Here is a 55,579-nt window from a genome sequence, read left to right as displayed (position 1 = left end):
GGCGTCGACGGCGACGGGTTCGCCCGCGGCGGCCAGGGTGTTGTCGGTGATGTCGCCCTGATCGGCCAGCCAGCGCTCGGCGTCGATCGCGGCGGAACAGCCGGTTCCGGCCGCGGTGATGGCCTGACGGTAGGTGTGGTCCACCAGGTCGCCGGCCGCGAAGACACCCGCGGCGGAGGTGGCGGTGGTGGGCGACTGCACCTTGACGTAGCCGGCGTCGTCGACGTCGACCTGGCCCTTGACGAGCTCGCTGCGCGGGTCGTGGCCGATCGCGACGAACATGCCGGTGACGTCGAGCGTGGACTGCTCGCCGGTCACGGTGTCGCGGATGACGAGGCCGGTGACGCTGTTCTCGCCCAGCACCTCGACCGGTTCGGCGTTGGTGACGAAGCGGATCTTCTCGTTCGCCTTGGCGCGCTCGAGCATGATCCGGGACGCGCGGAACTCCTCGCGACGGTGCACGAGGGTGACGCTGCGGGCGAACTTGGTCAGGAACGTGGCCTCCTCCATCGCGGAGTCGCCGCCGCCGACCACGACGATGTCCTGGTCGCGGAAGAAGAAGCCGTCACAGGTGGCGCAGGCACTCACACCGCGACCGAGCAGGCGCTCCTCGCCCGGGATGCCCAGGTAGCGCGCGGCGGCACCCATCGCGAGGATGACGGCGCGTGCGTAGTAGGTCTCGCCGTTCGCGACGACCTTCTTGACCGGCCCGTCCAGCACGATCTCCTCGACGTCCTCGGTGCGGATGTCCGCGCCGAAACGCTTGGCCTGCTCGCGCATCTCGTCCATGAGATCCGGGCCAATGATGCCCTCCCGGAACCCGGGGAAGTTCTCCACCTCGGTGGTGGTCATCAGCGAGCCACCGAACTGGGTGCCCTCGAAGAGCAGGGGCTCGAGCTCCGCACGGGCGGCATAGACGCCGGCCGTGTACCCGGCGGGTCCGGAGCCGACGATGATGAGGTCACGGACCGTGGTCGGAGTAGTCATGCGGGCCTTTCCTGTCTGTCCTGCGCTGCGTTCGTGTCGATAGCTCACGCGGACGCGCCCGGGAAGGCGTGGCTCGCGGAGTCGGTCAGGTCAACAACAGATTAGTGGCTGTTGTTCCCTGCGGGGGTGTGCCGCGACGGGACCCCGCTATCGAACGTTTCACGTGGAACCAGACGTGTGCAGCGCGTCATAGGGCGCGGGTGCGCTCAGCCGGCCCGCCGGGCGAGGTCGGCGACGTACGGCCGGACGAGGTCGGCGGCGGTACGGCGCACCTGTTCGACGTCCTCGCCGCGCTCCACTTGGCGGGTCGCGGCGTGTAGCACCGCGTTGATCAGCTCGGACATGGCCGGGACGTCGGACGCGCCCAGCTCGCGCAGCGCGTCGGACAGCGGGGTGTAGAGGTCGTCGTGCATCGCGCGACTCTTGGCGTTGATCTCGGGTCCGGGCGCCAGCTGCGCGAGCGCGGTCGCGATGGCGTGTTCCCCCTCCGCGACCAGGTCGAGGTTCGCGTCGATGTACGCCAGAACCCGGCGCTCCGGGGCGCCGGCATGGGCCATGGCTGCGGTGACGCGGGCCGACCATCGGGGGAAGGCGTCCTCGATGAGCGCCTCGAGCAGGTGCTGACGAGACTTGAAGTACTGGTACATGCTCGACCGCGCGAGCCCGGCCCGAGCGGCCACCTCACCGAACGACGGGATGTCGGTGGCCCCTTCGGCGAGGACCTCGCGGGCAGCGTCGAGGAGGGCACGTTGCTGGGCGGCTCGATGCTCACCGACGGTGGGTGCATTGATCCGCGGCACGTGCCCTCCTCTCGCTGGGGATGTTCCGGACTATCGCGGTGTGAGCCGCCCGTCCGTCATCTCGACCACGCGGTCGCAATAGTCGAGGACATCGTAGTCATGAGTCACCATGACGGTCCCGACCTTCGATTCCCGGGTCTCGCGCGCCAGCAGCTGCACGATCTCGTGGCTGCGGGCGCGGTCGAGGGCCGCGGTGGGTTCGTCGACGAGCAGCAGCGACGGTGTCGACACCAGCGCGCGAGCGATGCCCACCCGCTGACGCTCGCCGCCGGAGAGCTGATCGGGACGGCGGTCGGCCTTGTGGGCCAGGCCCACCTGTTCGAGCAGCGCGAGCGGGTCGCGGAACTTCCGGCCCTTCGTGTTGCCGAGGTGCGACACCAGGCGCAGCTGGTCGGCGGCGGTGAGCGACGGGATGAGGTTGCCGCTCTGGAAGACGAAGCCGATCTGTTCGAGCCGGAACTTCGCCGCCTCGGACTTCTTCATCGTCAGCAGGTCGTGGCCGCCCACACGGACGGCGCCCGAGTCGGGAGTGGTGAGTGCGCCGGCGACGGCCAGCAGGCTCGACTTGCCGGAGCCCGACGGTCCGACGACGGCCACCATCTCGCCGGGGCGGACGGTCAAGCTCACACCGTCCAGCGCGGTGACGGTCTGCTCACCGTCGCCGAGGGTCAGGTTCGCGTCGACGATCTCCAGCGCGGCAGTGTCGATACGGGTTTCTGCGGACGTGGTCACGGCGGAGTCCTTTCCGGCGCTCATCGCTGGCCTCCCAGCGCGTTCAACGGATTGACCGACGCGATGCGGACGATCGCGATCGCGGCACCGACGAGGCCGAGCACCATCAGCAGGACGGCGGCGACGGCGACTGCGCCGGGCTCGAGCAGGAACGGCACTCCCCCGCCGATCAGCGATCCGAAGCCGTATCCGACGGCGGCACCGACGGCGACGGAGCCGAGCAGCAGGATGAACGCCTGCGCCAGGCCGTCGCGCAGCAGGTAGCCGGTGGAGGCACCCATCGCCCGCATGACGGCGATCTCGTGCTTGCGTTGGATCGTCCAGACGGTGAAGAACGCACCGACGACGAGCGCGGAGATCGCGTACAGGAACACCTTGATCAGGTTGAGGGTCATGGTCTCGGCGCTGTAGCCGGGTGACGACGCGAACGAGTCCTCGAGCGCGACCGTCGAGGTTCCGGCGGCGGCGTCACCGGCCGCGTAGTCGAGCGTCGCACCCGGCTCGGTCTTCAGCGCGACCGCGGTGGATTCCGTCATCGACTGGGCGGGCACGGGCTCGCCGGGGCGCACGCCGGAATGCAGCTGGCGCCACATCTCGATCGGCAGGTACGCGACATCGACGTGGCCGAAAGTCTGCTTGCCCTCGGTGATGCCGACGATCTTCAGCTCGGTGCCGAGGCGATCGATCGTGACGGTGTCGCCGAGCGCGACGCCCTCGTCGAGTGCGCTCTTGCTGACGACGATGCCGTTCGGATCGCCGAGGCCTGTCCCCTGCGCAGCGGTCGGCGCGAGGAAGGAGTCGACCGGGACGCCGAACAGTGCGAGGTCGACGGGGACGTCCTTGTCGTTGTGGGCGTTGACGAGCATGTTGCCGAAGGGCGCGGCCTCTTCGACGCCGGGCTGCTCGCGCCAGGCCTCGACCTGCGTGTCGGTGACGACGCTGCGCGAGAAGGCCGAGTCGGTCTTGGTCCCCTCGTTGAAGGCGAACCCGTCGACGGGCGTGGCCTTCAGGCCGGAAACGCCGTCCTCGACGAGGCCGGAGGACAGGCCGGACAGCAGCACCATCAGCACGGAGATGAGAGCGATGACACCACCCATCAGGCCGAATCTGGAACGCGCGAACCGTAGCTCCCGCAGGGCGAGGAACATTCTCGAACTCCTGGTCGGTGTGGGGTGTTTGTGGGGTGTTGACGACAACCGCCCGCGATGCTCGACGAATCGACATCTTCCCGACGGCCTGTCGGCAAATATACCAACACCGTGTCGGTAACCCTCGTGACGTTCCTCTCGCCGCACCGCGCACACAAGAGGCGGCCGGCCACGCGAACCGAGAGGATGGCGCAACGGGCTGTCCGTGGCCGACAATTCGAGGCGATGAGTGCACACGTGAACGGCAGTTCCGTCCAGTCCGGACGGCCCCGCGACCCGAGAATCGACGCCGAGGTCCTCGCGGCGACCCGCGACATGCTCGTGGAGGTCGGCTGGGACCAGTTGAGCCTGCGTGCAATCGCGACCCGGGCGGGCGTCAGCCGGGCGGCGCTGTCGCGGCGCTGGCCGTCCAAGGCGCACCTGGTGCTGGACTCCATCCTCGGATCGACCCCCGACCTCGCGCCGTTCGAGGGCACCGACCGCGCCGGCTGGATCGACTGGGTGGTCGCCGGCAGTGCACAGATCTTCTCGCGCCCCGACGTCCGGGCCGCCGCGCCGGGACTGCTGGCGGCCCTGCGGGATCACGACGACCTCCGAAAAGCGTTGTGGCAGGGGTTCAGTGGACCGGCGGCCGAGCTCTTCGCGGCGCACGCGGGGCCGGGTGAGTCGGAGGAGGAGCGGCGTCGGGATCTGCTCGACGCCCGAGCGGTGCTGGTGATGGCCGCGGGATCGGCCCTGTTCTCGAGCCTGATCGTCGGCGACGATGCCACGCCCGAGCTGCGAGCGCGCATCCTCGAACTGCTCGCGCCGGTCGCGGAGCGACGACCCCAGTCCGAAAGATAGTTCGGCTCAGCCGATTTCGGTGCTGTCGATCAGGTCGGGGTGCGTCGCGTCGCAGCCGGTGCCGACGACCAGCGCGAGGAGGGTGGGCGGGGTGGGCCCCGCGACCAGCAACAGCACGGCGTCGGTGTCCTGGAAGCGCACGGCGCGCATACCCAGGACGGGCCGGGTGGCGCCGACACCGACGGCCGACAGGCAGGCCGACCGCACCTCCGGGCGGGCGAGGGCTCCGACTCCGTCGGCAGCGGATTCCGTGTCTCCGACCAGTGCGAGGAGCTGCCCGCGATCCAGCTCGCCGCTCAGTTCGACCCGGGCCGGCGCCACGTCGGGCGCAGTAGTGGTGGCCGACGCGACGGCCTCGGGCCCCGTGGAGCCGGAGCGGTCGACACCGGTGAGGGCGAAGACGACCGCCACCGCCGCAGCCGTCGACGCGGCCGCGACGCCGAGCCAGGCCATTCTCCGCCGCTTCGCGGTGGCGTCGGCCAGCGGCACGACGTCGGAACGAGGTGCCGAAACATTCAGCCCCAGCGCCGAATTGATGCGCGCCGCGACGTCGTGAGGAATTGGTGTCTCGACGCTGTGATCGCGGCCGACCTCGGCGAGGCGCGCGCTGACCGCGTCGAGCGCGTCGAGCACGGCCACCGCCTCCGGGTCCTGCCGGACGAGCGGCCACAGCTTGTCGCTCACGGCGTCGGGAAGGACACCGGCGTGCAGGTCGGCGAGCAGATCGGTGGAGAACGGGGGGCCGAGAACGGCGTCGTCGTCGTGGAGCGTCATCTCACCTCCTACCCGCAGTTCCCGGGGCACGATTGTGCCTTCAATCTGTTCTGACGCGGGAGAATCAAGATCGGTTCCCTACATCGCGCAAGTATTCCAAATGAGATGCGAGCTTGGTACGGGCGCGTGCACAGCGGCTCTTGACGGTCCCCTCGGGCACGCCGAGCCGCCGGGCGGCCTCGGCCACCGAGTAACCCTCCATGTCGACCGCCACGACGGCCGCCCGCTGGTCCGGGGAGAGCCGCTGCAGGGCCTGGTCGACGAGGATCGACGTCTCGCGTTCGGAGATGCGGTCGCGGTCGTCGCCCGGATCCTCCGCGTCGTCGTTCGACAGCGACACCGTCTGCCGCACCCGGTTGCGCCGGATCCGGTCGAGACACGCGTTCACCACGAATGCGTATCTGGGCGTTTGCTGGTGTGGGGGTTTTTGGGTGCTACTCGAATAGTGCTCTTAGTCAGAGACTTTGGTCGTTTAGAGCGTTGTCGTGTCATGGCGCGATGCGGAACTACTGCGGACGCACTGCGGACGGTGCGGACGAATGGTGCGTCCGGCAGTAGATCCTCCCTGCGCCTAGTTGGTCGAAGCCTCTTCACCAAGAATGCGGCGTGCCTTTTCGAGGTCCTTTGCCTTCGAGTATTCGACGAGCTGATGGCCCGCCGCGTTGTACTCGCCGTTTCGGCAGCTCTTTGCGAGGTTGGCCAGTTGTTGGGACAGCTCTTCCGCTTCCTCGATGGTCATCGACAGATTGACGCTGGGCTCCTGATACTCGGAGTCACCGAACAGGTAGATCGTGATGGAACCGTCGACGTCGTCACCCTCATCGTCCTTGTGGGGAGGGAGGGCGAGCGCTCGAATGGACATGGGGCGGTACAGGCCGAAGTTTGCATGCATAGCGACCAGATTAGGGACCGTCGAGTCTGGTGTCCGTCTGTTCGTTTATGGCGTAACGGCCGATTAGTTCAACTAGGGGTGGCGGTGTGGAAAAAACGCCGGAGAGAGATTCCTGACTGGGCGCCGGGTAGTCAGGAGTCAGGTAGATCCCAGGATTATGATCGGGCCCCTCACGGTCGATGACAGTGCAAAACACCCCCGGACGATGAGGGTCCGGGGGTGTTCTGGTGTCCGGTGCAGGGAGGCGGTCACTGCGTCGGGGGAAGGGAGCCCGTCGCAGTGAGACCTGCACCGGAGTCTTATGCGAGGGCGACGTAGACGATGCCTTCGCTACTGGTGTCGACCGCTTGCCCGACGACGATTGCGTCCGCTCCAGCTGTGGTCGCCTTGCCATCGCCGGCGGCAGCTACGTCCGCCCCGGCCGCGATGGTGCCGACTGCTGCGACTCCGACGATGCGAGAGCCTCGCAGGATGTGGGTCAGTTCGCCCAACTTGGTGGTGCGGCCGGTGACACCGAGGACACGACTGCCGGCGGCAGCGTGGCGGACGGTGATGTTGCCGGTGGCGCGCGGTCCGGCAACCTCCACGAAGCGGGCTGCCTCGAGGTCGGTGGCGGCGTGGGCGGTGATGTCCGCGCCGGGCGCGTACAGCTGGGGCGTGGTGCCCATGTTGGTTGTCCTCTCGGGTGTGGTCGGGTCAGCCCGCGAGGCCGGTGAGACGGCGAATCGCGTAGGGCTTGGAGATGTAGGGGCGCGCGACGATGTAGGCCTGGACGAGCATCGAGCGGCTCTCGGGCTTGGGGATCACCTGCACGGTGAGCGGGGTTTCGACGCCGAGGCCGCCGGGCTGTCCTGCGATTACGTAGGCGTCGCCGGGTCCGATGTGCGTCGAGGCGTGGATGGTGACACCGCCGGCGGCGTCGAGGACGTCGGCGAGGTCGGGGCCGTAGGCGATGCGCAGGGCGGCGGCCTGTTCGGGGTGGACGATCAGAGTGCTGGTCACTGCGCCCATGCCGTCGACGTCGAAACTCAGCTGTGCCTGGACGAGGTCGGCCAGCGGTGACTGAGCGTTCGGCGTCGGGGTCGCTCCCCCACCGATGTAGGTGCTCCAGTTGTGGCCGGGCAGGTCGAGGCTGTACTCGGCGACGGCGGCCTCGAGGGTGTCGATGGTGCGCCCGTCGATCGCCTTGCGGAGGGAGGCGGACACCTGGGTGATGCCGTTGGTCAGGACCGGGAGCACGTTCCGGGTGATCGCCTCCTCGGTGCAGATGAACTTTCCACCGAGGTCTTCGACGGGGTCGCGGCGCACGTCCGGCTCAGGCAGGCGGACGAGCTGGTACTCGGCGCCCTCGGCGCGGGCGGTGATGTCGCCGTCGGTGAACTCGTCGCCAGGATGGACGGTCTGGTAAAGGATCGCGCCGCCGACGGCCTGGCTGGTGGCGTCACCGAACACCGCGGAGGTGACCGAGGTGGTGAGGTTGTCGCCGATCTTCGCGGCGATGATGTCGGGCTGGGCGAGGACGTGGTTGACGGTCGCGCCGCCTCCGATTCCGGAGTAGATCGTCGACGTCGAGGAACGGGTCATCTGTGCGGTGCCTTTCTGTCCGGAGCGACGGGCGATGATCTGCGCCTTGATCGCGGCGCCAGCGCGCCGGCGTTCGGCTCTGGTGGGCTGGTGTGCGGGCGCGGTCATCGTGTCGGTGCTCCTGGGAGTTGGTGGCGCGGTATGCGCCAGGTCTTTCCGTCGTGGTGGGCTGCGATCCGTCCGGCGTAGATGCGGCGGCGTACGCCTCCGGTCGTGATGCCGAGCAGCTTCGCGGCGGTCGCGGTGTCAACGTCGCCAGTCTCCGGAATGGCTGTGACTCCGTCGATTTCGTCACGCGACACATGACTACGGCGTGAGAGACCGGTGACACGAGCGATGACGGCCTCGGCGTCGGGACGCAGATGCTTGGTCGGCTCGTAAGTGCGGTGAAGTCGCGTGAACTCGTCAAGGGCGTCGGCGAGGACACGAACCGCGAACGGCGACAGCAGGACCGAGCCGGGTGGTGTGGCCACGGCGTGTGCGGACGGGTGGATCTTCACGGCCACTGCCCGGTCACGTCGGCGTGAATAAGTGCCTGGTCAAGCAGAGCGTCGAGGCGGCCGACGAGTTCGGGGCACTGCTCGAGGACGACGGCGAGCACTTCGCGGACGAACACGCGCGGCTGAACGTAGGACCGCAGCGCGAGACGGATCGTTTCGTCGAGCGCGGCGAACTCGTCGGCGGCCGTCTTCGTGGTCTGAGTGTCGACGCGCTGCTGCGCCTGCCTGGCGCGGACGGCGTGCGCGACCGTCGCGATAGCGTACTGGCGCAGTTCTTCGCCGGTGAGCGGTGTGGCGGCGGGATAGTGTTCGCTCTGGTCAGTCATGGCGTGGGTGTCCTTTTGCACGTGAGTTTCGGGGCCCTGTAAAAAATTGCCTGACTGGGGCCGGCGAGTCATGAGCCTGGGGGTTCGAAGATTTCGGGGTGGGGGTCTCGGTGGCGTCTACGAGTTCGTCGGCGAGGTTTCGGGCCTCGGGTTCCGAGAGCGTGAACGTGAGGCCAGCGACGGCGAGGGTGATCGGCCGGCGGCTGTTGCGTCCTCGGGTGACTCGGGGGCTGAACGTTACGGGTTGTACGCGCATGGCGGCCTTCTGGTGGTCGGGGCAGTGCCCGGACGGGTGCCGGGTGATGTACCGGCACCCGTCCGAGTGGCACAGGGGCGGCGTGGTCATTCGAGCTGTGCGTCGAGTGCGTCGGCGAGTGCGTGGAGCGAGTCGGCGAGCTCACGGGCTTCGCGTCGGGAGAGTGACCACGGTCCGAGTTCGACCTGATCGCCGAGGCCGTCGATGTAGGTCGCGGTGATCGGCACGCCTTCGTAGTCGTCGCGGGCGTCGTGGTGTATCTGGTGGGCCCGCTGGGCGATGAGGTACCGGGTCGCGTTCTCGAAGGTCGGGTGGACAGGGTCGTCGGGGAGTTCCGTCCACGGCGTGATCGGGGTGGTGCGGGTGGAGAGTTCTTCCCCGCGGGCTTCCCGGCGGCGCTCGGTGAGCTGGCGGACGTTGTCGAGGAGGTTCTTCATGCTGGGGTCCTTCTGGTGATGACTGACTCGGGGCAGGCGGTTGTGTGTGGGCATTGGCGGCAGAGTCGTTCGGCCGCGATCTGTGCGGTGGTGCGGGCGCCCGGGTTCTCGGCGTGGAGTGCGGCGTCGAAGAGGGTGAAGTCGTTTCGGCAGACTGCGTCGGGCAGATTCGGTCGGTCGGACAGGATCGCGATGAGGAGCGGGACGATTCTGGGTTCGGTGCGTCCGCCTCGTCGTGTGGTCATCGGTAGAGGGCTCCGTGGTCGTTGACGTCCGCCGTCTTGTGCAGATGCGGTCGGCAGTGAAGGCAGGGAATCGGACGCCCTTCGAGATCTTGTCCGAGCCAGCCGCGTCGGCATCGCGGATCGTGGAATGACGAGGCGTCACTCGGCTCGTCTCCGTATCGGTCGGGCATGGTGCGTTCTCCCTTCACGCGCGCGGTCGTGACTTGCGTTCTCAGGCCGGGGACGGGCTATTGGACTGGTAGTGGTTGGTATTGGACTGGTGTCCCGACATGGGTGTCGGGTAATAGGGACACCCATGTCGGGTAATAGGGACACCGGTGTCGGGTAATAGATCTCGATCACCCGACACCGGTGTCGGGTAGAAGCTGTTCATCCACAGGTCTATTCACCCGACATGGGTGTCGGGTAATAGGGCGCATCACCCGACACCCATGTCGGGTAAAACGATTGGCTTCTCGTCCGGGTCGAGGACCATCCGGTCGAGCACATCCACGGGCAGAGTCAGTCGGTACTCGTTGGCGATGCCCGCTCGGCTGTTCCTGCGGCGGGTGATGACCACGAAGCCAGCAGCGACAAGCCATGTCATGCCTCGCTCGATCGTCTTCTCGGACTTCTCCATCACATTGGCGAGACGGGCGTTCGAGGGATGGATCCGGGTGCCGTCGCCGTCGGCATAGCTCGCCAGGACGAAGGCGAGACCCTTGACACCCGCGGGCATGGACACGCGCCGCATGACCCGTTCCCACTCGAACCTGTGCGCGGGCTGTGGGGCCTCGACGTGATCGTCTACCGGCAGAGCGGTCATGGTCAGACGCCGGGCCCTTCGACGGCGCGGATGCCGACACCGAGCCTGCCGATTGCCTCAGCACGCCCGGAATCCGCTACGGCGGTGTAGATCTCCGTCGTCGCGAGGCTGGCGTGCCGAAGGAGTGTCTGAGCAGTGCGCAGGTCCGTTCCCGACCGCACGAGTGCCGTCCCGTACCAGTGGCGAAGTGAGTGCGGGGTCCCGGGCACATCGGCGCGACGCATCGCCTGACCGATGATCTGGCTCACCGACCGGCCGTGAATGTGCGCACCGGGTCGGGTCGAGTTCGCTGGGAACCACCAACCTGCCGTCGGCATCGAAGCGGCGATGTCGACGAGGACGGGGTGTGCGGGAAGGACCGCGCGGTGTCCGCCTTTGCCCTGCACTCGTATGACGCGCTCCTCGAGGTCCAGGTCCTCCCCGCGGAACTTCGCTATCTCGTGAACGCGGAGGCCGGCGAACGCAGCGAGCAGGATCATGGCGCGGGTTCTGCGGTGCATTCGTTGCGCTAGTAGGCGGTTGAGCCCGGCGTCGCTGACTGGCCGCGGTGTCGAGCGCGGCACACGTGGCCGGCGGATCTTCTGCATGGGGTTCGCGCCACCGTGATCGGCGGTCCACCGGTAGTAGCTGGCGAGCTGACCGAAGTACGTCGATCGGGTGTTCGCTGACAGATGCGCGCGGCCGAGGAACCGAGAGATCTCGACGGGCTCCACGTCGGCGGCCGGGGAGCCTGCGGTTCGCTCGAGCTGCCGGAGAGTGGCGAGACTGTCGCCGATCCATCGGTCCGACAGGCCAGCGCCACGCATCCACACCTCGTAGTCGTCGAGTCCGCGCCCAAGGCGGGGTGTGTCCGGCACGCCCTGCGCCACTTCGGGCGGTAGCAGGGCCGTCATCACTGCCCACTCCCGGCGAGCGCGTCGACGGCCCGAGCGATAGCTGCGGACAGCGCGCGCGCCTGATCGCCTGTCATCCCGTCAGCGTCGACGAAGACCTCGACCGGTGAGCGCCTCAGTCCCGCCGAGGTCAGCACGTCCTCGGCGTAGAGCTGCACGCTGAACGCCCGCTCATCGGGGTCCGCGAACTCCCGGGACCAGACCCGCACCGGCTCATCGGTCGGCGTCACGACGTCGAATATCGGGGCCGCGCCGGCGTACCAGCTACCGGGCGGCGTCTGGTCGATATCGGCGGCGTTGTTGATGGCGTCGAGTATCCGACCGATTTCGCGGTCGCGGTCCTCGAACTCGGCGATACGCGAGTCCGGGTCCTCCGTGATGGTGTCCGCGTCGCGTACTTCCTTCTCGCTGAGCAGGGTGTTCGGTAGCGTGGTCATCGAATCTGCTCCTTCTCGCTGGATGGATGCCGGTTCACTGCCCTCGTCCCCGGTGGCGTCCGGGGCGGGGGCGTTCTCACGTCTGCGATGCTCGAGCTCGGCGACGATCGCCCGGTACGTCCGGGACTCGGTGGCGCCGGGGCCGGCGTCCTCAATGTCGCGCACGATCTGCTCTAGGGACTCGGTTGAGCCGGTCACGCGGGCGGTCATTGGACACCGCCGCGCTTACTCGACTCCTCCTGTGCGGCGAGCCATTCCTCGAGCCGGTCCACGCGGTAGACGACCCGGCCGCCGATCTTCGCCGACTCGGGACCGACACCCGTATGCCGCCAGTACCGCAGCGTGGCCTCAGGGATGAAGGGGTATCGCTCGTGAACCTGCTTCGTAGTCAGGCGTTCGGTACGGACGTTGACTGAGCTCATGAATTCCTCCAACGGGTTACGTTTGCTCAATAAGGAATATCAGAGGTTGTTCACGGCGGCAACCTTGAACGGGTGTAGTTTGCTCTTGTGGGTAGAGAGAGTGCTGAGAATCAGTTCGGGCGACGAGTGCGGCATGAGCGGGAACAGCGGGGGTGGACGCAGGCTGAACTCGCTGCTCGTCTGGCAGACCTCGGTGTGACGCTTCACCCGTCGGCGATTGCGAAGATCGAGCTACGTGACGTAGACCGGCCGAGGGTGATTCGACTTGATGAAGCCCAGGCGCTTGCTCAGGTATTCGGTCTACGGGTCGACCAGATGTTTGAATCACCAATGTCGGTACCCCGCCTCGCGGCATCGATTATGGATTGGCTTGTTAGACAGGACGCTTGGACGGATGAAGGCGTCTGGATCGGCCAGCAAGTCGAGGCGGCAATCGCTGCATTGCCTGAGGATGAGAGGGCAGCGGCTATGTCACTGCTAAGACCCGACCTCATTCAGCGGGTGGTCGACGAGAATCTGACTGGAAGCGCCGCAGCAGAGCTGTACAACGTCATAGGCCAGCGGATGCACTGGGTGCCCGATGACGACCAGGCGTAACCGTCGCGCTGGCGTCGAGGACCGCTGGACGAAAACGGTCTACGACAGCGAGCGTCGGCCGTCGAAGGTGCCGTCGGCAAACCACGGCAAGGGCAAGCGCTGGCGGGCCCGGTACGTCGACGACGAAGGCCGCGAGCACGTCAAAGGTTTCGAGCGGAAGGTTGACGCCCAGCGATGGCTGGACGAGATCACCGTCGCCCAGGTGACCGGTAGCTACGTCGATCCGGCGAGGGGGCGGATCACGTTCGGGTCGTTCTACCGCGAATGGTCCGGGCGGCAGGTGTGGGAGACGAACACGCGCCGGAGCATGGACCTCACCGAACGCAGCGTCCCGTTCTCGAACGTCGCGCTCGGGGAGCTGCGCGCCAGTCACTTCGAGGCGTGGGTGAAGTCGATGCGAGATCAGCCGCTCGCGCCGCAAACCATCAAGACGCGGATGATGAACGTCCGCGCGGTGTTGAAGGCCGCTATCCGGGACCAGGTACTCGCCAAGGACCCGAGCGCCCGGGTGCCGCTCCCCCGGACGCGTCGCGCTGAGGCCGCGATGCTCATCCCGACAAGCGAGCAGGTGGGCGCGCTCGTGAGATCGGCGCCGGACGGATTCGAAGCGTTCGTCGCGCTGTGCGCGTTCGCCGGCACACGCTCGGGAGAGACTGCTGCATTCCGGGTCTCCGACTTCGACTTCCTACGCCGCGAGATCGCTGTCTCTCGACAGGTGCAGCGTGTCCGCAGTGGCGTCGTCGAGATCCGGCCGCCGAAGTACGGGAGCGAGCGCACGGTGGCCGCGCCAGCCGCGCTGCTCGATCTCGTGGCCGAGCACATCCGCGTGCATCGGCCGGACGGCGAGCCCGATCGCTGGCTCTTCCCTGGCCTGGGCGAGAACCCGCTCGAGGGAAACATGGTCGGCACCCGCTGGCGGAAGGCGAAGAAGGCCGCGGGCGTCGAACTGAAGCTGCATTCGCTGCGCCACTACTTCGCGTCCGGACTGATCGCGGCCGGGTGCGACGTGGTCACGGTCCAGAGGGCGTTGGGGCACTCATCAGCGTCCGTCACGCTCGACACCTACAGCCACCTGTGGCCGAAAGCGGAGGACCGGACGCGGAAGGCTGCTGACAGTCTGCTCGGGGAGGCTCTCGGACCTACTGCGGACGCACTGCGGACGGAGAGCGGCATTTAAGCCGCTGAGCTGGGGCTGCAACAGTTCACCACGATCGTGTGCAGCCAGCTGCGCACGGCCGCGTCCTCTCGGAACGAGCCCGCCGTCCGATGCGCCGACAGCAGCGCCTCCTGCAGCGCGTCCGCGGCGTCCTCGGCCGTGTAACTCGTTCTCCTCGCAACGTGCCAGAGATGGTCGTAGTGCCGATTCAGCAACTCCGCGAACGCGTCCCCATCACCCGACGCGTGCGCTGCCAAGAGTTCCGAATCCGACAGACCAGCTTTGGCGACCCCCCTGAAGATTCGCACCGGCGGATGCTAGCTGATCGGTTGCCCGACATGCCGCTCCGGATCGGGTCGGACGGTATGTCAGGACGCCGCGGTGAACGCGACCTCGGCGATGCCGGACTGGTTCTTTCCGCTCGTTGCGCTCAGATCGGTGATCCACACGAGGACGTTCTTGGTGGCGCCCTCCGCGGTGAGTGGGATTTCCGTCACACCGTCCTTCAGGGTGGCGTTCCCGATGACCCGCGTCTGGTCCAGCGACGTGTTCGGGGACGGCGCCGTGCGGATCTCCACCTGGGTGCCCGGCGTGGGCGAGGTGATCTGCATGCTGGTCAGCTTCGCCGCGTCGGGGAGCGTCACCATCAGCCCCACGCCGTTCTTGAGCGCCGGGAACGGCTGGAAGTACGCATCGGTGTTCCACACCGTCGCCGGGTTGCCGTCGATCGCCATACCGGCGTTCGCGGCATTGTCCGGGGTGCCCTGCGGCGAGAACACGGCCGCGTTCACGGGCCGGACCGTCGTGGTCGCGGACGGCGCAGCGGACGGCGACGCCTCCGACGACGGCTCGGGCGCCACGGCGGACGTCGTCAGGCCCAGGTTCTGCTTGTTGAGCGGTTCGTCGGAGTTGCCGCCCGTCAGCAGGCTCACGAGCCACCAGCCGATCAGGGCGAGCACCACCACGGTCAGCACACCGAGGGACACGAGCGCGATGAGTGTGCGGTCCGACTTCTGCTTCTCGGCGGCCGCCGTCTCGGGATCCTCCGGCAGTGCGTGCCCGGTGCTGCCGGGCGCCCGCTGGCCCAGCCGCAGCGCCGGCATCAGGTCGGTCTTCTGGTCGACGACCGTCGCCTGGTCGAGAATGTGCTGCACCGTTCCCGCCGCACGGATTCCGCTGTCGCCGCCCAGCGCGCGGGCCGCCACCGCGGAGATCTCGAACGGCACGTCCGGGCGCACCTCGCGCGGCTCGACCGGACGGCCCGACGCGTCCCGGTCCGCCGGGAGCATCGCGTCGCCGTCGTCGGGCCGGTTGCCCGGGCCGTCGAGCGGCCAGCGGTCGGTGATGAGCGCGTACAGCATCGCGCCCAGTCCGCGCACGTCGGAGGCCGGGTCGGCGTCGGAGAGCGTGCCGGGGAACGCGAGCACTGCGTCGCCCGCCGCGCTGATCCGGATGCGGTCGGGGTCGTCGACGGACAGCGCGCTGCCGCCGCGGTGCGCGGCCTCGGCCGCCCCGGCGAGAGCGCGGACGGCGCGGGCGGCGCCGATCGGGGACGGCTGGGTGGACGCCATCTCCTTGAGCGAGCGACCCGGCGTCCACTCGGCGACGACGATGCCGCCCGAGGAACCTCGGACCACGTCGAGCACGCGGGCGAGGCCGGGCGAATTGATCCGTCCCAGGCGCAGCGTGCGCGACAGGATCGCCTGCGGCCCATCGGGGCCGGTAGCGGCCGGACCTTCGGCCTGCTGATCGGCATCGACGAACGTGAGCGCCACCTCGCGGTCGAGCTTGATGTCGAGGGCCTGCCAGAACTGCAGCCCGCGGGCGCCTCCGTGCGGTGCCAGCAGCCGGTAGCGGCCGCCGGCGACCGAGGCGCCCGGCACCAGTTGGGGTCCGCGCAGCGGGCGGCGGGGCTCGGAGACCGCGCCCGTGACGCGCAACGGCGGAAGCTGTGGCGAACCGATCGGGAAGACGCCGGTGTCGACGTTCAGATCCCGGGCGCGGCGACGGCGATCCGACGTCCGGTCGGCGTCCTCCGCCTGCGGGTCCGCATCCGATACGTCGGAAGACTCTGCCGCCGAGCCGGTTTCGTTCGACGTGGTGGCGTCCGGCTGCTCGTCCGACGAATCCGTCGAAGCGCCATCGGCGTTCACCACCTTGGTGGTGCCGTCCTCGACGTCGGTGGACGTACCGTTGCGCTTGCCGGCACCGTCGTCGTCGCTCACACTCGCTCCTTCAATGAACTCGTCGGGAATGTAATCCGCGCCGACGTATGCCTCGCTGCGTCCAGGGTACGGGAGGCCATCGGGCCTATCGAGTGACCGCGGCAGGTCCCGGACAACCGGAATCAGTTCGGTATCAGCCTCGTACGGCTGCGGTGCCGCGGTGGTGTCCTCGTCCGCTCCGCCGCCGCGGCCGCGCAGCGCCGACACCTTGCGGCCCACCGCGACGGTCACGGCCATCACCTCGGGCACCTTCGCCAGCCACATCAGGACGAACGTGACGACCAGCATGATCGCGCCGGTGATCGCGACGCGGACCATCGCGCCCGGCCCGCCGAACGAGTCGGACAGTTTCTCGAGCCCGAGCAGCTTGTCGGCCGCGAACATCGCGACCGCACCGGCCGCGGACGCGAGCAGCACCAGCCACACCGTCTTGCCGACGTTCGCCATCCTCAGGTCGCCGAGGCTGCGGTGCAGCAGGAAGCCGCCGATGAACGCGCCCGCGATGAACGCGACACCGTTCGCGGCGCCGAGCAGGATCACCACCTGCTGGTTGTCCGCGGCCACCAGCGGCGTCAACGCCGACAGCGCGATCTTCACACCGGTGATGCCGAGGATGATCCAGGTCGGGGTCCAGGCCTGCTCGCGCGCATAGAAGACGCGGAGGTGGATCAGCACCAGCGAATACGGGATGAGCGTGAACGCCGACCAGCTGACCGCCTCGCCGAGCCGTTCGGCGTTACCGGCGCCGAAGTTGCCGTAGCCGTACAGCGCGTGGCCCACCTGGGGGCCCGCGAACGTCAGGAACGTGATGACCGGGATGAGCGCGATCATCGTCAGACGGGTGGCCACCGACAGGTCGTCGACGACGGCGGGGGTGTCGTCGGCGGCCGCGTTGCGGCTCAGCCGCGGCATGATCGCGGTGAGCACCGTGACGCCGAGGACGCCGTACGGCAGCTGCAGCAGCAGCCAGGCGTTGTTGTAGATCGCCGGGCCGGCCTCGTCGGCGTGCGCCGAGACACGGGTTGCGAAGACCATGCCCGCCTGACTGATCAGCACGTACAGCACGATCGCGACGGCCATCCCGCCGAACTGCTTGAGGCGGTCGTCGAGACCCCACAGCGGGCGCAGCGAGATGCCGTTGCGCTTGATCGCCGGGATCAGGCTGACCGCCTGCGTCACGACACCCGCGGTGACGCCCAGTCCCAGCAGCAGCAGGTGCGGGTCGCTGATCCGGACCGGGTCGAGCGAGATCTCACCCGGGATCAGCCAGTACGCGGCGAGGATGCCGAGCACCACCAGGTTGTTCAGGACCGGCGCCCACGCACCCGGTTTGAAGTCCTGGCGGGTGTTGAGGATCGCCGTGAGCAGCGCGGACAGGCCGTAGAACAGGATCGCCGGCAGCAACAGGAAACACAGAGCCGTGGTGAGGGCGGTGTTGACCTCGCCGTCGTCCGGCAGGAAGACCTGGGTCGTGAGGATCGGCGCGGCCGCGGTCGCGAACAGGGCGGCCGTCCCCAGCAGGGCCAGGGCGGCTGTGAAGAGTCTTCGGACGAACGCCGCACCCTGGTCGGGGTCCTCACGTTCGGCGCGCACCAGCACCGGCACGACGATCGCGGTGAGCACCGCGCCGAGCACCAGCTCGGAGATCATGTTCGGGATCTGGCTGGCGACCGTGAAGGCACTGGCGACCGCGGGACCGAGCGCGGTCAGCAGCAGCAGCTGCTTGAGGAACCCGGTCATGCGGCTGATCAGGGTCGCGATCGCGATCGATCCCGTGGCCGCCAGCAAGCCCTTCTGCTGCTTCTTCGCCGTCGGCTCCGACGCCTGCTCGGGTGCCTTCTCGACCGCCGGACGTGGCGGGGCCGGTCGGGGGACGGCCTGGGTCGCGGCCGTGCGCGGCGGCATCGGCTGCGGGCGGGGGCCGCCCTGGGGCTGCGGGCGTCGCATGCCCGGCGGCATCGGGCGCGGTCCGCCGGGAGGCATCGGGCGCGGTCCGCCTGGAGGCATGGGTCGCTGGGCTCCGGGTTGACCAGGTCGCTGCGCTCCGGGGGGCACGGGACGCGGTGCGCCCGGCATCGGGCGCGGCGGCATCCGGCGTGGCGCGCCGGGCGGGACCGGGCCGTTCTGCGGCGGCGGGACCGGGCGTCGGGCGGGCTGCTCAGGGGAACGGCGATCGGGGGCAGGACCGCGGTTCCACGGTTCCGGCCGCGCCGACGACCGAGCGCCCTCGTCGCGAGAGTTCTCGGTCATGGACGTTCATACCCTTCGTCGGCTTTATCGGGCTGGCCACGGAACCGGTGCCAGAGTCGTCGCCCGGCCAGGAACAGCAGAAGTGCACCAGCGCACGCCGTAATTATCGCCAAAGCTTGACCGTACGCATTCGACCGCACCGTGACGGACGTCTGTTCGCCCAGGCTCTGGCCGCTTTCCGTGGCGAGTGAGAAGTCGACCACCATGGTGCGGGAGTCGGCGATCTCGGCGGGAACCTGCAGCGACCGGCTGCCCCGCGGCGGCAACTGCTGCGGCCCGATGTCGGTGATGTGCATCTCGGCGGGGGCGTCGACCCGCAGTTGCACGGTGATAGCGACGGGCAGTTCGTTGCGGGCCACCAGCAGCAGCGGACTCTGCTCCGATGCCAGCGTGTACACGCCGCCCGGCGCCAGGATCGTCACCGACGCGTACATCCCGTCGATCGTGGTGGCGACCGCGTCGACCCGCTGCTGCGCGACCGTGTCGGCCGCGACGTCGGCACCGTTCTGTTCGCTGCGCCCGGCCAGCGTCATGGCACGCAGCAGGTCCTCGCGCAGCGGGGCGAGGAACCGGGTCGGAGTCAGCGCCGCCTGCGGATCGTCGACGAGGGCGTCCATCAGTTCGTCGATCCGCGGTGCCTGCGCACCCACTCCCTTCTCGACCGACTGGGGTGTCCCGTCGACGATCGCCTGCTCCGGATACGCCAGGGACGAGGGGTCCGGGGACGTCGGCGGCTGCTCGGCGACCCGCGCCAGCGGCTTGGGGGTGGCCAGACCCGAGCGCAGCAACGTCGACGCCGTCGACAGCACGGCGGCGGCCTCGTCGCCGTCCGCCGACCACAGCTGCGGCGGCACGATCAGCATCGGCCGGTCGGGCGGTTGGTTCGCGCGCCGGGCGGATCCCTCGGTGGATCCCGTCGACTGCAGAGCCGTCCACGACATCGCACCCAGCGCGTCCTGCAGGCGGGCGGTGCGGGAATCGCCGTCCACGTTGTAGCGCGCGCGGTCCGGCACGTACGACGGTGTCTGCGGGTCCGCGCCCACCGCCGCGAGGGCCGCGCCGGTGGAGACGTCGAACAGTCCGGCGGTGACGGCGTCCGCTCCCCCGCCGGCCACGACGACCTTGCTGCCCGCCGTGGCCGACGACTCGACGGCGTTGGCGGCCAGCAGCGTCGTCGTCGGTCCGATCCCGTGCAGCAGCTGCGCGGACGCGTCGTCGAGGACGCCGGAGTCGGGCCAGGTGACGTTCCGTAGCGAGGTGACGCCGAGGATCGAGTCGACGATGTCGGCGGGTGCCCGCAGCGCGCTGTCGGTGAGCGAGGTCTCGTCGACGCGGCTCAGCGCCGACAGGTCCACCTGGCCGAACGGCACCGATGTGATGCACATCGTGCGGGCGAGTTCCTTCAGTCGGTCGAGCCACGCGGCGGCGGCGGCCGATCCGGTCCCCTCGCGGGCGGGCCCGTTCGGCACGGCCGGATCGTCGACGACGAGATAGCCCTGCGTCATGTTGCTGACCGTGATCAGCAGATCCGGGTCGACGGCCAGGCACAGGCTGTCGGTGAGGCGGCGGTCCCGGTCGACTTCCGGCCCGGTCGCGTACTCGGCGGCGGCGAGGAGCTGGTCGAGGCGGCCGCCCGAGGACAGCGAGCCGGCGAGCTCGTCGTCGACGAGCCGGACCTTTTCGGTGACCGATCCCGGAACCCCGGCCGCGAGCCTGGGCCGATCGGCGAGCGGCCACAGCATCGTCAGCGCCACGGGAGCGGACGTGTCGGGGGGCACCGGCGCGGTGGGCGAGTTCTCGGTCACCTGGGGTGTGGTCTCCGGGGCGCTACCGGCGGCCCGCGGCAGCCCGAGCACCGGGAGCAGGAAACGGGCGTCGTCGAGCCGGGCCTGGCCGCCGTACTCGGGAGTGCCGTTCACGTTCACCAGGAGCGGGTAGACCCCGGGCTCGGTGACGTCGAGCGACGAGCCGGTGAGCGAGCGCAGCGGCAGGGACAGCACGAACTGCTTGCGCTCACCCTCGGCCAGTTCGGAGGCGACCTGCACGAAGGGGCCCACTACGTCGAACTCGCCCTGATCCATGTCGAGTGAGGTGCGCAGTTCCTCACTCGAATCGACGCGGGGCGCCCGCTGCAACCGCACGCCGACGTCGGTCACCGGGCGGTCGCCGATGTTCGCGACGGTGCCCGTGACGGTGACGACGGGATCGGACGTCGTGGTGACGGTCGACGGGGCGACGTCGTCGATGTGCAGTTCGAGGAACTTGGGCTGGCTGCGTGCCTTCGTGGTCTGCGTGCGGTCCGGGATCGGCGCGGCGTCGGCGCGGGCGGGCGAGCCCGCCGGCAGCGGCTGCGCGGTCGCCACACCGACTGCGGCGGTTCCGGTGACGGCGCCGATCAGTATCAGGACGAGCGCCAGCACCGTGTGGATCGCGGCACCGGGTCGTCTCCGTGCGGGACGCGATGCCAGGGTCATTCGGCGTCGGTCTCCCTCACCGGGGAGGCGCCCATCTCGGCGATGAGCTGGCCGGCGATCTCGGCGAGCTTGCGTTCGTCCGCGTAGGCGAGCCGGGAATCCAGCTCCGACAGCGGCACCCACGCGACCTCGGTGACCTCGATGTCGGCGTCGGACAGCTCACCGCCGAGGGACCGCATCAGATAGTGGTGCACGGTCTTGTGGACCCGCCGGCCCTCGGTGACGAACCAGTAGTCGATGCTGCCGAGGGAGGCGACGACGGAGCCGCGGATGCCGGTCTCCTCGGCGACCTCGCGCATCGCGGTCTGCTCGGCGGTCTCGCCCTGCTCGATGTGCCCCTTGGGCAGCGACCACAGCAGACGCCCGCGCCGGTCGGTGCGGCCGATGAGGGCGGCGCACAGTTTGTCCTCGGGCCCGCCGAGGCCGTCGACGACCAGTCCGCCGGCGGAGGTTTCGCGGACGGTCCGCAGGTGCGGGGTCTTGGATTTGACGGGATCCGCGGTCGTGCCACGACGCCGCGAGGAGCGGCGGTTGCGGTTGGCACGTTCGGCGGCGGACACCTCATCGATCGTAGTTGACCCGGCGCGACCTGCCGGACTCCCACGCCAGAGGCCGGGCCGGACCGCGCGGCGTCCTCGCCGGAGGTGCGTTCGGCGCCCCGGCGACCTCGGTAAGGTTTGCTGACGTGAATGCCCCCACCCCCGATGCCGAGCGGCGTGCCCGACTGCTGAACGGTGCGCATCGAACCCTGAGCAGTCTGTCGGACGTGCTGGACCCGCTCGGTGCGAGGTTCACCGAGGCCGGGCACGAGCTGTACCTGGTGGGTGGCAGTGTGCGCGACGCGGTTCTGGGCCGCCTGGGCACCGACCTCGACTTCACCACCGACGCGCACCCCGAGCAGGTACAGCAGATCCTGCGCGGTTGGGCCGACAACCAGTGGGACACCGGCATCGCGTTCGGCACCATCAGCGCGGCCAAGGGCGCCGACCAGATCGAGATCACGACCTACCGCACCGACACGTACGACGGGGTCACCCGTAACCCGGAGGTGCAGTACGGCACGACGCTCGACGAGGACCTGGTCCGACGCGACTTCACCGTGAACGCGATGGCGGTGCGGGTCGACGGGACCGGCACGTTCGAGTTCGTCGACCCGTTGAACGGTATGGACGCGCTCCTGGCCGGTGTCCTCGACACCCCTGCCGCCCCGGAGATCTCGTTCAACGACGATCCGCTGCGGATGCTGCGGGCGGCCCGCTTCGTCTCGCAGCTCGGCTTCACGCTCGCGCCGCGCGTGCACGAGGCGATCGTCGAGATGTCCGGGCAGATCGAGCGGATCACCGCCGAGCGGGTGCGCACCGAGCTCGACAAGCTGATCCTCGGCGAGTTCCCCATCGACGGTGTGAACGTCATGTGCGAGACGGGGCTCGCGGCCCGGGTGATCCCCGAGATCCCGCAGTTGAAGCTCGAGATCGACGAGCACCACCAGCACAAGGACGTGTACTGGCATTCGCTGACGGTGCTCAAGCAGGCCATCGACCTCGAGGACGGTGACCCGGACCTGGTGCTGCGCTGGGCGGCGTTGCTGCACGACATCGGGAAGCCGGACACCAAGCGCAACGAGCCGGGCGGCGGCGTCAGCTTCCACCACCACGAGGTGGTCGGCGCGAAGATGGTGCGCAAGCGGATGCGGGCGCTCAAGTACTCCAAGCAGATGGTCGACGAGGTGGGCCAGCTGGTGTTCCTGCACCTGCGTTTCCACGGCTACGGCGAGGGCCAGTGGACCGATTCGGCGGTCCGCCGGTACGTCACCGACGCCGGCGACCTGCTTCCCCGCCTGCACAAGCTGGTCCGCGCGGACTGCACCACCCGCAACAAGCGGCGCGCGGCGAAGCTGCAGGCCACGTACGACGACCTGGAGCGACGGATCGCGCGGATCGCCGAGCAGGAGGATCTGGCGCGGGTGCGTCCGGACCTCGACGGCAACGCGATCATGGAGCTGCTCGGCATCCCGGCCGGTCCGCAGGTGGGCAAGGCGTGGAAGTTCCTCAAGGAGCTGCGTCTGGACCGCGGTCCCCTCGAGCGCGACGAGGCCGAGGCCGAACTGCTGAAGTGGTGGGCGGACCAGCCGAAGGGCTGACCGTTCGCATCTGCGGAACGAAATCTTTGAGACCCCCGCAGATGCGGATCTAGACTCCTGTCATGCCTGACATCCGGATACGTGACGCGGCCCAGCTACTCGGTGTCAGCGACGACACCGTCCGACGGTGGATCGACGCGGGAACGATCGCCTCGCACAAGGACGACGCCGGCCGCATGGTCGTCGACGGCCGGCAGCTCGCCGACTTCGCGCGGGCCAGCGCGGCGCCGGCGCCGGAGGATCCGCTCGGTGTGGGCAGTTCGGCGCGGAACCGTTTCACCGGCCTGGTGACCCGGGTAGTGGCCGACGGAGTGATGGCGCAGGTGGAGATGCAGTGCGGGCCGTTCTCCGTGGTCTCACTGATGAGCGCCGAGTCGGCGACCGAGCTGAAGCTCGAGCCCGGCAGCATCGCGGTCGCCGTCGTGAAGGCCACCACGGTGATCGTCGAGACGCCGGCGGTGTCGGCGTGAGGCGCGTGCGGGCGGCCGCGGCGGCCGGAGTGCTGGCGCTGACCGTGCTGCTCACGGGCTGCAGCGGTACCGCCGATTCGGGGACGGAGTCCGATTCCGGTGCCACGATCACGGTGTTCGCTGCGGCGTCGCTGAAGTCGACGTTCACCGAGTTGGGCCGGCTGTTCGAGGCCGAGCACCCGGACACCCGGGTGGTGTTCGACTTCGCGGGCTCGTCGGACCTGTTCACCCGCATCGACCAGGGCGCACCGGCCGACGTGTTCGCGTCCGCGGACACCGCGAACATGACGAAGGCCGTCCGGGCCGGGTTGACCGCGTCGGATCCGGTGAACTTCGCGACCAACACCCTGACGATCGTGGTGCCGCCCGGGAACCCGGGCGGTGTCACGTCGTTCGCCGACCTGGCGCGACCGGGCCTGGACGTCGTGGTGTGCGCGCCGCAGGTGCCGTGCGGCAACGCGACCCAGCGCATCGAGGACCTGACGGGGGTACGGTTGTCCCCGGTCAGCGAGGAGTCGTCGGTGACCGACGTGCTCGGCAAGGTCGTGACCGGGCAGGCCGACGCCGGACTCGTGTACGTCACCGACGCCGCCGGAGCGGGCGACAAGGTCGAGTCCGTCCCCTTCCCGGAGTCCGCGCGAATCGTGAACACGTATCCGATCGCCGTGCTGCAGAAGTCCGGCGATCCCTACGCTGCAGGTGAGTTCGCGGCCTTCGTGATCGGACCCGATGGTCGGAATGTGCTGTCGGCGGCGGGATTCGGCGCACCGTGACCGTCGCGGCGCGGGTGCGGGTCCCGGCCGGGTTGCCGGTATGGATCTACGTGCCCGCGGCCGCCGGCGGCCTGCTGGTGGTGCTGCCGCTCGTCGCGATGCTGGTGGGCGTGGACTGGGCGAACTTCCTGAGTCTGGTCACCTCCGAGTCGTCGGTGGACGCCCTGCTGCTGAGCTTGAAGACGGCGTCGATCAGCACGGTGCTGTGCCTGTTGCTCGGCGTGCCGATGGCGCTGGTGTCGGCACGGTGCGAGTTCCCCGGGTTGGCGGCGCTGCGCGCACTCGTGTTGCTGCCCTTGGTGCTTCCGCCCGTCGTGGGCGGGCTCGCGTTGCTCTACACCTTCGGCAGGCACGGCCTGATCGGGCGGCACCTCGAGGTGGCCGGCATCCAGATCGCGTTCTCGACCACCGCGGTGGTGCTGGCCCAGACGTTCGTGGCGCTGCCGTTCCTGGTGATCAGCCTCGAGGGTGCGCTGCGCACCGCGGGCCGCCGCTACGAGGCCGTCGCCGCCACTCTCGGCGCCCGCCCCACGACGGTGCTGCGCCGCGTCACGATCCCGCTGGTGCTGCCCGGACTGATCTCGGGTGCGGTGCTCTCGTTCGCCCGCGCTCTCGGCGAGTTCGGCGCCACCCTGACATTCGCCGGGAGCCTGCAGGGTGTGACGCGGACGCTGCCGTTGGAGATCTACCTGCAGCGGGAGACCGACCCGGAGGCGGCGGTGGCGCTGTCGCTGGTGCTGGTGGTGGTGGCGGTCGTGATCGTGCTGGGCACGCGGACCCGCCGCATGGTGGGGGCGCTGTGAGCGGCCTGCAGTTGCGGGCCCGGGTGGCGGCTCGCGGCGTGGATGTCGCGCTCGAGGTGGCGCCCGGCGAGGTGGTCGCGCTCCTCGGGCCCAACGGCGCCGGCAAGTCGACACTCCTCGACGTCGCCGCGGGGCTGCTGCGCCCCGACGAGGGCCGCGTCGTGCTCGACGATCGGGTGCTCACCGACCTCGCGAAAGGCGTTGTGGTTCCGTCACATCAGCGCTCCGTCGCGATGCTCGCGCAGGAGGCGCTGCTGTTCCCGCACCTGACCGTGCGCGAGAACGTCGCGTTCGCGCCGCGTAGTGCCGGCGCCGGCCGCCGGGAGGCGTACGCCGTCGCGGACCGGTGGCTCGGCGAGGTGGACGCGACCGAACTCGCCGGCCGGCGGCCCCGGCAACTGTCGGGCGGGCAGGCGCAACGGGTCGCGATCGCGCGGGCGCTCGCGGCCGGACCGCGGTTGCTCCTGCTCGACGAGCCGATGGCCGCTCTCGATGTCGGTGTGGGGCCCGCCGTGCGGGCGCTGCTGCGGCGGGTCCTGCGCACAGGCGACCGCACCGCGATCGTGGTCACCCACGATGTGCTGGACGCTCTTTCGCTCGCCGACCGGGTTGTCGTGCTGGACGCCGGCCGGATCGTCGAGGAGGGGCCGGTGGAGCAGGTCCTGGCCCGCCCGCGCAGCGCGTTCGCGGCCCGGATCGCGGGTATCAACCTCATGGCGGGCAAGGTGCGTGACGGGTTCCTCGACACCGTCGCCGGAGCCGTGTACGGGATCGCAGAGGAAGGCTGCACGGACGGCGAATCCGCGGTCGCGGTGTTCAGCCCCACTGCCGTGGCGGTACACCGCGTACACCCGGAAGGCAGCCCGCGCAACGTCTTCCGGGTGCGAATCGCGGAGATCGAGGGTCTCGGACGGCACGGTCACGCGATCCGGGTCCGCGCAGTCGATCATTCCGACGGCACCGCCGGACCGGTCGCCGACGTCACCGCCGCTGCTGTCGCCCAGCTCGACCTGGCCCCCGGGGACGACGTGTGGTTCGCCGTCAAGGCCACCGAGGTCGCGGTCTACCCGACTTCGGCCCGCATGAGATAGACGTTGTAGCTGTCCCACTCGGACATCGTGAAGTACAGCGCGTCCGGAGTGGACCAGGGATGTATGAAACCGCCGTACAACCCGGGGTACTCGGCGGCGTCCGCGAGCGTGGCACCGTCGGACCAGACGCCCTGGGGACTGGCCGAGCGGCGCAGGACGATCCGGCCGGCCGCCGGATCGAGATAGCTCATGAGCCAGTGCTTCTCGGTGGCGTCGTAGCGCACGGACAACTCGCTCGCCGCACCGGCGACGAGCGGTGTCGCGAGGTGTTCGATCACCGGCACCCAGGACCCGGACACCCAGTACTGGTAGGCGCTCGGGTTGAGCAGCTTGTCGACCGGGACCCGCGCGAGGCCGACGGCGCCCATGCGCCCGTTGGGGGTACCGAACATGTACACGTGGTCGCCCTGCGGGACCATCGCTGTCACCTGGAAACGTCCGATTCCGAAGATGTTGTCCCACTTGGCATGCTGATCCTCGGTCCAGGTGCGTCCGCCGTCGTCGGAGTAGGCGATGCCACCGTAGTTCGTGTACCACATGCCGGGGACGACGCTCCACCGCCGCACCGACATGTAGGAGAGGTACTGACGGTCGCCGATCGCGAAACCGGATGTCGGGATCGTGGTGGTCTCCCAGTTGGGAATGTGCCGGGAGGCGATGATCTCGGCGGCATGACAGCGGCGGTCCTGCACCATCGAGTCGATCGTGAGGCCGTCGGCGAGGTCCGTGTCGGTGCTGTGCCCGAGCACGTTGCTGCGCCAGTCCTGCCCGTTCGCACCCGGCGGGGCCCAGTCGAGCCCGAAGGTGTCGCCGAAGACGACGGAGACCTCGCCGGGACGGCTCTCCCAGGTGATACCGAGGTCGGTGCCGCTCACCTGCCAGCGTTTGTCGGTGCGGTTCTCGGAGCCGGGGCCCGTCACCTGCGACACCAGTTCGACGTTGCGCACGTGCGGGGCGCCGATCGGTGCGGTGGGCGGACCCGGCTCGATGGTGCCGACGTCGAGCGGCGGTGCCGGCTGCGGTTCGGGCCCCGGGTCGTCGCCCGGTATCGGGATCGGAATCGTCTCCGGTCTGGGCTGGATCTCGATCCGCGGCAACGAGAACGAACCGGACCCGGAGCCCGATCCGGGTGATGGCCCGGCATCGGGTGGGGGCGTCTGGTCGACGGGATCGGTGAGATCCGGGCACGGATCGGTGCACGGGTCGGCGGGCAGTGGGTCCTGCGGTGCCCGCGTCTGATCGGGAACAGGGTCGGGCAGCGGCACCGGGACCAGTCGGGGATACGGCAGCGGCACGTCGACGACGGGCGGATCCGTCGGTGTCGGCTGCGGGTCGCGCGCGGACGGGTCGAAGCCCTGCTCGCCGCACGCGTTCGTGAAGGCCGCCGGGCCGGGAGTCTGGGCTGCGGCGGGTGCCGAGGCGAGCGCCAGTCCGGTGGCGGTGGCGGCGAGTAGCGACGTCAGAGTCCGTGGCACGACCATCAGTTCCGTCCGGCAGCGGTGTGCGCCGAACCTAACATCGGCGGGTCCCTCACCCGCGGCGCAACGATGACGACCGTGACGGAACCGTGTCGCGGCGTGGTGCGTCGAACAAGGGTATGGACGGACTCGAGTACTGGTTCGGCACGGGGGACGGGGCGACGACCACATGGACTTCGCCCGCGGATCTGGACATCGATGCGGACGGTGGGCTCGACGCGGTGCGCCTCGACTTCGACGGCGACGGTCTCGTCGACGACGCGATGTGGGACAGCGACGGTGACGGGAGTGCCGACCACGCGGTCCTCGACGTCGGCGCTCCCGAGGCCCGCTACTTCGTCGATCCGGCCCGAAACGGGCTGTGGGCACGGCAGATTCCGCAACCGGAGCCGTCCGGTCCGCCGCAGGGGTGGGGGCGCGTCGACTTCGACGGCGACGGCGAGCGGGACGACGCGAGCGTCGACGCCGACGGTGACGGCACCCCCGACTACGTCCTCGTCGCGACGCGGGATTCGTCCCGGTACGACACGTTGTTCGTCGCGGAGGAGGAGCCGGAACGGATGTCGATGCGGCTGAGCGACAGCGACGGAGACGGACGGTTGGACACGGTGCGGCGGGAAGGCATCTAGCCGGTGAGCGGAGTCCGGCGCGAGTTCAGCCCGATACCGAGCAGGCTCAGGGCGTACACGCCACCGGCGGCGAGCACCAGACCGAGGGAGCGCCCGTCGGCGGGGACGACGGTGGCGGCTGCGGCGATGGCCAGGCAGAACGCGACGTTGAAGACGGTGTCCTGCAGCGCGAACACCTGGCCGCGGCGGTCGTCGTCGATTTCGATCTGCATCGCGGCGTCGCCGGTGAGCTTGACGGTCTGGCCGGCGAATCCGAGGAGGAAGGCGCCGGCGAGCAGCCACACCTGCGACAGCGTCGCGATCATCGTGACCTGCACGACGAGGGCGAACGCGATCGCGACGGTGACGGTCCGGGGGCGGCCGAGGCGCGGGATCAGCCACGGGGTGACGAGCGCGGCGAACAACAGGCCGGCGGCCGTGGCGGCCACCGCCACGCCGAATCCGGCGAGGCCTCCCGGCAGCGCTCCGCCGGCGGCCGGGTCCCGCAGGATCAACACGAACAGCAGGGTATTGACGCCGAAAGCGATGCGGTGCGCCCCGATTCCGAGCATTGCGGTAGTGACGCCGGGAGCCTGCCACACCGCGGTCGCGCCGACGCGCAGGCCCTCGAGGATCGCGAGTGCGGTGCCCCGGGTGTCGGCGACGGTGTCGGTGGGGCCCAGGGCGTGCCGGGCGAATCCGCGGGCTGCGGCCACCGCGATCACCGAGCCCACGGCGCCCACCGCGACGGCGGTTCCGGACCCGACGTCGCCCTCGCCCACCAAGCCGATCACCGCCACCGCGGTGCCCGCGCCCAGCGCCGAGAACACCGAACCGGCCGTCGCGAGCACCGAATTGGTTGGCACCAGCCAGCTCTGACGCACCACGTGCGGCAGTGACGCGGAGATACCGGCGAGGACGAACCGGCTGACGCCGATCGCGGCGAGCGCCAACAGCAGCAGTGGCGTCTCTCCCGCTCCCGCGATCAGGGCCGCCGCGATCACCAGAATGAGAAGGCCGCGCAGGGCATTCGCCCACAGCAGCACGGCACGGCGGTCCCAGCGGTCGAGCAGCGCGCCCGCGAACGGGCCGATCACCGAGTAGGGCAGCAGCAGGACCGCGAAGCCGGCCGCGATCGCGAGCGGTTCGGTCTCCCGTTCCGGGTTGAACAGGATCGCTCCGCCGAGCGCGGCCTGGAACAGCCCGTCCCCGTACTGGCTGGCGAACCGGACGGCGGTGAGCCGGGCCAGGCCGGGTGAGTGGCGCAGAGTCGTGGCGGCGGCCGCCCACGATCCCCGAATCGAACTCCATCTGCGCACACGGTGACCCTATCGGGCGGCTCGTGCGGTCAATTCGTTCCGCCACCACCGCACCGTGGCGGCCGCGGCGTCGCCGAGCGGGGTCGGTGCGAGGCCCAGCAATTGCTCGCTGCGCGTCGAGTCCATCACGAACGGTGACTCGAACTGGTACAGCGTCTCGGCCAGTTCCCGGGTAGGACGATGCGCGACGCCGACGGCCCGCAGCAGCCACCCGGGCAGCGTTCCCACCCGCGGCTCCGGAACCGCGGCCGCGTCCGCGAACGCCGCCACCATCTCGCGTTGCGTGACGGCCGGCGCCGTGGGCGCGTGCAGCACCGAGTTCCACAACTCCCGATCGTGCGCTGCCGCGATCATCGCCGCCGCCAGATCCGGCACGTACGTGAACGAGTGCGGGACGTCCGCGCGGCCCATCACCCGGATGGTCTTCCCGTCGAGCACCGACGGCACCATCCGCTCCCCCGCATGGGCGGTCAGTACGTGCGGACCGAAGAAGTCGGACGCGACGACGCTCACGGTCGGCACGGAATGCGCGGCGCGGGCGGCGAGCAGGCGGGTGCGGACCCCCAGCTTCCCGGTGGTCGCGTCGCGTGGGCCGGCCTCGGTCATGGGCCCGTCCGGGCGGCCGTACGCGTACAGGCTCTCCGGGAACACCACCACGGCGCCGACCCGCTGTGCGGCGTCCATCACCACCTGCTCGGCCGCGGGCAATTCCCGCTCCCACGCGCGGGCGTCGTACGCGGAGCCGTGGATGCAGTGGAAGACGGCGGTGGCGCCGTCGAGCGCCGGGGCGAGCGCGGCGGGATCGGAGACGTCGACGCGGAGCCGCTGAATCCGCGGATGGTCCGGCCCGCTGCCCGAGCGGGTGAGCACGCGGACGTCGTAGCCGGCGTCGGCGAGTTGCTCTGCGACCGTCCAGCCGACGGGTCCGGCTCCGGTCACTACCTGCAGATTCGACATGACGTGCTCGCTTTCTCGAGTGAGGTTTGGGAAACGAGAGCACTGCTCTCTGTTCTCACCATGCGCCTTGCCGACCGCGCTGTCAAGAGCGGTGCTCTCTTTTGTTGACAGTGCTCTCGTTATTCCGGCAGGGTGGTGCCATGACCGTCACCCCGCGCGAACGAGCCCGCGAGCAGACGCTCGCCGAGATCACCCGGATCGGCCGCGAGCACCTCGCCACGCACGGAGCGGTGGCGTTGTCGCTGCGGGCCGTCGCTCGAGATCTCGGGGTGGTGTCGTCGGCGGTGTACCGGTACGTCGCCAGCCGCGACGAACTGTTGACCCTGTTGGTGATCGACGCCTACTCCGAGCTCGGTGCGGAGGTGGATGCGGCCGTCGGCGCGCTCCCGGTCGACGACCACCGCGGCCGGCTGCACGCGCTCGCTCGCGCGGTCCGCGCCTGGGCCCTGCGTGAGCCGGCGCGGTACGCGCTGCTGTTCGGCAGCCCCGTGCCCGGGTATCACGCCCCTGCGGAGCGCACCACGGGACCGGGCACGCGGGTGATCGTCGCGCTGGTGGGGCTCATCGAGGACGCGCAGCGGGTGGGGGTGCTGACGGTGCCGGACGAGGCGGTCGACCCGGTGCTGTCCGCCGACCTCGACCGGATCCGCGCGGAGATGGGGTTGACGGTGTCCGATGCTCTGCTCGCCCGCGGGGTCCTGGTCTGGGCTGCGCTGTTCGGCGCGGTGAACTTCGAGGTGTTCGGACAGTACGGCGCCGACACGTTCACGGATCCGGCCGCGCTCTTCGAGCATCATCTGGCGGTCCTGGACCAGATCCTCGGGCTGAGTTGAGGTCGGGCGGAGTGGCCGACAACACGTCGACCACATACCCCTAGGGGTATAAAGTCTGGGGTGGAGTAAGGATCCCCCCAGGGGGTCTGGAGAGAGCGGGCCCGGTGGCCCTAGGGTCGGACGTCGTGGGCATCTTTCGGAAGTCGTACGGAACGGTCGACGTGCACAGGGCGCAGAGCCTCGTCGAAGAGGGCGCGGTCCTGCTGGACGTGCGATCACGTCCGGAGTGGGACACCGGCCACGTGCCGGGTGCCACGCACCTGCCGCTGCACGAGGTGGTCGATCACGGCATCGACGTGGTCGCCGGGCGACCCGTCGTCGTGATCTGCCGCTCCGGCGGGCGATCGGCGAACGCGGCACGTCAGTTGTCCCGGCTGGGAGCCGAGACCTACCTGGTGCGCGGCGGGTTCGACGCCTGGCGCCGCGCCGGCCTCGCGATCACCACTCCGGACTGACCGCCACGTCACACGAGGAGTACACGAACATGGCACTGCCGAAGCATTCCGGTTGGACCGTCGAACGCATCGTCCCGCTGCTGGGCGGGTCCGTGGTGGGCACGAGCCTGCTGCTCGGCCGCAAGCACTCACCGAAATGGCGGGGGCTGACTGCCTTCGCGTCCGCGAACCTCGTGCTCTACGGGATCGTCGGCTGGTGCCCGATGAGCCTGCTCCTGCAGAAGCTGGGTGTGCCGCGCGGGGCGACCTGCCCGGTGCCCGCGACGCGTGCGGACAGCGCGCAGGGGTAGTCCCATCCGGAGCGGTATCGCGTTGTGCCCGGTAACGATTCGGTGTCGGTGACGCGCTCGCCGAGAGGTCAGCGCGTTCCGGCCCGGCGACGCCGGTAGACAGCGCCCCGACCTCCCCGATTTCTCCGTGATGACCGGTTAGCCTCCCTCGTGAAGATCACCTAGCCGCCGCCCGAGCACGCCTCCCCCCACAGTGTTTGCGGCCGTGCCGGTGGCGGCGCGGACTGCGCACGAAGGGGATCCATGAACGCTCGGCGATTGGCTGCCGCATTGGCGACGACGATCGGGACGGTGCTGCTGGCAGCGCCTGCCATCCCGGTCGCCGCCGCTCCGCCCGCTCGAATGGCAGTTCCGCAGCCGCCACCGGGTGGGGCGGTCGTCACGGTCAAGACAGGTGGTGATCGCGCCGGTGACGGCTCGCTTGTACCGCTCCCCGGCGTGACGCTCGGTCTGTACCCGACGGAGTCCGACGCCGTCCCGGCGCTCGAGTGCGTGTCCGACGGCGACGGCGACTGCAACTTCGTCGTCGAGGACGCGTCGAATCTCATCGGGACACGGCCCTTCGTCAAGCAGATCGCGGCTCCCGGTGGGTGGTTCGCGAATCCGAGCCTGCGGACCGGCCCCGGCAGCGGGAGCGGATCCGTCGATTCGCCCTACGTCTTCCAGACTCCGACTCTCGAGGCCGGATCGACCTACTCGTCACAGTCCGACTTCATGTTCAGCTCCACACTCGGCTCCAATTACACGGCCTCCAACGGCGTCTGGCAGAACTCCCGCGTCAATCCGCCACTGCCGTCGCGATGTGGACTGGACATCGCCGTCGTCCTCGATCTCTCCGCCTCCGTCGGGGCGACGAATCTGCCCATCCTCAAGTCCGCTACGGACCAGCTCGTCGACGCCTTCGTCGGCACGCCGAGCCGGATGGCCGTGTTCGGGTTCGCGCGCTACTCGCCGAACCAGAACGCCACAACCAACGAAATCTATCCGAACCACCCTGAGCTGCAGTCGGTCTCGACGCAGGCCGGAGCGGACGAATTCAAATCGCAGTACGCGGACTGGGGGCTGGGCAGCGGCACCAACTGGGACCAGGCGCTGTACCGGGTCGCCACCTCGGGCGTCCACTACGACGCCACAATCGTCCTCACCGACGGCAACCCCACCCGCTGGGGCCTGCAGGGGCCGCCGGTCACCCCGTCCGGCGACGGGTCGAACACGCATTTCGCGGACGTCGAGGAGGCGATCTTCTCGGCCAACCTCCTGAAGAAGAACGAGACGAGGGTCGTCTCGTTCGGTATCGGTAGAGGCGTCAGCGGCGTCTCGGGCCTCAATCTGGCCGCGATATCCGGACAGACGGCGTACGACGGCACCAACGTCGTCGACGCCGACTACTTCCAGATCCCGAACTTCGAGGGTGCGGGCGAAACGCTGAGGGAGTTCGCGACCGCGAGTTGTACGGGGTCGGTATCGGTGGTCAAGGAGGTGGTGCCGGCCGGTGGTGACCTCACCGACGCGGTTCCGGCCCCGGGCTGGGAATTCGATGCCGCGGGAGCGGACGGAGTCACGGTCGACCCGCCCGCTGCGACGACCGACGAGACAGGTGGAGTTTCCTTCGAGGTCGGCTTTCCTCAGGGACAGACCTCGGGCGGCGTCACCGTCACGGAGACGCAGAAACCGGACTACACGCTGGTCACGCAGGACGGGCTCAACGCATCCTGTGTCGACCGCGTCACCGGCGACCCTGTGGCGGTGACGAATACGGGTGAAACCGGGTTCGACATCACTGTTGACTTCGATTCGGCCGTCACCTGCACCGTCTACAACCGGGCCCCCGCCGTCGAAGTGACCGTCGACAAGGAGTGGATCGTCGACGGCGTCACGTACCGCGAGGGCAGCCAGCCCGACGGTCTCGACGCGACGCTCACCCTGTCCGGACCCGGCGGCGCACCGCTGACGGAGCAGTCGTGGGGCGTCCCCCGCGGCGGCTACGACCTCGGCGAAGCGATCCAGTTCGACGAGACGACGACGATCACCGACGAGGCCTGTGTGCTCGACGACTCCCGCGTGACCGAGCGGAACGGCACAGCTGTCGACGCCGACCTGCCCTATTCGGACGATCTCGCCGGGCTGTCGAACACCTACCTGGTGACGAACACGGTCTCGTGTGAGGCAGCGCCGCCCGGCGGCTCGCTGGGATCTCTCGGGGTCGGGTCGCTCGGATCTCTCGGGGTCGGTTCCCTCGGGTCGCTCGGCGTGGGCTCCCTCGGTTCGCTGGAAGGCGGTTCGCTGGAGGGTGGTTCGCTCGGCGCAGGATCCGTCGGTTCGCTCGGTTCGCTGGGCTCCCTCGGTGCTCTCGGCTCCGCAGGCTCCGCCGGACCGGTGATCCCTCCCGTGCCGCCGGCCCCGCCGGGGCCTGCTCCGACCCCGACTCCGCCGCCGTCGACCGGCACTCCGCCGCCGCCCGGCACGTCGACTCCCACCCCCACACCAGCACCGCCCTCGAGTGGCCCGCGTCCGAATGCGATCGACGGCGGCGCAGCCGAACGGCACACCGTCCGCAACCTCGGCATCACCGCGGCCGGGCTGGTTCTGCTCGGACTGGCGGGGGCTGGTGCGGTGGCCATCGCACGTAGGAGGTCGTCCTGACCGATGAACGTCCGACCGGGCGCCCGCCCGCGAGATCCGCGGGTGGGCGCCTCGCGGCCGCCGCACTGATCGCCGCGGTCGTCGTGGCCGGCGGATGGATGGCGGTCGTCGGTCTCCATCGGACGGAGGATGCCTCCGCGGTGCCGCCCGGCGTCGGCGCGTCACGCTCGGTGGGAGCGGTGCCGAGCGGTGCGCCGCTGACGACGCCCGTCACCCTGTCTCTCGATCCGGTCGGCGTCCAGGCGCGGATCCTCGACGCCACCGTGCCGAACGGTGTGCTCACCCCGCCGGGCGACGTCCGCGACGTCGGGATCTGGCTCGACGGAGCACCCCTGGACGCGGTCGCGGGGACGACGCTGATCGTCGGGCACGTCAATCTGGTGGGCCAGGGCAATGGCGCGCTGTTCGAACTGGGAACCATCGAGCCGGGCGAGGTGATCCGCACCTCCGACGCGGGCGGCACGACCACTGCGTGGCGGGTGACGGCGGTGGCGACCCGACCCAAGTCGGCCGGCATCGAAGAGAGCGTGCTGGCGGGCCCGGACGGACCGCGCAGATTGGCCGTCGTCACCTGTGGCGGCGAACTGCAGTTCGACAACGGTGTGGGCGACTACTCGGACAACGTGTACCTGTATGCGGAGCCTCTGGTCTGACGCGACTGTCGGAACGCCGCGCGGACCGACCGATCACGGTCCGTACCTCCCGTCGGCGCGCCGACGGTGAGATGATGGCCCGGTGGCGCACTCGGACGAACCTGAGGACCGCACGGCATCGGCGCAACCGGTGGTGCGGCCGGGCACCCTCCTGCTGTCCTCGACGGAACTCTTCGAGCCCACGTTCCGTCGCACGGTCGTGTACATGCTCGAACACAACGACGCCGGCAGCCTCGGTGTGGTCCTGAACCGGCCGAGTGAGACCTCCGTGCAGGAGGTGCTCCCGCAGTGGGCGCCGCTCGCAGCCGCGCCGCAGGCGCTCTACATCGGCGGCCCGGTCACCCGGGACGCCGCGCTGTGCCTGGCGACCGTCCGCGCCGGCGTCGACGTCAGCGGGGTGCCGGGACTGCGCCGGATCGACGGCCGTGTGGTGATGGTGGACCTCGACGCCGACCCCGAACCGATCGCCGCGGTGATCGACGGGCTGCGCGTCTTCGCCGGCTACGCCGGGTGGACCATCGGCCAGCTCGACGCCGAGATCGACAACGACGACTGGATCGTGCTGTCCGCGTTGGCGTCCGACGTGATCAGTCCGCCGCGTGTGGACGTGTGGGGTCAGGTGCTGCGCCGCCAGCCGATGCCGCTGGCGCTGCTCGCGACGCACCCCATCGACGTCGACCTGAACTGACTGCGCGGCTACTCGACGAGCGCCCGGCGCACGGCGTCGATCGCGAGTGATCGCGCGACGACGGTCGCCCGGCAGTCCCGCAGGCTGTCGAGCATCAGGAAGTCGTGCACCATGCCCTCGACGCGGACGGCGGTGACATCGACGCCCGCGGCCCGCAGCTTCGCGGCGTACGCCTCGCCCTCGTCGCGCAGGACGTCGGCCTCGTCGGTGATCACCAGCGTCGTCGGCAGCGCGGCCAGCCGCTCCTCCGACGCGCGCAGCGGGGATGCGTACACGTCGCCACGCTGCTCCGGATCCGGAATGTACTGATCCCAGAACCATTTCATGCCGTCGCGGGTGAGGTAGTAGCCGTCGGCGAACTGCAGATACGACGCCGTGTCGAAGTTCGCGTCGGTCACCGGGTACAGCAGCACCTGCGCGCGCAGATCCACGTCGCCGCGTTCGGCGGCCATCAGCGCCAGCACCGTCGCCATGTTCCCGCCCACCGAATCCCCGCACACCGCGAGGCGGGACGTGTCGAGCCCGTACTCGCGGCCCTGTTTCGCGACCCACTGCGCAACCGCGTAGTTCTGCTCGATCTGGACGGGGTACTTCGCCTCGGGTGCCCGGTCGTACACCGGGAAGACGACGGCGACGCCGGCACCGACGGCGAGCTCGCGGACCAGGCGATCGTGGGTGTGCTCGTCACCGAACACCCAACCTGCACCGTGGATGTAGATCAGGACAGGCAGGTCACCGGACCCCTCCACCGGGCGCACGATCCGGGTACGGACTGTGCCGCGTTCGCCGGCGTCGACGTTCACCCACTGTTCCTCGACGAGCGGTTTCGGAACACCCTCCCCGGCCTGCAGATCGGCGAGGATCGCGCGTCCCTGTTCGGGCGGAACCTCGTAGATTCGCGGGTGGGGTGCGGTCGCGTCGGCGAGTTCCTGTGCGGCTGATTCGAGTACGGGATCGGGTGGATCGGGCAGTGCGGACATGATGGGCTCCTTCGTCCGTCTCTGGGCGGGCCTGTCTCAGTGTGCGAAGTGCTTCGCCTTCGAGTGGATGGCTACCCCGTCCTGGCTCAGGTAGTCGAGGACCGTGCGGATGTCGTCGAACAGCAGACGCGCGAGGTCGGCGCTGAAGCCCTCGCGGACCACGACGCGGAGCACCGCGACGTCGGTGGCGTTCGCGGGCATCGTGTACGCGGGCACCTGCCACCCGCGGGCGCGCAGCTCGTGGGAGATGTCGAAGACGGTGAAGTCCTGTTCGCCGGTGAGTTCGAACGCGAGCACCGGGATGTCCGATCCGTCGCTGATGACGCGGAAGTTCCCGTCGTCGGCGAGCTTGCCGCTCAACCACATCGCGGTGCTGCGCAGCGATTTCATGATGTTGTGATAGCCGGATCGGCCCAGGCGCAGGAAGTTGTAGTACTGACCCACGATCTGGTTGCCGGGCCGCGAGAAGTTCAGGGTGAACGTCGGCATGTCGCCGCCGAGGTAGTTCACCCTGAACACGAGTTCCTCCGGCAGATGCTCACTGTCGCGCCAGATCACGAACCCGATACCCGGGTAGGTCAGCCCGAACTTGTGACCGCTCACGTTGATCGACACGACCCGCGGAATCCGGAAGTCCCACTCCAACTCCGGATTCAGGAAGGGGACGACGAATCCGCCGCTGGCCGCGTCGACGTGCAGCGGGACGTCGGGCCCGCCGCCCGCCGCGACGGCGTCGAGGGCCTCCGCGATCTCCTTCACCGGTTCCAGTTCGCCGGTGTAGGTGGTGCCGAAGATCGCGACGACGCCGATGGTGTTCTCGTCCACCGCCTCCGTCACCTGTTCGGGCGTGATCACGTAGCGCCCGGGTTCCATCGGCAGGTACACCGGCTCGACGTCGAAGTAGCGGCAGAACTTCTCCCACACCACCTGGACGTTGCTGCCCATCACGAGTTTCGGCCTGGACGCGTCGAGGCCGGCCTTCTCGCGGGCCTGTCGCCACCGCCACTTCATCGCCAGGCCGCCGAGCATGACGGCCTCGCTGGAGCCGATCGTGGAGACGCCGGTGGCCGACGCCGGATCGTCGTCGACCAGGTCGGGGGCGTTGAAGAGGGCAGCGACCATGTTGACGCAGCGCTGTTCGATCGCCGACGTGGCCGGATACTCGTCCTTGTCGATGAGGTTCTTGTCGAACGTCTCGGCCATGAGGGTGCCCGCCTCGGGGTCCATCCACGTCGTGACGAACGTCGCGAGGTTCAGGCGCGAGCTGCCGTCGAGCATCAGTTCGTCGTGGATGAAGCGGTAGGCCGCGCGCGGGTCCATGTCGTCGTCGGGCAACCGCAGCGCGGGAACCGGATTCGTCGCGATGCGGCCCGTGTAGGCGGGCATGATGACGTCGCGGGACTCGTGGTTGTGATGGTGATGGTGGTGGTTGTTGCTCACGCTCGCCTCCGATGGGACTGCGGCTACCTCGGACACACCTGACCTGTCCCCATTGAACCCCAGGAGCGACGCCGGTGTGGGCGAACGCGAGTGCGGTCAGGCGGTGACCGGGTCCGGGTCGGTCCGCTTCGCGTAGTGCTGGGCCAGTGCCGCGCAGACGATCAGCTGGATCTGGTGGAAGATCATCAACGGCAGCACGATCAGTCCCACGGGCTGCCCGGCGAACAGCACCGACGCCATCGGCAGGCCCGTCGCGAGGCTCTTCTTGGAGCCGCAGAAGATGATGACGATCCGGTCGGGCAGCGAGAACCCGAGCTTTCTGCCGGCAAACGCGGTCGCCCCCAGCACGACCGCGAGGATGCCGCAGCAGACCGCCACCACCGCCGCGACCTCGAGCACCGTCACGGTGCTCCAGATGTGTTCGTTCATCGACTCGCTGAACGCCGAGAACACGACGAGCAGGATCGACCCGCGGTCGACGAGCTTGGTCGGTTCCGCGTACTTCTTCAGCCAGTCGATGACGAGCGGGCGGATGAGCTGGCCGACCATGAACGGCAGCAGCAACTGCAACACGATGTCGAGCACCGACGAGAAGTCGACGGTGGCCTCACCGGTGGTGTTCATCAACAGGATCACCAGCAGCGGCGTGACGAAGACGCCCAGCAGGTTCGAGAACGACGCGCTCACGATCGCGCCCGCGACGTTGCCCCGCGCGATCGATGTGAACGCGATCGACGACTGCACCGTGGACGGCACCAGACACAGGTACAGGATGCCGGTGTACATCTCGTCGGTGATGACCGTCGGCACCAGGATCCGCAGCGCCAAGCCGATGAGCGGGAACAGCACGAACGTCGCGGCGAACACCACCGAGTGCAGGCGCCAGTGCTTGAGTCCCTGCAGCGCCTCGGCGGGCGACAGGCGCGCGCCGTAGAGCAGGAACAGGAAGCCGATCGCGATCTTGGTGGCCCAGTCGAGGACGGTCTGTCCGCCGCCGGATACGGGGAACAGGCTCCCGAGGATCGCCACGGCGACGATGGCGAGAATGAATCCATCGATGTAGAACCTGCTCAGAAACTTCACCGGTCAACGGTATCTTTCCCGAACTTGATCATGAAAGCCGTTCACCCCGTTAACTGCGATCGTATTTCGTGATAAGCAGGACCGATGTTCGATCCGGTGCTCCTCAGGACGTTCCTCGCCGTCGAGCAGGCGGGCGGGTTCACCGCCGCCGCGCGCCAGCTGGGTCTGCGGCAGTCGACGGTGAGCGGGCACATCGCACGGCTCGAGAAGGCCGCGGGACGGCACCTCCTCAGCCGCGACACCCACACCGTGGAGCTCACCGCGGACGGCACGGCGATGGTGGGCTTCGCGCGGTCGATCCTCGACGCACAGGATCGCGCCGCCCGCTACTTCGAGGGCTCGACGCTCACCGGACGGCTGCGGTTCGGGGCGGCCGAGGACCTCGTCGCCAAGGGGCTGCCGCAGATCCTCCGCGATTTCCGGCGCACCCATCCGCTCGTCGATCTGCAGCTCACCGTCGGGCTCAGTCGCGCCGTGCACGCGCAGTTGCGGGCCGGCGACCTGGACCTCGCGTTCGTGATGCGACGGCCCGGCGAGCCGCACGGCGACCTGGTGTGGCGGGACCGGCTGGTGTGGGGTGGCACGGCCGAGGCGGAATGGGACCCGGCGGCGCCGGTGCCGCTCGTCGCGTACCCGCCGCCGAGTATCACCCGTGCGTGCGCGCTCGGAGCTCTCGAAGCGGCGCGGTTGCCCAGCCGCATCACGTGCCTGGCGAACAGCCGCGCCGGACTGCGAGCGGCTGTCCTGGCCGGGCTGGGGTTCATCGTGCACGCGCAGTCGCTGTTGCCGACCGAGTTGCGGCCCGTCGGCGAGAGCCTGGGCCTGCCGGACCCGGGCGATGTCGAGTTCGTGTTGCTGAGCCGCGCGAGCACCCCCAGCGAGCCCGAGGTGGCGCTGATGGAGGCGATCCGGGCGTCGGCGCTGTGAGGGCTGTGAGGTACTAGGACCGAGCCAGGCGCCGGTCCGCGAGGGTGTTGAGCGCCCCGGCGATCTCCTCGGCGCGCGGGGTGGTGACGGTGAGCCGGTCCCCGCACGCGAAGGTGATCACGACGGCGGGCCCGGTGCGGGTGACGACGCCGCAGTTGCCGCGCGCCTTCACCTTGATGCCCCAGCCGCCGAAGTCCGGGAACGGGCGGATCTCGTCGACCCGAGCGCCGAGCACCTCGTCGGTGCCGTACTCGATCGCCGTCATACCCAGGTTCCGGACGCGGATGCCGTCGGCGTCGACGACGAGCCGGAACTGCAGCAGGGTGACGGCGAGCAGCACCACCGGCAGATACACGCCCAGCGGCCACCATGCGCCCGCGAACCAGCAGACCAGGACCGCGGGCGCGGCGAGGACGAGAGCGGTCGCGGCGAGTCCGCCCGCGGTCATTCCGACCTCGTCGGTGATCGGCAGTTCGACGGCGCCGCGGGGCAGCGCGGCGGCCGGCGCCTCGGTGGAGGGGGTGCGGGTCCGGTAGTCACGCAGAAGCGACGCGCCGATCAGGCCCACGACCGTGCCGGCGACCAGGCCCAGCACGATCAGGCCGGCGGACATCTCGGCGTCGGAGCCGTCGGTGAGATCGAGCTGCCCGAGGATCATCGAGAACTCGGCGGCCACGATCACCCCGACCGCCGCCGAGCCGATCAGGAGCATCGTCCGGCGCGTCACCAGGCGTGCCTGCGCCAGCGCGGCAACGGCGCTGCAGCCGCCGCCGACGAGCAGCACGATCGCCGCCATCGACCAGGCACTCGCGGAAGGCGTCATGAACCCGTCGGGCGAGTCACCGGACCAGTGGGTGGCGATCTGCGCGGGCAGACGGGATGCGAGGGCGTACGTCGTGACGACGCCGGCCGCTGCGGCCAGCACCGGAACGACGATTCCGAAGACGGCCCCTGCGGGGTCGATGACACGCGGGCCGGGTGTGGGTGTGGTCACACCCCGGATTCAACCAGTCAGGCCGGTTCGCACGCGCCCTTGAGGCTGCATGCGCCGCACGAGGTGCCGCAGCCACTGGTCTCGGGCAGCGCCCCGGCGGCCTTGGATCCGAGGGTGCCGCCGGCCGCGATCGTGAACAGGGCCGCGACGAGCGCCACGATCACCGCGACGATCGGGAGCACGCCGTCGAGCAGGACGGCGGCGAGGCCACCGATCACCAGGACACCGGCCGCGGCCAGCATCGTGGGGGCGGCAACCTTGTTGGCCAGCGCAAACGTCTCTTCGTCGCGCAACGATTGGGGGGTGCGGACGCCGAACCATCGGTTACGTTCGAGCCGACCGGTCAGTCCGGCGAATCCGATGGCGCCGAGCGCGAGAGCGGCGATGAACAGCACGACAGCGACGATGACCACGCATCCACGATAGAGCCTGGTGGAGCGGGCCGGGGTTCCTGGGTGTTCCTGGCTGTCCTCGGGGTCCGCCGACGCTTTACCCTGGTTGACGGTATTCCCGTCATCCAAGTAGATAGCGACCACAGTGACCGAGCCAGTTCAGCAAGCCTCATCCCCCGACGACTCGACGCCGCAGCACCGCTACACCGCGGAGCTCGCCGGCCGGATCGAGAAGCGCTGGCAGGACCTGTGGAGCGAGCGCGGGACCTTCGACGCCCCCAACCCGGTGGGGCCGCTGGCGCCGACGGACGGGTCCCCGGTTCCCCCGGACAAGCTGTTCGTGCAGGACATGTTCCCTTACCCGTCGGGTGCGGGTCTGCACGTGGGCCACCCGCTCGGGTACATCGCCACCGACGTCTTCGCGCGGTACCACCGCATGCAGGGGCGCAACGTCCTGCACACTCTCGGTTACGACGCGTTCGGTCTGCCGGCCGAGCAGTACGCGGTGCAGACGGGCACGCATCCGCGCACCACGACCGAGGCGAACATCGCGAACATGCAGCGTCAGTTGCGTCGTCTGGGCCTGGGCCACGACGAGCGCCGCTCGATCGCGACGACGGACGTCGACTTCTACCACTGGACGCAGTGGATCTTCCTGCAGATCTACAACGCCTGGTACGACACCGCGCAGGGCAAGGCCCGGCGCATTTCCGAGCTCGAGGCCGAGTTCGCCTCGGGTGAGCGCACTCTCGAAGACGGCCGCGACTGGTCGTCGCTGGACGCTGTGGAGCGTAGCAAGGTCCTGGACTCCTACCGCCTTGTCTACCATTCGGATTCGATGGTCAACTGGTGCCCCGGACTGGGCACCGTGCTGGCCAACGAGGAGGTCACGGCGGACGGCCGCAGCGAGCGCGGCAACTTCCCGGTGTTCCGGAAGCACCTGCAGCAGTGGATGATGCGCATCACCGCGTACTCCGACCGCCTGGTCGACGACCTCGAGCACCTGGACTGGCCGGAGAAGGTCAAGTCCATGCAGCGCAACTGGATCGGGCGCTCGCACGGTGCCCAGGTGAAGTTCGATTCGAACGGCCACGGCATCGAGGTGTTCACCACGCGTCCGGACACGCTGTTCGGTGCCACCTACGTGACGCTGGCCCCCGAGCACGACCTGGTCGACCGGCTGGTGGCAGCGGAGTGGCCCGAGGGCGTCGATCCCCGGTGGACCGGCGGGGCCGCCACGCCGGCCGAGGCCGTCGCCGCGTACCGCGCGTCGATCGCGGCCAAGACCGACCTCGAGCGCCAGGAGAACAAGGAGAAGACCGGCGTCTTCCTCGGCGTCTACGCCGTGAACCCGGTCAACGGGCACAAGCTGCCGGTGTTCATCGCCGACTACGTGCTCACCGGCTACGGCACCGGCGCGATCATGGCCGTGCCCGGCCACGACCAGCGCGACTGGGAGTTCGCGACCGCCTTCGGTCTCGACATCGTCGAGGTCATCAAGGGCGGTGACCTGTCCGAGGCCGCGTTCACCGGTGACGGACCGTTGGTCAACAGCGACTACCTGGACGGCCTCGACGTGGCCGACGCCAAGAAGGCCGTCATCGCACGGCTCGAGGCCGACGGCGTCGGCACCGGCACCATCCAGTACAAGCTGCGCGACTGGCTGTTCGCGCGCCAGCGCTACTGGGGCGAGCCGTTCCCGATCGTGTACGACGCCGATGGTGTCGCGCACCCGCTGCCGGAATCGGCTCTGCCCGTGGAACTTCCGGAGGTCGAGGACTACGCGCCGGTGTCGTTCGATCCGGACGACGCCAGCTCCGAGCCCTCTCCCCCGCTGGCCAAGGCCACCGACTGGGTGAACGTCGAGCTCGATCTCGGTGACGGCCTCAAGGACTACCGCCGCGACACCAACGTGATGCCGCAGTGGGCGGGCAGCTCGTGGTACCAGCTGCGCTACATCGACCCCACCAACAGCGAGCAGTTCGTCGCGCCCGAGAACGAGGCCTACTGGACCGGTCCGCGCCCGGACATCCACGGTCCGGGCGATCCCGGCGGCGTCGACCTGTACGTCGGCGGCGTCGAGCACGCCGTGCTGCACCTGCTGTACTCGCGGTTCTGGCACAAGGTGCTGTTCGACCTGGGCTACGTCAGCTCCAGCGAGCCGTACCGCCGCCTGTACAACCAGGGCTACATCCAGGCGTACGCGTACACCGACGACCGCGGCGTCTACGTCCCGGCCGCCGAGGTGACCGAGAAGGACGGCAAGTTCTTCTACGAGGGCGCCGAGGTCAAGCGCGAATACGGAAAGATGGGCAAGAGCCTCAAGAATTCCGTTGCGCCCGACCAGATCTGCGACGAGTTCGGCGCCGACACCCTGCGCGTCTACGAGATGGCGATGGGTCCGTTGGACACTTCGCGTCCCTGGGCGACCAAGGACGTCATCGGCGCGCACCGCTTCCTGCAGCGTGCGTGGCGCGTCGTCGTCGACGAGGAGACCGGTGACCTGCGCGTCACCGACGCGGAGCCGTCCGAGGACACGCTGCGTGCCCTCAACAAGACGATCGACGGCGTCGCCGAGGACTACGCGGCGCTGCGCGACAACACCGCGGTCGCGAAGTTGATCGAGTACACCAACCACCTCACAAAGGAGTACCCGGCCGGTGCGCCGCGGTCGGTGGTGGAGCCGCTGGCGCTGATGCTCGGCCCGATCGCCCCGCACCTCGCGGAGGAGCTGTGGTCGCGCCTGGGCCACACCGAGTCGCTCGCGCACGGCCCGTTCCCCACCGCCGACGAGAAGTGGCTGGTGGAGGACACCGTCGAGTACCCGATCCAGGTCAACGGCAAGGTCCGCAGCCGCATCAACGTCGCAGCCGACGCGGCCCGCGAGGACATCGAGAAGATCGCCCTCGCGGACGAGAAGATCGTTGCGCTGCTGGACGGCAACGATCCCCGCAAGGTGATCGTCGTGCCCGGCAAGATGGTCAATATCGTCCTCTAGGCGCTTCGCACCCGTGCGCCTTTTCGGTAGTTCCAGCTACCAAAAAGGCGCACGGGTGGCGCAGCCGCCTCAGCACTCCGACGGCGCGGGTTCGCCGCGCAGGCGGGCGTCGACCCACTCGAAGGCACCGGAGTTGCCGAGCGCTTCCCCCAGGAAGTGCTCGCCGGGCACCTGCCGGTAGACGGCGGCGACACCGTAGCCGCACTGCTCGTCGTACAGGTTGCGGGCGCCCAGGGCGGGGATCCAGAAGTCCTGCCCGCCGTTGTAGATGTACAGCGGGGTGCCGGAGACGAGGTCGGCCATCTTCATCTTGGTGTAGATGTCGTGGGCGACAGGTGAATTCAATGCGTCGACGACGTTCGCGAGCGCCTCGGCGGGGATCCCGAACACGCCCGACGCGCCGAGGTTGAGCATGCACTGATCCTTGATCGACGAGATGCCGATGCGCTGGCCGAGGCCGTTGATCAGCGGCAGGATCTCGAGGTTCTGCCGGGAGATCCCGAACACCGCGGCGAGGAACAGCCCGCTCGCGAGGTTGCCGTTCATGGTGCGTCCGAGCATCTCGAAGTCGGCCGGCACCCCGCCCATCGCGGCGCCGACGATGTCGGGCGCCAGCTCCGGCGCATACCCGTCGAGCAGTTTGGCTGCGCCGTGTGTGGCGATCGCCCCGCCGGAGTAGCCCATCATGGCGATCTTGCTGGTGCCGAACTCGGCGGGAAAGGCGTTCCGCATGCCGCGGATGGTGTCGAGGATCGCGTGTCCGGCGGCGTATGGTTCGCCGTACGCCATCGACGGCCCTTCGTGGTCCGGGATGAGGACGGCGTAACCGCGTTCCTCGGCCTTCGCCGTGACGGGGCGGACCAACTCGACGAAGTTTGTCGACGGGGTGATCCCGTTGGCCATGGTGTGGGACGGTGTGCAGGCCCGTCCGAGGCTGTTGATCGGCACGTTGTTGACCAGGACCGGACGTGGTCCGGGACCGGGCCAGACGCCGGCGGGGATGACGAGCGTCGCGGTCGCAAACGTGGGCGCCCCCGACGCGTCGGTGGTCTTCACCTTGATCTGCTTGACCTCGCGCACCGGCCCGAACAGCAGATTCTTCGCGACCGGCGTGACGTCGCGGACCTCGACGAGCTCACCGTTCGCCATGCCGGGCAGCCCGGGCGGGAAGTAGTCGAAGAACGCCTCGCCGATCGGCGACGGCAGCGACTCCTGGTGCAGGGTCTCGAGCGGCGGCGGGGCCAGATCGGGTTCCGGCACCACCGAGCCCACCAGCCCGGGGATCCACGATCCGAACGCCGACCGAGCCAACGACGCGGTTCCCCACGAGCCGGTGATCGGGGTGGTGCCGTTGGAGCCGGTACCGTCCGAACCTGTTCCGTCGGTGAGCGATCCGGGCCCGATGAAGCCCTGCCCGGCCGCGCTGCCCGTCGATCCCACTCCGCCGATACTGGTGTCCGGAAGGGCGCTCCCGCTCGACTGTGCGGCCGCGGCGCCGGAACCTCCCCCGACCACGACACTCACCGCGAGTGCGGTGACCACCATCCGACCCCAGAATCCCCCACGCTGGTTTGGCATGCGCGGGAACCTACCCAAGGCACTTCGTGCCCGTGCGCGTTTTCGGTGGACTCGGCTACCAAAAAGGCGCACGGGTGCCGAAGGCGCCTCAGTAGTAGACGGCGATCGGGCCGTTCGGGCCGGGCATGCACGAGACCGGGGTGTCGAAGACCCGGCCCAGCGTCTCGTCGACCAAAATTTCTGTCGGCGTGCCGAATTCGACCACCTGGCCGTCCTTCATCGCGCAGATCCGGTCTGCGTAGTGCGCGGCGAAGTTGATGTCGTGCAGCACGATCACCACGGTGCGTCCGAGTTCGTCGGCCACCTTCCGCAGGTGCTTCATCATCTGCACCGAGTGCTTCATGTCGAGGTTGTTGAGCGGCTCGTCGAGCAGGATGTAGTCGGTTTCCTGGCACAGCACCATCGCCACGTAGGCGCGCTGACGCTGCCCGCCGGACAGTTGGTCGAGGTACCGGCCCTCGAGTTCCGATAGGCCGAAGAAGTCGATCGCCCGGGTGACCGCCTCCTCGTCGACGCGGGTGAGTCGGCCCTTGGTGTGCGGGAACCGGCCGAACCCGACGAGTTGGCGCACCGTGAGTCGGGTGACGAAGTGGTTCTCCTGCCGCAGGATCGAGACGATCTTGGCGAGATCCTTCGAGCGCGTGCGCGTCACGTCGTGGCCGCCGATCTCGATGCTGCCCGCGTCCGGACTCAGCAGTCGTCCGATCACCGTGAGCAGCGTCGACTTGCCGGCGCCGTTGGGGCCGGCGAGTGCGGTGATGCCGCCCGCCGGGATCCGGAGGTCGATCGGGCCGATCGTCACCGCTCGGCTGTAGTCCTTGCGGATGCCCTTGATCTCGATCACAGTCTGCCCTTCCGCAGGATCACGATGAGGAACGTGGCGCCGCCGACGGCCTCGATGATGATCGACACCGCGCCCTGGGCGTAGAAGATGTTCTTGAGCACGAAGTAGGCGCCGGTGAGGATGACGAAGCCGGTCAGCACCGCGACCGGGAAGATGTAGCGATGGTCGTGGGTGCCCGCGAACTGGTACGCCAGCGTGGCGACCAGGAAGCCGAGGAAGGTCATCGGGCCGATGAGCGCGGTGGACACGGCCATCAGCACGGACACCAGGAACAGCACGATCATGACTTCGCGGCGGTGGTCCAGTCCCAGGTTCGTCGTGACGTCCCGGCCCATCGCCACCAGGTTGAGCCGTCGGGCCCGCCACCACAGCGCTCCCGCCGCCGCGAGGCACAGGGGCACAGCCAGCGGCAGGTAGGCCACCTCGGCGTTCGAGATCGAGCCGAACAGTTTGGCGGTGAGGACGTCGAATTCGCTCGGTGTCAGCAGCCGCTGCATGAATGCCGACACCGACCCGAGCCCGCCGCCGAGGATGATGCCGACCAGCAGCATCACCTGCATGTTCCCGTACTTGCCGGACAGCAGCCAGCCGTACAGCAGCATCGCGAAGACCACCATGATCGTCAGCTGCAGCGCGAATTGCGGGACGCCCTGCAGTGCAACAACTCCCGCGGCACCGAGGAAGAAAACCGAGGCGGTCTGAACGGCGACGTACAGGGCTTCGAATCCCATGATCGACGGCGTGATGATCCGGTTGTTCGTCGCCGATTGGAACGCGACGGTCGCCATCGCCTGGCAGATCACGACGATCGCGATGACGACCAAGCTGGTCGCCCGCAGTTCGGCGACCCGCCAGAAGCCGGGGCTGCCCACCGGCAACGGGTTGTCCCATGCCAGCACGCCGAACGCGAATGCGACTGCGAGAACAACGAGCCCGCTCACCACGGCCCAGTAGCGACGACGGTCGCGGACGGTGGCGAAGGCGCCGCTGCCGGCTCGCTCGCGCGTGGCCGGCGTCTCGACGACGGCCGGGGTCGGTTGGATCTCAAGCATGGCGGCGGCTCCGGAGCAGCATGGCGACGAAGACGATCGATCCGACGACACCGAGGATCAGCGACACGGGGACCTCGAACGGCGCGATGATCGTCCGGCCCACCAGGTCGCAGACGGTGACGATCGCGACGCCCAGCAGGCACACCCAGGGCAGGTTGCTGCGGAGATCGTCGCCGCGGACCATCGACACGATGTTCGGCACGATCAGCCCGAGGAAGGGCAGGTTGCCCACCACGACGGTGACGACGCCGGTGGCGATCGCGATCAGGCCCGTACCCAGGAGGATGATGCGGTTGTAGTCGAGGCCGACATTGGTGGCGACGTCCTCGCCGAGCCCCGCGACGGTGAACCGGTCGGCGGCGACGAACACGGCCACCGCGACGATCGCCACGATCCACAGCACCTCGTACTGGCCGCGGATGGCGGAGGTGAAGCTGCCGGCGAACCAGATGCCCATGCTCTGCAGCAGGTCGGTGGCGAGCGCGAGGTAGGTGGTGATGGCACCGACCACCGCGCCCAGCATGATGCCGACGATCGGCACGATCAGCGACGAGGTCAGCTGGACGCGGCGCAGGAACAGGAAGAAGATCAGGGTGCCGACGAAGGCGGCCACGATGGCGCCGATCATCCGCGGCATCAGACCGGCGCCCGGTGCCACGATCATCATGATCATCAGGCCGAGCCCCGCCCACTCGGTGGTGCCGGTGGTGGTGGGTTCGACGAACCGGTTCTGCGTCAGCAGCTGCATGACCAGGCCGGACATCGCCATCGCGGCGCCCGCGAGTACCAGCGCGACGGTGCGGGGGATGCGGGTGATGTTGAACATCTCCCAGCCGGCCTCGCCGCCGAAGATGTCGAACACGCCGGTGAACAGCGAGAGCGTCAGCAATACGCCGACGCCGAGGAAGCCGAGCAACAGCTTCCAGTCGAACAGGCGACCCTTGTCGCGGACCGTGACGGTCGGTGCACTCATCGGAGAAACTTCCGTACTGCGAGCAAGTGGCTACCCCGTGGTTCGGCTCCGTGCCGTCGCCACGGGGTAGCCGGGGGCTCAGCTGTTGCTGTTCTTCTCGAGCAGGTCGGCCAGCGCGTCGAAGAACGCGGTGTACGTCTGGATGCTCTCGTTGGTGTAGGTGTCGGCGGGCATGTAGATGACGTTGCCCTTCTTGACCGCCTCCACGTTCTGCAGGGCGGCGGAGCCCTCGATCACCTTGGCGGCCGGCATGTAGCCGTCCTTCTTGGCATCGGTGGTGGCGGCGTCACGATCCATGACGATGATCAGGCCCGGGTTCGACTGTGCGATTGCCTCGACCGAGATGTCGTCGCCCTGGTGGTTGTCGGAACCCTGCGGTACCTCGAGCGCGGGCTCGAAACCGAAGATGTCGAACATCGGGCCGATCGTCCGGCCGGTGTGCGGGGCGACGTAGCCGATCTTGCCGCCGGAGACGATGACGCCCATCACCGTCGTGTCGGCACCGTAGGCGGCCTTCACCCGGGCGATGGATGCATCGAACTGGTCGTTGAGCTGCTGCGCCTCGGCCTGCTTGTCGAAGACCTCGCCGAGGACGGTGGTGCCGCGCTTGAGTTCGGCATCCAGCGGCTGGTCCTTGCGGGGGGTGACGTCGACGATGGCGGCGTTCGGGGCGAGCTTGCGGAAGTCCTCGCGGAACTGCGCGAAGCGGTTGCCGTTGACGATCAGATCCGGATCGGCCGCGACGATCGCCTCGAGGTTCGGTTCGCGGTGGGTGCCGAGGTCGACGATGCTCGAGTCCTGCTTGTACGAGATCGTGTCGGGCATCAGCGCCACGGCACCGGCCTTCAGTGGCACTCCCCACGCGGAGAGGGTCTCGAACGTGGTGTTGTCGGTGGCGACGACCGACGCCGCCGGCACGGTGACCGTCTGCGAACCGAAGTTGTCCTCGACCGTCACGGTGGTGGTCTCGCCGGAGGCGGCCTCGTCGGAGGTCGTGCTCGAGCAGGCGGTGAGGGCGAGGGCTGCCAGTGCGAGGGCAGCCGCGCTGCGGTACAGCCGGGGCGCTTTCATCTACGTGATTCCTTGCTTCGTGCCGATGGGACGTGCCGCCGCGGCGACCCCCCTCCCCGCGACAGTGGTGAGCCTAACCTAATGCGCGTAAAAGGGATGATTCGGGCCGGTCGGTCCCCGGGGTGGCGCAGGCCCACGCCGTCGGTGAGGGCACCGGTGTCCGGTGGGCGGGATCGAGCGATGTGGGCAGCGTGTGAGCCGGGTTACGCTCCGCGCGCACGACCCCGAAATCCGTTCCACGAGCAAAGGTTCGCGAGCATGGCATCCGCAGAGGACATCAAGAACACCGTCGCCTCCTACATGAAGGCACTCGAGAGCAAGAGCGCCGACCAGGTCGCGGCCCTGTTCGCGGAGGGTGCCACGGTCGAGGACCCGGTCGGCACCGAGCCCAAGCGGGGCGTCGAGGAGATCCGCGCGTTCTTCAAGGCCATCGAGGCGATGGACCAGACGGCCGAGCTGCTGACCATCCGCGTCGCCGGCAACAGTGCCGCCTTCCACTTCCGCACGGTCTCGAAGGTCGGCGGCCAGACCTACGTCATGGAGCCGATCGACGTCATGACCTTCGACGACGACGCCAAGATCACCAGCACCCGCGCGTACTGGGCGCAGGAGGACATGATCGTCGGCTGACGGCGACATGTCGCGCGGTGGGGTGTGGTCCGAGTCCGGGCCACACCCCACCGACGTTTTGACCCCCCTGGTTGTCTATACAAGACTGGACGGGCAATGGTGGGCGATGTCAGCGGAGGAATTGTGAACGACGGACCGTACTCGCCCGGCGCCCCGGCGCTCCGCAGTACACGTGACGACCGCGCAACGGTGCGGTGGCGCAACGGTCAGGGCACCACGCAGGTTGTCGCCGAGACCGAGACGTGGCGGGTGAGCATCGCGGACGAGCCGACGGCGTCGACGTTCTCGGTGATCGACGGCTACGACCGACTGTTCATGCCGATCGGTGGGGTGCCCGTCGAGTTGACGGGTGCCGGTGATGCGGCCCCTCGCACCGTCGCGCCGCTGGAGACGACGGCCTTTGCCGGCGAGTGGGCCCCGGCGTGCCGGGTGGAGACCCCCACCCGGGCACTCAACGTCATGGTGCGGCGCGGAGCGGCCACCGCGACGATGCGGTTCGGCGAACCGCCCCGGACCGCCGATCCCACCGAGCTGGTGGTCCTCGTGGATCCGGTGACGGAACTCGCGTTGCTGCTGCCGCCCGGGAACGGCGACACCGTCGAGTTCACGAGCCCCTGCGCGATCATCACGGTCACGGCACTCGCCCGTCCCTGACGGGACGTCCTATCGCGGTACGGGGCGCAGCACGATCTCGGTCGGATGCGCGTCTCGCGGCGTCTCGACGGCATTCCGGACCGCTCGCGCGACCGTCTGCGGGGTGAGGAAGGCGTCGGCGTCGTACTCGCCGCCCTCGGATGCGACGATCGCGCGCTGCATGTCGGTGTCGATGCGGCCGGGATGGATCGACGTGACGCGCAACCCCGGCTCCTCGAGCCGCAGCGCATCGGCGAAGGCACGCAGCGCGAATTTGCTTGCGGCATAGGCACCCCAGCCCGCATTGGCACGTAATCCCGCGCCCGAGTTGATCAGTACCACGTGCCCGTTCGCGGCCCGCAGGGCGGGCAGCAGCAGCCGGGTCAGTTCCGCCACCGCGACCACGTTGGCCTCGAAGGTCTTCCGCCACATGTCGACCGACGTCTCCGAGAGCGTTCCCAGTTCGGCGACGCCGGCGTTGTGCACCAGCACCTCGAGCCGGTCGATGTCGGCGACGGCGTCCGCGACGGCCGCGTGGTCGGTGAGGTCGACCGGCCACGGTGCGGCGCCCAGTTCGCCCACGATCTGCTCGAGCGATTCGGCGCTGCGACCACCGAGGATCAGCTGATGGGTGGGTGCGAGTTCGCGGGCGATGGCGGCACCGAGACCGCGGCTGCCGCCGGTGACGAGGGCCGTCGGATGCTGGGAGACCATGCCCCGAGACTAGACCGACGATCACCCGGCCGGGGTCGTGAGTGTCGGCTGTACCGTGCCGTGCGCAGGTAGACCGGGGCCACCCGGCAACGGCGGGCCGGGATTGTCGAAGGGGTTGTCGTTGAACGGGCCGGGGGCGCCCGGGCCGTTGCCGTTGGTCGGCAGCGTCGTCTCGTGCTCGGGGATGTAACCGAAGGAATTCGTCTGCTGCAGACCGGTTTCGTCGGTCGTCGACGTCGGTTGCTGCGGGAATCCGTGATTGGCCGTCTGCGCCGCGCGGTCGCATCCCGCCAGGCCGAGGCTCGCGACTGCGAGTGCGGCGACGGCGCCGACGGCGATCCGCCGGGGAAGCGGTGAGTGGTTCGTCGGGGTCATGGGTCGCCTCCGCTCAACCGGCCGGGGTGGTGAGGGTCGCGTCTGCGGGCGCCGGGACGACGACGGCCGGGTCGATGCGCCCGCCGCCGAGTTCGAACGGGTCGTCCTCGATGCCGCCACCCTCCGGTCCGATGGGATCGGTCTCGAGGGTCGTCTCGTGCTCGGGGATGTAGCCGAAGGAATTGGTCTGCTCGAGACCGCTCGGGTCCTCCGGCGAGTCGGTGCCTTCCTCCTCGGTGGTGAGCGTGGCGGGATTCGACTCGGCCTGGTCGTCGCCTCCGGCGACGGCGGCCCCGAGCAGTCCCGATGCGACGGCCGTGGCGGCTGCTGCCGCGACCATCCAGCCTCGGTGCTCGATCGTCTGTCGATTCATGGCTCTGCCTTTCGTGCAAGTGCTCGGCAGCCCCTTCTCCAGCATGGCACCGGCAGGCGCCGTGTGCAGATGTAGGTTGTGCACAACATTGTTGTGGTCTACATTCATGGTGTGACCGACGACCTCGCACTGGACCGGCAGGTGTGCTTCGCGCTGTACTCGGCGTCGCGCGCCACCACTGCGGCCTATCGGACGCTGCTCGCCGACCTCGGCCTGACCTACCCGCAGTACCTCGTGATGCTGGTGCTCTGGGAGCGGGACGGCCGGGGTGTCCAGGAGATCTGCGATGCTCTCCAGCTCGACACCGGCACACTGTCGCCGCTGCTCAAACGCCTCGAGGCCGGCGGTCTCGTCGACCGGCAGCGGGCCGGTGGCGACGATCGGCGCGTCACCGTCGGGCTCACCCCCGCCGGGGCGGCCCTGCGTGACCGGGCCTCCGACATCCCGGCCCGCCTCGCGCAGGCCACCGGGCTCGATGTACCGGAGCTGGAACGGCTACGCGACGTCCTCATGGCCGTCGGCCGCAATCTCCACCACGCGGATTTCGACACCCCCTCCACCGACAATCGAGAAGAGGCACCGTGAACATCGTCTACACCGCAGAAGCACTGGCCACCGGCGAGGGCCGCAACGGCCGCGCCCGGACGTCCGACGGACGTCTCGATCTCGAGCTCGCCATCCCGACCGAGATGGGTGGCAGCGGCAATGGCACCAATCCCGAACAGCTGTTCGCGGCGGGGTATGCCGCGTGCTTCCACTCCGCCCTCCAGCTGGTCGCGCGGCAGGCCGGCGCCGACGTCACCGATTCCGCCGTGGGCGCGCGGGTCGGTATCGGCCCCAACGGTTCCGGCGGCTTCGGACTGGCCGTGACGCTGGAGGTCTCGCTGCCGCACCTCGAGCGCGGAGAGGCCCTCGCGCTCACCGAGAAGGCGCACGAGGTGTGCCCCTACTCGAACGCCACCCGCGGCAACATCGAGGTCACCCTCACCGTCGCCGACGACGAATAGCCCTGCCGGACGCCGGTCCCGGAGGCACCATGGAGGCATGGCGAATCCGGGGCCGGTCGAGGCATTGCGGGAGGTCGCGTTCTGGCTCGAACGCGACCGGGCCGTCACGTACCGGGTGAAGGCGTACCGGCGGGCCGCGGACGTGGTCGCCGGTCTCACCGACGAGCAACGCCGAGCCCGGGAGCGCTCCGGCGACTGGACGTCGCTGCCCGGCGTGGGCGCGAAGACCGCCGCCGTCGTCGAACAGGCGGTCGCCGGTAAGGTGCCCGACTACCTGCAACAGCTCCGTGACGCCGCCGAGCCCATCGGCTACGGCGGCGACCTGCAGCCCGCGCTGCGCGGCGATCTGCACGTCCACTCGGACTGGTCCGACGGCGGCAGCCCGATCGACGAGATGATGCGCGCCGCGGCGACCCTCGGCCACGAGTACTGCGCGCTCACCGACCACTCGCCGCGGCTGACCATCGCGAACGGCCTGTCCGCGGAGCGGCTGCGCACCCAGCTGACGGCGGTGCGGGAGCTCAATCGGGAACTCGCGCCGTTCCGGATCCTCACCGGCATCGAGGTCGACATCCTCGACGACGGCGCGCTCGACCAGGAGCCGGAGCTGCTCGACGAACTGGACGTCGTGGTCGCGAGCGTCCATTCGCACCTGCGCGCCGACCGGGCGGAGATGACGCGCAGAATGCTGGGCGCGGTACGGAATCCGCGGGTGAACGTGCTCGGGCATTGCACGGGCCGCCTCGTCGAGGGCGCCCGCGGCGGCCGTCCGGAGTCGAAGTTCGACGCTGAGAAGGTCTTCGAGGCGTGTCGCGACCACGACGTCGCGGTGGAGATCAACAGCCGGCCGGAGCGTCGGGACCCGCCGAGCCGGCTGATCGATCTGGCCGTCGACATCGGTTGTCTCTTCGCGATCGACACCGACGCGCACGCGCCCGGGCAGCTGGCGTGGCAGGGGCTCGGCTGTGAGCGCGCGATCCGGTGCGGTGTGGAGGCGGCGCGGGTCGTCAACACGTGGCCCGTCGACGAATTGCTCACCTGGACGCGCGCGTTCGCGGGGTGAGTCGCAGAATGGGACGATGATCGACCCGGGATTCACGCCCACCCAGCTCGCGGCGCGAGCTGCCTACCTGCTGCGCGGCAACGACCTCGGGACGATGACCACCGCCGCGCCGCGGCTGTACCCGCACATGTGGAGCTGGGACGCGGCGTTCGTGGCCGTGGGGTTGGCGCCGCTGAGCGTGGAGCGGGCGGTCACCGAACTCGACACGCTGCTGTCGGCGCAGTGGAGCAACGGCATGATCCCGCACATCGTGTTCGCGAACGGGGTCGACGGCTACTTCCCCGGCCCCGCGCGCTGGCAGTGCGGGGAACTGGCCGGACATGCGCCGATCGGTGTCGACACCTCCGGCATCACGCAACCGCCCGTGCACGCGATCGCGGTGCAGCGGATCCTCGACCACGCCCGGCGGCACGGCCGCAGCACCCGGGCGGTCGCCGAGGAGTTCCTGGACCGGCGGTGGCCGGACCT

The 55,579-nt window shown here is 69.3% G+C and carries 57 protein-coding genes and 2 pseudogenes (2 of these 59 cut by a window edge); 23 read left to right on the top strand and 36 right to left on the bottom strand.

All coding sequences use genetic code 11. From position 1 onward, the window contains the following. The 4 genes from trxB to A6I89_RS11420 all read right to left on the bottom strand — a co-directional run. On the bottom strand, window positions 1–987 hold the 5' portion of the coding sequence (gene trxB / locus A6I89_RS11435; RefSeq protein ID WP_022598713.1) for a thioredoxin-disulfide reductase. It extends 3 nt beyond the left edge of the window; only the first 987 of its 990 coding nucleotides appear in the window; it begins with the start codon at window positions 985–987; the stop codon falls past the left edge of the window. A 206-nt stretch (window positions 988–1,193) separates the two neighbouring features. Then, on the bottom strand, window positions 1,194–1,787 hold the full coding sequence (locus A6I89_RS11430) for a TetR/AcrR family transcriptional regulator (RefSeq protein WP_022598711.1): 594 nt from the start codon (window positions 1,785–1,787) through the stop codon (window positions 1,194–1,196). A 30-nt stretch (window positions 1,788–1,817) separates the two neighbouring features. Then, complete coding sequence (locus A6I89_RS11425) at window positions 1,818–2,543, bottom strand: ABC transporter ATP-binding protein (RefSeq protein WP_005516644.1); 726 nt, start codon at window positions 2,541–2,543, stop codon at window positions 1,818–1,820. Continuing rightward, window positions 2,540–3,667, bottom strand: a complete 1,128-nt coding sequence (locus A6I89_RS11420; RefSeq protein WP_022598708.1) for an ABC transporter permease — start codon at window positions 3,665–3,667, stop codon at window positions 2,540–2,542. The genes A6I89_RS11425 and A6I89_RS11420 overlap by 4 nt, the downstream gene beginning before the upstream one ends. Before the next feature lie 225 nt (window positions 3,668–3,892). Here A6I89_RS11420 and A6I89_RS11415 point away from each other — a divergent pair, with 225 nt between their 5' ends. After that, window positions 3,893–4,510, top strand: a complete 618-nt coding sequence (locus tag A6I89_RS11415) for a helix-turn-helix domain-containing protein (RefSeq protein ID WP_005516647.1) — start codon at window positions 3,893–3,895, stop codon at window positions 4,508–4,510. 6 nt (window positions 4,511–4,516) lie between these two features. Here the strand turns inward: A6I89_RS11415 and A6I89_RS11410 are convergent, their stop codons facing one another. The 12 genes and pseudogenes from A6I89_RS11410 to A6I89_RS11350 all read right to left on the bottom strand — a co-directional run bounded on the left by A6I89_RS11410 (window position 4,517) and on the right by A6I89_RS11350 (window position 12,081). Then, window positions 4,517–5,284 carry a hypothetical protein gene (locus A6I89_RS11410; protein ID WP_005516648.1) on the bottom strand — a complete coding sequence of 256 codons (768 nt, stop codon included), beginning with the start codon at window positions 5,282–5,284 and terminating at the stop codon, window positions 4,517–4,519. A 64-nt stretch (window positions 5,285–5,348) separates the two neighbouring features. Beyond that, a pseudogene (locus tag A6I89_RS11405) lies at window positions 5,349–5,684 on the bottom strand (sigma-70 family RNA polymerase sigma factor); the annotation flags it as partial. 171 nt (window positions 5,685–5,855) lie between these two features. Then, a complete protein-coding gene (locus A6I89_RS11400) occupies window positions 5,856–6,176 on the bottom strand; it encodes a hypothetical protein (protein WP_022598704.1) in 321 nt (106 codons plus the stop codon). A gap of 299 nt (window positions 6,177–6,475) precedes the next feature. Then, window positions 6,476–6,844, bottom strand: a complete 369-nt coding sequence (locus A6I89_RS11395) for a hypothetical protein (protein ID WP_022598702.1) — start codon at window positions 6,842–6,844, stop codon at window positions 6,476–6,478. Window positions 6,845–6,872: 28 nt separating this feature from the next. Then, the gene (locus tag A6I89_RS11390) at window positions 6,873–7,868 is read right to left on the bottom strand and encodes a major capsid protein (protein ID WP_022598700.1); all 996 of its coding nucleotides are present in this window, start codon (window positions 7,866–7,868) and stop codon (window positions 6,873–6,875) included. Next, a complete protein-coding gene (locus tag A6I89_RS11385) occupies window positions 7,865–8,266 on the bottom strand; it encodes a helix-turn-helix domain-containing protein (protein WP_022598698.1) in 402 nt (133 codons plus the stop codon). Before A6I89_RS11385 ends, A6I89_RS11390 begins: the two co-directional genes overlap by 4 nt. Continuing rightward, a complete protein-coding gene (locus tag A6I89_RS11380) occupies window positions 8,257–8,586 on the bottom strand; it encodes a hypothetical protein (RefSeq protein ID WP_022598696.1) in 330 nt (109 codons plus the stop codon). The genes A6I89_RS11385 and A6I89_RS11380 overlap by 10 nt, the downstream gene beginning before the upstream one ends. Window positions 8,587–8,928: 342 nt before the next feature. Then, window positions 8,929–9,279: a hypothetical protein gene (locus A6I89_RS11375; protein ID WP_022598694.1), complete on the bottom strand. Its 351-nt coding sequence runs from the start codon at window positions 9,277–9,279 to the stop codon at window positions 8,929–8,931. Between the two features lie 663 nt (window positions 9,280–9,942). Then, window positions 9,943–10,329 (bottom strand): helix-turn-helix domain-containing protein, encoded by a 387-nt coding sequence (locus tag A6I89_RS11365; RefSeq protein WP_022598690.1) that lies wholly within the window; start codon window positions 10,327–10,329, stop codon window positions 9,943–9,945. Between the two features lie 2 nt (window positions 10,330–10,331). Next, a complete protein-coding gene (locus tag A6I89_RS11360; protein WP_080668448.1) occupies window positions 10,332–11,222 on the bottom strand; it encodes a tyrosine-type recombinase/integrase in 891 nt (296 codons plus the stop codon). Further along, window positions 11,222–11,857 (bottom strand): hypothetical protein, encoded by a 636-nt coding sequence (locus A6I89_RS11355; protein ID WP_139811869.1) that lies wholly within the window; start codon window positions 11,855–11,857, stop codon window positions 11,222–11,224. The genes A6I89_RS11360 and A6I89_RS11355 overlap by 1 nt, the downstream gene beginning before the upstream one ends. Window positions 11,858–11,865: 8 nt before the next feature. Beyond that, window positions 11,866–12,081 (bottom strand): helix-turn-helix transcriptional regulator, encoded by a 216-nt coding sequence (locus tag A6I89_RS11350; protein WP_022598684.1) that lies wholly within the window; start codon window positions 12,079–12,081, stop codon window positions 11,866–11,868. A gap of 87 nt (window positions 12,082–12,168) precedes the next feature. Here A6I89_RS11350 and A6I89_RS11345 point away from each other — a divergent pair, with 87 nt between their 5' ends. Together A6I89_RS11345 and A6I89_RS11340 are read left to right on the top strand one after the other, a co-directional pair. After that, the gene (locus A6I89_RS11345; protein ID WP_080668447.1) at window positions 12,169–12,678 is read left to right on the top strand and encodes a helix-turn-helix transcriptional regulator; all 510 of its coding nucleotides are present in this window, start codon (window positions 12,169–12,171) and stop codon (window positions 12,676–12,678) included. Beyond that, the gene (locus A6I89_RS11340; protein WP_022598680.1) at window positions 12,662–13,855 is read left to right on the top strand and encodes a tyrosine-type recombinase/integrase; all 1,194 of its coding nucleotides are present in this window, start codon (window positions 12,662–12,664) and stop codon (window positions 13,853–13,855) included. The genes A6I89_RS11345 and A6I89_RS11340 overlap by 17 nt, the downstream gene beginning before the upstream one ends. A 17-nt stretch (window positions 13,856–13,872) precedes the next feature. Here the strand turns inward: A6I89_RS11340 and A6I89_RS11335 are convergent. The 4 genes and pseudogenes from A6I89_RS11335 to A6I89_RS11320 form a co-directional block, all read right to left on the bottom strand. Next, window positions 13,873–14,142: pseudogene (locus A6I89_RS11335) on the bottom strand (sigma factor); the annotation flags it as partial. Window positions 14,143–14,202: 60 nt separating this feature from the next. Further along, a complete protein-coding gene (locus tag A6I89_RS11330) occupies window positions 14,203–17,964 on the bottom strand; it encodes a lipid II flippase MurJ (protein WP_044991522.1) in 3,762 nt (1,253 codons plus the stop codon). Window positions 17,965–18,305: 341 nt separating this feature from the next. Then, window positions 18,306–20,783, bottom strand: coding sequence for a hypothetical protein (locus A6I89_RS11325; protein WP_022598674.1), 2,478 nt, complete (start codon window positions 20,781–20,783; stop codon window positions 18,306–18,308). Beyond that, on the bottom strand, window positions 20,780–21,343 hold the full coding sequence (locus A6I89_RS11320; protein WP_005516657.1) for an NUDIX hydrolase: 564 nt from the start codon (window positions 21,341–21,343) through the stop codon (window positions 20,780–20,782). Before A6I89_RS11320 ends, A6I89_RS11325 begins: the two co-directional genes overlap by 4 nt. Before the next feature lie 125 nt (window positions 21,344–21,468). Here A6I89_RS11320 and A6I89_RS11315 point away from each other — a divergent pair, with 125 nt between their 5' ends. The 5 genes from A6I89_RS11315 to A6I89_RS11295 all read left to right on the top strand — a co-directional run bounded on the left by A6I89_RS11315 (window position 21,469) and on the right by A6I89_RS11295 (window position 26,060). Next, a complete protein-coding gene (locus tag A6I89_RS11315) occupies window positions 21,469–22,923 on the top strand; it encodes a CCA tRNA nucleotidyltransferase (protein WP_005516659.1) in 1,455 nt (484 codons plus the stop codon). 62 nt (window positions 22,924–22,985) lie between these two features. Then, window positions 22,986–23,393, top strand: a complete 408-nt coding sequence (locus A6I89_RS11310; protein ID WP_022598671.1) for a TOBE domain-containing protein — start codon at window positions 22,986–22,988, stop codon at window positions 23,391–23,393. A gap of 5 nt (window positions 23,394–23,398) precedes the next feature. Then, window positions 23,399–24,166: a molybdate ABC transporter substrate-binding protein gene (gene modA, locus A6I89_RS11305; RefSeq protein WP_013417685.1), complete on the top strand. Its 768-nt coding sequence runs from the start codon at window positions 23,399–23,401 to the stop codon at window positions 24,164–24,166. Further along, a complete protein-coding gene (locus A6I89_RS11300) occupies window positions 24,163–24,969 on the top strand; it encodes an ABC transporter permease (protein WP_013417684.1) in 807 nt (268 codons plus the stop codon). Before modA ends, A6I89_RS11300 begins: the two co-directional genes overlap by 4 nt. Further along, a complete protein-coding gene (locus tag A6I89_RS11295; RefSeq protein ID WP_022598669.1) occupies window positions 24,966–26,060 on the top strand; it encodes a sulfate/molybdate ABC transporter ATP-binding protein in 1,095 nt (364 codons plus the stop codon). Before A6I89_RS11300 ends, A6I89_RS11295 begins: the two co-directional genes overlap by 4 nt. Here A6I89_RS11295 and A6I89_RS11290 read toward each other — a convergent pair. Then, a complete protein-coding gene (locus tag A6I89_RS11290) occupies window positions 26,033–27,541 on the bottom strand; it encodes a DUF4185 domain-containing protein (protein WP_022598667.1) in 1,509 nt (502 codons plus the stop codon). The genes A6I89_RS11295 and A6I89_RS11290 overlap by 28 nt on opposite strands. A 116-nt stretch (window positions 27,542–27,657) precedes the next feature. Here A6I89_RS11290 and A6I89_RS11285 point away from each other — a divergent pair, with 116 nt between their 5' ends. Beyond that, complete coding sequence (locus tag A6I89_RS11285) at window positions 27,658–28,167, top strand: hypothetical protein (RefSeq protein WP_037084790.1); 510 nt, start codon at window positions 27,658–27,660, stop codon at window positions 28,165–28,167. On the opposite strand, the gene A6I89_RS11280 is transcribed toward A6I89_RS11285, so the two are convergent. Together A6I89_RS11280 and A6I89_RS11275 are read right to left on the bottom strand one after the other, a co-directional pair. Next, window positions 28,164–29,465, bottom strand: a complete 1,302-nt coding sequence (locus A6I89_RS11280) for an MFS transporter (protein ID WP_013417680.1) — start codon at window positions 29,463–29,465, stop codon at window positions 28,164–28,166. The genes A6I89_RS11285 and A6I89_RS11280 overlap by 4 nt on opposite strands. Before the next feature lie 9 nt (window positions 29,466–29,474). Next, entirely contained in the window at window positions 29,475–30,422 is a 948-nt protein-coding gene (locus A6I89_RS11275) for an NAD-dependent epimerase/dehydratase family protein (RefSeq protein WP_022598665.1), read from the bottom strand. A gap of 140 nt (window positions 30,423–30,562) precedes the next feature. Between A6I89_RS11275 and A6I89_RS11270 the strand changes: the two genes are divergently transcribed. The 6 genes from A6I89_RS11270 (at window position 30,563) to A6I89_RS11245 (ending at window position 35,984) form a co-directional block, all read left to right on the top strand. Then, the gene (locus A6I89_RS11270) at window positions 30,563–31,255 is read left to right on the top strand and encodes a TetR/AcrR family transcriptional regulator (RefSeq protein WP_022598663.1); all 693 of its coding nucleotides are present in this window, start codon (window positions 30,563–30,565) and stop codon (window positions 31,253–31,255) included. Between the two features lie 125 nt (window positions 31,256–31,380). Further along, a complete protein-coding gene (locus tag A6I89_RS11265) occupies window positions 31,381–31,710 on the top strand; it encodes a rhodanese-like domain-containing protein (protein ID WP_005516672.1) in 330 nt (109 codons plus the stop codon). A 29-nt stretch (window positions 31,711–31,739) separates the two neighbouring features. Beyond that, window positions 31,740–32,000, top strand: coding sequence for a YgaP family membrane protein (locus tag A6I89_RS11260; protein WP_005516673.1), 261 nt, complete (start codon window positions 31,740–31,742; stop codon window positions 31,998–32,000). A gap of 243 nt (window positions 32,001–32,243) precedes the next feature. After that, complete coding sequence (locus A6I89_RS11255) at window positions 32,244–34,643, top strand: vWA domain-containing protein (RefSeq protein WP_022598660.1); 2,400 nt, start codon at window positions 32,244–32,246, stop codon at window positions 34,641–34,643. Window positions 34,644–34,741: 98 nt separating this feature from the next. Beyond that, on the top strand, window positions 34,742–35,296 hold the full coding sequence (locus A6I89_RS11250) for a class F sortase (protein ID WP_005516676.1): 555 nt from the start codon (window positions 34,742–34,744) through the stop codon (window positions 35,294–35,296). An 82-nt stretch (window positions 35,297–35,378) separates the two neighbouring features. After that, a complete protein-coding gene (locus tag A6I89_RS11245) occupies window positions 35,379–35,984 on the top strand; it encodes a YqgE/AlgH family protein (protein WP_005516678.1) in 606 nt (201 codons plus the stop codon). An 8-nt stretch (window positions 35,985–35,992) separates the two neighbouring features. Here A6I89_RS11245 and A6I89_RS11240 read toward each other — a convergent pair whose 3' ends face one another. The 3 genes from A6I89_RS11240 to A6I89_RS11230 all read right to left on the bottom strand — a co-directional run bounded on the left by A6I89_RS11240 (window position 35,993) and on the right by A6I89_RS11230 (window position 39,487). Continuing rightward, the gene (locus tag A6I89_RS11240; RefSeq protein ID WP_005516680.1) at window positions 35,993–36,964 is read right to left on the bottom strand and encodes an alpha/beta hydrolase; all 972 of its coding nucleotides are present in this window, start codon (window positions 36,962–36,964) and stop codon (window positions 35,993–35,995) included. Between the two features lie 36 nt (window positions 36,965–37,000). Further along, window positions 37,001–38,350 carry a glutamate decarboxylase gene (gad, locus tag A6I89_RS11235; RefSeq protein WP_044991521.1) on the bottom strand — a complete coding sequence of 450 codons (1,350 nt, stop codon included), beginning with the start codon at window positions 38,348–38,350 and terminating at the stop codon, window positions 37,001–37,003. Window positions 38,351–38,500: 150 nt separating this feature from the next. Next, on the bottom strand, window positions 38,501–39,487 hold the full coding sequence (locus A6I89_RS11230) for a bile acid:sodium symporter family protein (protein ID WP_005516682.1): 987 nt from the start codon (window positions 39,485–39,487) through the stop codon (window positions 38,501–38,503). A gap of 84 nt (window positions 39,488–39,571) precedes the next feature. Between A6I89_RS11230 and A6I89_RS11225 the strand changes: the two genes are divergently transcribed. Then, the gene (locus tag A6I89_RS11225) at window positions 39,572–40,414 is read left to right on the top strand and encodes a LysR substrate-binding domain-containing protein (protein WP_022598658.1); all 843 of its coding nucleotides are present in this window, start codon (window positions 39,572–39,574) and stop codon (window positions 40,412–40,414) included. Window positions 40,415–40,427: 13 nt separating this feature from the next. Here A6I89_RS11225 and A6I89_RS11220 read toward each other — a convergent pair whose 3' ends face one another. Then, window positions 40,428–41,408: a DUF1648 domain-containing protein gene (locus tag A6I89_RS11220; protein ID WP_022598656.1), complete on the bottom strand. Its 981-nt coding sequence runs from the start codon at window positions 41,406–41,408 to the stop codon at window positions 40,428–40,430. Window positions 41,409–41,425: 17 nt separating this feature from the next. Next, entirely contained in the window at window positions 41,426–41,821 is a 396-nt protein-coding gene (locus A6I89_RS11215; protein ID WP_022598654.1) for an SdpI family protein, read from the bottom strand. A 124-nt stretch (window positions 41,822–41,945) separates the two neighbouring features. Between A6I89_RS11215 and leuS the strand changes: the two genes are divergently transcribed. Beyond that, window positions 41,946–44,798, top strand: a complete 2,853-nt coding sequence (leuS, locus tag A6I89_RS11210; protein ID WP_022598652.1) for a leucine--tRNA ligase — start codon at window positions 41,946–41,948, stop codon at window positions 44,796–44,798. A gap of 69 nt (window positions 44,799–44,867) precedes the next feature. Here the strand turns inward: leuS and A6I89_RS11205 are convergent, their stop codons facing one another. The 5 genes from A6I89_RS11205 to A6I89_RS11185 form a co-directional block, all read right to left on the bottom strand. After that, window positions 44,868–46,376: a lipase family protein gene (locus A6I89_RS11205; RefSeq protein WP_232244823.1), complete on the bottom strand. Its 1,509-nt coding sequence runs from the start codon at window positions 46,374–46,376 to the stop codon at window positions 44,868–44,870. Window positions 46,377–46,464: 88 nt separating this feature from the next. Continuing rightward, window positions 46,465–47,220, bottom strand: coding sequence for an iron ABC transporter ATP-binding protein (locus tag A6I89_RS11200; RefSeq protein WP_022598648.1), 756 nt, complete (start codon window positions 47,218–47,220; stop codon window positions 46,465–46,467). Beyond that, window positions 47,217–48,272 carry an iron chelate uptake ABC transporter family permease subunit gene (locus tag A6I89_RS11195; protein WP_022598645.1) on the bottom strand — a complete coding sequence of 352 codons (1,056 nt, stop codon included), beginning with the start codon at window positions 48,270–48,272 and terminating at the stop codon, window positions 47,217–47,219. Before A6I89_RS11195 ends, A6I89_RS11200 begins: the two co-directional genes overlap by 4 nt. Beyond that, window positions 48,265–49,245: an ABC transporter permease gene (locus A6I89_RS11190; protein WP_013417668.1), complete on the bottom strand. Its 981-nt coding sequence runs from the start codon at window positions 49,243–49,245 to the stop codon at window positions 48,265–48,267. The genes A6I89_RS11195 and A6I89_RS11190 overlap by 8 nt, the downstream gene beginning before the upstream one ends. 78 nt (window positions 49,246–49,323) lie before the next feature. Beyond that, window positions 49,324–50,316 carry a siderophore ABC transporter substrate-binding protein gene (locus A6I89_RS11185; protein ID WP_013417667.1) on the bottom strand — a complete coding sequence of 331 codons (993 nt, stop codon included), beginning with the start codon at window positions 50,314–50,316 and terminating at the stop codon, window positions 49,324–49,326. Between the two features lie 258 nt (window positions 50,317–50,574). Between A6I89_RS11185 and A6I89_RS11180 the strand changes: the two genes are divergently transcribed. Beyond that, the gene (locus tag A6I89_RS11180; protein ID WP_022598643.1) at window positions 50,575–50,946 is read left to right on the top strand and encodes a nuclear transport factor 2 family protein; all 372 of its coding nucleotides are present in this window, start codon (window positions 50,575–50,577) and stop codon (window positions 50,944–50,946) included. A gap of 123 nt (window positions 50,947–51,069) precedes the next feature. After that, entirely contained in the window at window positions 51,070–51,600 is a 531-nt protein-coding gene (locus tag A6I89_RS11175) for a HutD/Ves family protein (RefSeq protein ID WP_022598641.1), read from the top strand. 9 nt (window positions 51,601–51,609) lie between these two features. On the opposite strand, the gene A6I89_RS11170 is transcribed toward A6I89_RS11175, so the two are convergent. Genes A6I89_RS11170 through A6I89_RS11160 form a run of 3 tightly spaced genes read right to left on the bottom strand, consistent with a single transcriptional unit; the run spans window position 51,610 to window position 53,041 of the window. Beyond that, window positions 51,610–52,293, bottom strand: a complete 684-nt coding sequence (locus A6I89_RS11170; protein WP_005516695.1) for an SDR family oxidoreductase — start codon at window positions 52,291–52,293, stop codon at window positions 51,610–51,612. A gap of 21 nt (window positions 52,294–52,314) precedes the next feature. Then, window positions 52,315–52,668 carry a hypothetical protein gene (locus A6I89_RS11165; protein WP_022598639.1) on the bottom strand — a complete coding sequence of 118 codons (354 nt, stop codon included), beginning with the start codon at window positions 52,666–52,668 and terminating at the stop codon, window positions 52,315–52,317. Between the two features lie 13 nt (window positions 52,669–52,681). After that, entirely contained in the window at window positions 52,682–53,041 is a 360-nt protein-coding gene (locus A6I89_RS11160) for a hypothetical protein (RefSeq protein WP_022598637.1), read from the bottom strand. 111 nt (window positions 53,042–53,152) lie between these two features. On the opposite strand from A6I89_RS11160, the gene A6I89_RS11155 reads away from it, so the two are divergent. The 4 genes in view from A6I89_RS11155 to ggh are tightly spaced (at most 37 nt apart) and all read left to right on the top strand, a layout consistent with a single transcriptional unit that may run on beyond the window. Beyond that, window positions 53,153–53,626, top strand: a complete 474-nt coding sequence (locus A6I89_RS11155) for a MarR family winged helix-turn-helix transcriptional regulator (RefSeq protein WP_013417663.1) — start codon at window positions 53,153–53,155, stop codon at window positions 53,624–53,626. After that, window positions 53,623–54,048 (top strand): organic hydroperoxide resistance protein, encoded by a 426-nt coding sequence (locus tag A6I89_RS11150; protein WP_005516699.1) that lies wholly within the window; start codon window positions 53,623–53,625, stop codon window positions 54,046–54,048. The genes A6I89_RS11155 and A6I89_RS11150 overlap by 4 nt, the downstream gene beginning before the upstream one ends. Window positions 54,049–54,085: 37 nt before the next feature. Further along, complete coding sequence (locus A6I89_RS11145; RefSeq protein ID WP_005516700.1) at window positions 54,086–55,111, top strand: PHP domain-containing protein; 1,026 nt, start codon at window positions 54,086–54,088, stop codon at window positions 55,109–55,111. Window positions 55,112–55,127: 16 nt separating this feature from the next. Next, window positions 55,128–55,579, top strand: the 5' end (the start) of a protein-coding gene (ggh, locus tag A6I89_RS11140; protein WP_022598633.1) for a glucosylglycerate hydrolase. 886 nt of this gene lie beyond the right edge of the window; 452 of the gene's 1,338 nt are visible here — the first part of the coding sequence; its start codon is at window positions 55,128–55,130; the stop codon falls past the right edge of the window.

The organism is Prescottella equi (genome assembly GCF_002094305.1).
GTDB lineage: Bacteria > Actinomycetota > Actinomycetes > Mycobacteriales > Mycobacteriaceae > Prescottella > Prescottella equi.
Note: the sequence above shows the minus strand (reverse complement) of the source record. Positions and strands in the feature narration are given on the sequence as shown.

Bases quoted from the DNA above. Each gene is read 5' to 3' on its own strand.
- A6I89_RS11350 (WP_022598684.1), bottom strand. From the start codon at position 12,081: ATGAGCTCAGTCAACGTCCGTACCGAACGCCTGACTACGAAGCAGGTT.
- A6I89_RS11365 (WP_022598690.1), bottom strand. From the start codon at position 10,329: ATGACCGCTCTGCCGGTAGACGATCACGTCGAGGCCCCACAGCCCGCG.
- A6I89_RS11380 (WP_022598696.1), bottom strand. From the start codon at position 8,586: ATGACTGACCAGAGCGAACACTATCCCGCCGCCACACCGCTCACCGGC.
- A6I89_RS11400 (WP_022598704.1), bottom strand. From the start codon at position 6,176: ATGCATGCAAACTTCGGCCTGTACCGCCCCATGTCCATTCGAGCGCTC.
- A6I89_RS11285 (WP_037084790.1), top strand. From the start codon at position 27,658: ATGGACGGACTCGAGTACTGGTTCGGCACGGGGGACGGGGCGACGACC.
- A6I89_RS11340 (WP_022598680.1), top strand. From the start codon at position 12,662: ATGACGACCAGGCGTAACCGTCGCGCTGGCGTCGAGGACCGCTGGACG.
- A6I89_RS11250 (WP_005516676.1), top strand. From the start codon at position 34,742: ATGGCGGTCGTCGGTCTCCATCGGACGGAGGATGCCTCCGCGGTGCCG.
- A6I89_RS11330 (WP_044991522.1), bottom strand. From the start codon at position 17,964: ATGCCGCCGCGCACGGCCGCGACCCAGGCCGTCCCCCGACCGGCCCCG.
- A6I89_RS11275 (WP_022598665.1), bottom strand. From the start codon at position 30,422: ATGTCGAATCTGCAGGTAGTGACCGGAGCCGGACCCGTCGGCTGGACG.
- A6I89_RS11395 (WP_022598702.1), bottom strand. From the start codon at position 6,844: ATGGGCACCACGCCCCAGCTGTACGCGCCCGGCGCGGACATCACCGCC.
- A6I89_RS11225 (WP_022598658.1), top strand. From the start codon at position 39,572: ATGTTCGATCCGGTGCTCCTCAGGACGTTCCTCGCCGTCGAGCAGGCG.
- A6I89_RS11260 (WP_005516673.1), top strand. From the start codon at position 31,740: ATGGCACTGCCGAAGCATTCCGGTTGGACCGTCGAACGCATCGTCCCG.
- A6I89_RS11410 (WP_005516648.1), bottom strand. From the start codon at position 5,284: ATGACGCTCCACGACGACGACGCCGTTCTCGGCCCCCCGTTCTCCACC.
- A6I89_RS11165 (WP_022598639.1), bottom strand. From the start codon at position 52,668: ATGACCCCGACGAACCACTCACCGCTTCCCCGGCGGATCGCCGTCGGC.
- A6I89_RS11425 (WP_005516644.1), bottom strand. From the start codon at position 2,543: ATGAGCGCCGGAAAGGACTCCGCCGTGACCACGTCCGCAGAAACCCGT.
- A6I89_RS11390 (WP_022598700.1), bottom strand. From the start codon at position 7,868: ATGACCGCGCCCGCACACCAGCCCACCAGAGCCGAACGCCGGCGCGCT.
- A6I89_RS11180 (WP_022598643.1), top strand. From the start codon at position 50,575: ATGGCATCCGCAGAGGACATCAAGAACACCGTCGCCTCCTACATGAAG.
- A6I89_RS11310 (WP_022598671.1), top strand. From the start codon at position 22,986: ATGCCTGACATCCGGATACGTGACGCGGCCCAGCTACTCGGTGTCAGC.
- A6I89_RS11290 (WP_022598667.1), bottom strand. From the start codon at position 27,541: ATGGTCGTGCCACGGACTCTGACGTCGCTACTCGCCGCCACCGCCACC.
- A6I89_RS11185 (WP_013417667.1), bottom strand. From the start codon at position 50,316: ATGAAAGCGCCCCGGCTGTACCGCAGCGCGGCTGCCCTCGCACTGGCA.
- A6I89_RS11240 (WP_005516680.1), bottom strand. From the start codon at position 36,964: ATGTCCGCACTGCCCGATCCACCCGATCCCGTACTCGAATCAGCCGCA.
- A6I89_RS11420 (WP_022598708.1), bottom strand. From the start codon at position 3,667: ATGTTCCTCGCCCTGCGGGAGCTACGGTTCGCGCGTTCCAGATTCGGC.
- A6I89_RS11145 (WP_005516700.1), top strand. From the start codon at position 54,086: ATGGCGAATCCGGGGCCGGTCGAGGCATTGCGGGAGGTCGCGTTCTGG.
- A6I89_RS11325 (WP_022598674.1), bottom strand. From the start codon at position 20,783: ATGACCCTGGCATCGCGTCCCGCACGGAGACGACCCGGTGCCGCGATC.
- A6I89_RS11375 (WP_022598694.1), bottom strand. From the start codon at position 9,279: ATGAAGAACCTCCTCGACAACGTCCGCCAGCTCACCGAGCGCCGCCGG.
- A6I89_RS11170 (WP_005516695.1), bottom strand. From the start codon at position 52,293: ATGGTCTCCCAGCATCCGACGGCCCTCGTCACCGGCGGCAGCCGCGGT.
- A6I89_RS11415 (WP_005516647.1), top strand. From the start codon at position 3,893: ATGAGTGCACACGTGAACGGCAGTTCCGTCCAGTCCGGACGGCCCCGC.
- A6I89_RS11160 (WP_022598637.1), bottom strand. From the start codon at position 53,041: ATGAATCGACAGACGATCGAGCACCGAGGCTGGATGGTCGCGGCAGCA.
- A6I89_RS11360 (WP_080668448.1), bottom strand. From the start codon at position 11,222: ATGACGGCCCTGCTACCGCCCGAAGTGGCGCAGGGCGTGCCGGACACA.
- A6I89_RS11270 (WP_022598663.1), top strand. From the start codon at position 30,563: ATGACCGTCACCCCGCGCGAACGAGCCCGCGAGCAGACGCTCGCCGAG.
- A6I89_RS11255 (WP_022598660.1), top strand. From the start codon at position 32,244: ATGAACGCTCGGCGATTGGCTGCCGCATTGGCGACGACGATCGGGACG.
- gad (WP_044991521.1), bottom strand. From the start codon at position 38,350: ATGCCCGCCTACACGGGCCGCATCGCGACGAATCCGGTTCCCGCGCTG.
- A6I89_RS11195 (WP_022598645.1), bottom strand. From the start codon at position 48,272: ATGCTTGAGATCCAACCGACCCCGGCCGTCGTCGAGACGCCGGCCACG.
- A6I89_RS11190 (WP_013417668.1), bottom strand. From the start codon at position 49,245: ATGAGTGCACCGACCGTCACGGTCCGCGACAAGGGTCGCCTGTTCGAC.
- A6I89_RS11205 (WP_232244823.1), bottom strand. From the start codon at position 46,376: ATGCCAAACCAGCGTGGGGGATTCTGGGGTCGGATGGTGGTCACCGCA.